This window comes from Paracoccus homiensis (assembly GCF_900111675.1).
Lineage (GTDB): Bacteria > Pseudomonadota > Alphaproteobacteria > Rhodobacterales > Rhodobacteraceae > Paracoccus > Paracoccus homiensis.
This window is the reverse complement of sequence record NZ_FOHO01000004.1, coordinates 56,061-112,279: the sequence shown is the minus strand read 5'-3', so window position 1 is coordinate 112,279 and position 56,219 is coordinate 56,061. Positions and strand designations below refer to the sequence as shown.

The following is a 56,219-nucleotide window of genomic DNA, read 5'->3' as shown; positions in this document are numbered from 1 at the left end:
AGAAATCATGGCCAAGCGGCGCACCGGCCCGTGCCGCCGCCGCAAGCATGGCGGTGATGCCGGGCAGCACCTGAATGTCCAGATCGCGCCATGCCGCAGGGCCGTTCTCGACCGCCTCGAAAACCGCCGCCGCCATGGCGAAGACGCCGGGATCGCCGGATGACACGACCACGACCTGCCGCCCGTCGCTGGCCATCGTCAGGGCGTGTCGTGCCCGGTCGATTTCCACACGATTGTCGCTGGGATGCAGGGTCAGGCCGGGGCGCGGCGCAATCCGGGCGACATAGGGGATATAGCCGACGATATCGCTGGCATCAGCCAGCGCCTGCGTCACCTCGGGGGTGATCAGGGTTTCGGCGCCGGGGCCAAGTCCGGCGATGACCAGTCGTCCGGTCATGGCCGCCTGCCCTGACCATGCACGATCACGATCGAGAAATAGGGGGTGACGCGGCCCTCGGCCTCGGACAGTTTCTGGACGGTCTGGTTCGGCATCGCGGCGTACTCGACCAGCCAGGCGGCATCGAAACGGCCCGCGCGGCGCAGGGCGCGGCGGATCTTGTCGATATTGCGGCCGATCTTCATCACGACCAGCGCATCGGCCCGGCACATGCGATCAACCAGATCATCTTCGGGCAGGGTGCCCATCAGCGTCGCCATCACATCATCGCCCCATGTGATCGGCTGACCCGTCGCGGCCCATGCCGCAGACATGCCGGTGATCGCGGGCACGACCCGAACCGGCACAGCATCGCGCAGCCGGTCGTAAAGATGCATGAACGAGCCGTAGAAGAACGGGTCGCCCTCGGCCAGGACCAGAACCTCTTGTCCGGCCTGCGACAAGGCGCGCAACTGCGCCGCGCAATCGGCGTAGAATGCCGACAGCAGGGCGTTGTAGCGCGGATCGGTCAGCGGGATTTCGGTCGTGACCGGATACTCCATCGCGATTTCCCGCACATCGGGCGGCAGCAGGCCCTCGACGATGCAGCGGGCATGGCCGGGGCGGCCCTTCTTGCGGAAATAGGCCACATGGCGGGCCTGCCCCAACAGGCGGTGGGCGCGCACCGACATCAGGTCCGGATCGCCCGGACCAAGCCCGACACCCCAGATCGTTCCCGGCTTTGTCGCGGTGATGTTCATTCGGCGCGGCTCGCGATGGCGTTGATGGCGGCGACGGTGATGGCGCTGCCACCCAGTCGCCCTGCGACGATGCAGCACGGCACCGGCTGATCGGCCCAAAGCGCGGACTTGCTTTCCATTGCGCCGACAAAGCCCACCGGGCAGCCGATGATCGCGGCGGGGCGCGGGCAGTCGGGGTCCTGCAGCATGTTCAGCAGATGAAACAGCGCCGTCGGCGCATTGCCGATCGCCACCAGCGCACCGGCCAGATGCGGCCGCCACAATTCCAGCGCCGCGGCCGAGCGTGTGTTGCCCAGATCAGCGGCCATCTGCACCACGGCGGGGTTGTGCAGCGTGCAGATCACCGCGTTCTCTGCGGGCAGGCGCGGGCGGGTCACACCTTCCGAAACCATCCGCGCATCGCACAGGATCGGCGCACCGCCCTGCAAGGCCGACCGCGCCGTCTGAACGAAGCCCGGCGAAAAGCGGATATGTTCCTCTAGGCCGACCATCCCGGCGGCATGGATCATGCGGACTGCGACCTGTTCCTCGGCGGGGTCAAAGCGGGCCAGATCGGCCTCGGCGCGGATGGTCGCGAAGCTTTGGCGATAAATCGCGGCCCCGTCCTTTTCGTAATCATATGGCATTCACGGACACTCGTAGATTTCGCATAATTGGGCGGGATCAAGGCCACGCTGGCTGGGCTGATCCCAAGCCCGGCCATTGTCGATCAGGTCAAAGCGCCCGTCGCGACCGGTCAGGGTCAGGCGCGCGGCGCGGGACAGGGCGCAGCCCTTGGCACAGCCCGATACATGCAGCCCGCCACGGATATGCGGGGCCAGTCGCCGCGCCAGATCGCGGGTTGCGACGCTGGCCTGCCTACAATGGGGCGCACCGGGGCAGGCATGGGCGGCCAGCAGGGGCGCGTTGGGCGTCTGGATGAAACCCGGGGCGATGACATCGCGCGCACCGGTCAGCCAGAACAGCCGATCCGGTATCAATCGCATCTGACGCGCGTCACTGTCCCGCATCAGCCGACGCAGCGCATCCGCCGGGATCGCACCGAAGGCGGCGCCCAGGATTGTTCCGGCGCCCCAGGGTCCGGGCTGCGGGGCGGGCGATTGCGGGCGTGGCGCGGTCTGCTGCCACATTGCGGGCATGTCGGCGTGCCGCAGATGACGTGCCATCCGGCCCGACGCGGGGCCGTCGCTGTCCACGAACCAACGGGCCATCTCGGCAAGGGCAGGCACCGCCTGTTCCGGCGTGACCGGGCGGCCCCGTTCGGCCCCGTCGGCCCGCAGGATCAGCTGCCCGTCCCGCGACAATTCAAACCTGAAATCGGCCGATGCCGCGCCCAGCATCGCATATGCCCCGGTATCCAGCGCAAAGCCCATCTTGCCCGGCAGTTCCGGCAGCGACCCCAGCCCCGTGCAAAGCGCCAGGTACAGCCGGTCGGTCAGCTCGCCGGGGCGGTGATCCGGGTGCATCACGATGTTGCGCCGGGCCTCGGTCGCGGGATCGGGGTCCAGAAGCCGCGCGGCCATCAGGCGTTGCAGGGCGCTGTCGTGCCCCGCCTCGGTCAGCCCGCGGATCTGGATATTCGCGCGCGAGGTCAGATCCAGCGTGCCGTGGCCCAGATCCTCGGCCAGATCGCACAGCACGGCGACCTGCGTGGGATCAAGCTGACTGCGAAACGGGCGCACCCGCAGGATCAGCCCGTCACCCGACATCATGGGCCTGTAGGCACCGGGGCACCAGCCTTTGATGACCGGGCCGCTCATGCCGCGCCCTCGGCCACGGTCGCGCGGATCGAGTTGCGCCGCGTCTGCCACAGACCGGCCCGCATCAGGGCCTGAAACTGATCCTGCATCGCCGCGAAGGCACCGGGATTGGCCTCTTGCAGGAACCGATGGGTGCAGGGATCGCCCAATGTGGCGTCGTGATACAGATCGAACAGATGTGGCCCGACAACGCCTGCCAGATGCGCGAAGGCGGCCATGTGATCCAGCGTCGCCGCGATTTCGGCTGCGCCGCGAAACCCATGCGCGCGCATGCCCGCGATCCAGTCCGGGTTGGCCGCACGGGCCTGCACGACGCGGGCAATCTCTTCGCGCAGGTCGCGCGCGCGGGGGCGCGACGGATCGGTGCTGTCCAGATGATACAGCGCGGCCCGGCCACCTTCCACGGCGTTCGCGGCCGCGAACCCGGCCTCGTGCGCGGCATAGTCCGAGGCCAGCAGCAGGTCGGTCTCGGGCAGGTCCTGCAAGTGGACAAAGGCGTCTGCGGCTGCGACGCGCCCGGCGATACCGTCCCGATCCGGCACCGCATGATCGCCATCCAGCGCCCAGCCCGAGGCCGCAAGCCAGGCCTGCCCGGCATCGTGGCGGGCCTGATCGTCATAGCGGTGCAGAAAATCGGCCATCTGCAAGCCGAAACTGCCCGGCGCGGGACCATAGACGCGCGCCAGCCCATCCCGCGCGACAAAGGGGTTCCAGTCCGGGGCCTCGTCACGGGCGGCAAGGGCGCGAACCGCCTTGGCAAACAGCGCCGACAGGGTCGGAAACACGTCGCGGAACAGACCCGATACGCGCAGGGTTACATCCAGCCGGGGGCGGTCCAGTTCGGCGATGGGCAGGATTTCGAAGCCCGACACCCGTTCCGAACCCGGATCCCAGACCGGACGCACACCCAGCAGATGCAGCGCCATGGCAAATTCCTCGCCCGCTGTGCGCATCGTGGCCGAGCCCCACAGATCGACGATCAGGTTGCGCGGCCAGTCGCCGTGGTCCTGCAGATGGCGGCGGATCAGTTCATCCGCCAGCGTCATCCCTTGGGCATGGGCGGCGCGGCTGGGCACGGCACGGGGATCGGTGCAGAACAGGTTGCGCCCCGTCGGCAGCACGTCGCGCCGCCCCCGATAGGGCGAGCCTGCCGGCCCGCCGGGAATGAAACGCCCGTCCAGCGCATGGATCAGCGCATGGCTTTCCTGTGCGACCGCGTGGTGGAAGGCGGGATCGGACTGGTTGCCAGCCTGACGCCCCCAGATATGCAGCCCCTCGCCGAACTGGCTGTCTTTCACATCGCAGACGAACCGGTCGATGCGGGTGATCGCCTCGGCGGTCGAGCTTGCGCGATGCAAGCCAAGATCATCTTCCAGACCAAGGGTTTGCGCCTCGGACCTGATGTCGTCCTGCAACCTGTCGCGGCGGCGCGGATCCAGTCCGTCGGCGTTGGAAAACTCGTCCAGCAGCGCCTCGAGAAAGGCCAGCCGGTCGGGCGTCGCGGCCTGTCGCAGGGGTGGCGGGACATGTCCCAGCGTGACGGCCCCGATGCGGCGCTTGGCCTGTGCGGCTTCGCCCGGATCGTTGACGATGAAGGGATAAAGGATCGGCATGTCGCCGGCCAGGGCCTGTGGCCAGCAGGCATCCGACAGCGCAACCGATTTTCCCGGCAACCATTCCAGCGTGCCATGGGCACCGATGTGAACGATCGCGTCGACCTGCTGCGCAAGCCACAGATAGAAGGCGACATAGGCATGCCGTGGCGTGCGGGCCAGATCGTGATATTCATCGCCGCGAAGGGCAGGGTCGCCGCGTTCAGGCTGCAGGGCGACGATGGCATTGCCGCAGCGGATCGCCGCGAAACGAAACGCGCCATCGCTGATCGCGGGGTCAGATTCCGGCGCGCCCCAGCAGTCATGCAGCGCATCGCGCAGCGCCGCAGGCAGGCTGGTCAGCGCGTGGCGGTAATCGGACAGGGGCCAGTCGATATGCGCGTGTTGCAGACGCTGGTCCAGATCGTCTGCGATGTCCCCGGTGGCATAGCCCGCAGCGCCCAGATCCTGAAGGATCGCGCGGGCCGACGCCGGGGCATCCAGCCCGACCGCGTGGCCCAGGTTCCAGGTCTTGCCCGGGTAGGTGGACAGGATCAGCGCAACGCGACGTTCCTGGCGCGGCAGGGCCGACAGATGCAACCAGCCCATCACCCGCCGCACGGCCTGCGATACCAGCGACGGATCGGGGCGATGGATCACGCGCGAAAATTGCAGGTCGGTATCGCGCTGCCCGGCCTCCTTGAACGAAATTGCCCCGGCAAAGATGCGGCCATCGACCTCGGGCAGGACGACATGCATCGCCAGATCGGCAGGCGACAAGCCCCGGGCCGAACCCTGCCAGGCCGCGTGATCCGATGTGGCCAGCGCGACCTGAAACACCGGCACATCCCCGGCATCAAGGGGCGAGGCCCCGTCCGTGCCCTTGCCGCTGAAAGCGGTCGCATTGACGATCGCATCGGGCGCAAGATCGGCAATCTGCTGACGCAGCCAACCGGCGTGACGGGGTGATTTCAACGAGGGCAGGAAAAGCGCCCGAACCTCGCAGCCATGATCGCCGAAAGCCCGGAACAGGGCGGCGATCGGGGCAAGATCGGCCGAGACGACATAGGATCGGTAAAAGACGATCACGATGCGCGGTTTGCTCTTGGTCGCAGGCATGGGCACAGGATCGCAGACGCCGTCATGCGGGCTCCAGCCCGCGGCATCGGGCAGGGCGGGCGCGGACGGTTCGGCACAGGCCTGCAATCCCGCCGCATGGGCAAGTTCGGCCAATGCGCCATGTGCCGCGTCCGCGCCACCCGCATCGCAAAGCCGCGCAAGACGCCGCAGCACCGGAACCGGCAGCGTCGAGGCACGATCCAGCCGGCCATCCGGCCGCCCGTCCGCCGCCAGCACGGCCAGCGCGATCCCCCGGCGTTTTGCCAGTTCGTGCAATTGCGCCAGACCGTATTCCCAATAGGGCACGCCACCGATCAGGCGCAGCAGCACCGCCCTTGCCCCCGATACCGTACGCTCCAGATAGGTATCGACCGACAGCGGGTGCCGCAGATCCGCAAGATTTGCCAGTCGCAACGAGGGCAGGGCACCCTTTCCGCGATGCCAGGCCGAAGCGAAGGCACTCAGATCACTGTCGGAATAGGACAGCACGATCAGATCCGCCGGATCCTGTTCCAGATCCTTCGGGGTCGCGCTGTCTTCCAGACCGTGACTTTCGCGGAAAACGACATGCATGACGGGTCAGCCGGCAACCTTCGCGCCGATCCGGTTCAGCGCGGCATGGATTTCGACGGGCCGGATATCGTCATGTTCGGCGATCACGACCAACCTGCCCCGACGCCCCTCGGACGGGGTCCACATGCGGTCATATTGATGCCGGACCCGTGCGCCGACCGCCTGCACCAGCAGGCGTGCGGGCTTGCCACGAACGGCGGCATAGCCCTTGATCCGCAGGATGTTGTGCGACATTGCCAGCCCTTCGATGGCGCGCACCAGGTCCTGCGCATCCTCCAGTTCCGGGATATCGACCACGATGGTCTCGAAATCCTCGTGATCGTGGTCATGGGCCGCGTCGTGGTGGCTGGGGCGGGCGTCCAGATCATCCTCGGCCGCGGCACCGAGGCCTAGGATCACGCGCGGATCGACCGCGCCCTCGGCAACCTCGATCACGGGCAGCGCACGCGGCGCATGAGCCGCGATTTCGGCCTTGGCGCGGGCGACGCCTTCCGGACCTGCCAGATCGGGCTTGGTCAGCAGGACGATATCGGCGCAGGCGATCTGATCTTCGAACACCTCGGACAGGGGGGTGTCGTGATCCAGACTGTCATCCGCCAGACGCTGCGCATCCACCGCAGCCACATTCGGCGCGAAACGGCCCGCTGCGACCGCCTCGGCATCGGCCAGCGCGATGACGCCATCGACCGTGATGCGCGACCTGATATCCTGCCAGTCGAACGCCTTCAGTAAAGGCTTGGGCAGGGCAAGGCCACTGGTTTCGATCAGGATGTGGTCGGGACGCGGGTCCAGCGCCATCAGCGCCTGGATGGTCGGAATGAAATCATCGGCGACGGTGCAGCAGATACAGCCATTGGCCAGTTCGACGATATTCTCTGCCGGGCAATCGGGAATCGCACAGCTTTTCAGGATCTCGCCATCGACACCGACATCGCCGAATTCATTGACAATGACGGCAAGCCTGCGCCCACCCGGATTGCGCATCAGATGCGAGATCAGCGTCGTCTTGCCCGACCCCAGAAAGCCTGTGACGATCGTCACCGGAAGTTTCACCAGATTGCTCATGTCAGTCGTTCCTTGGATCGGTATTCGGGGGGATGCGGGCGATGCAGTTGCGCTTGAAATGTTCGGGCCGCTGGCGCCAGGGGATCACGCCGTCCTCTGCCGCATGATATTGGGCGGCGCCGTCCAGGATCATCTGCGGATGGGCCTGATCATCGACATTGGCAAAGACATAGGTCCATTTCGCGTCCCCGCCCCGCAGCGCAACGGTGCAGCCGTGATCGCAATTCTGTAGGCATTCAGTCGGGGTCACACGCAGACCCGGCGGAAGGTCCAGCGCGGTGATCTGATCATAAAGCGCACGACCGGGGCGGCGATCATCGACGGGCACGGCCCCCGCGCGGCGACAGGTCACGCAGACCAGAAGTTCAGTCGATGGCGGCTTGGTCAGATCGTCCATGCAGTCATGCCCATATCGTGGGGCAGGGTGCACAGACGGAATGCAACCCAGAGGCAGGGTTCACCCCGACCCCCGGCACACCCCGTCCGGTTTCAGTCGTCTTGTGCTGGCAGGTCTCCCGGCTGACGAAAATCGGGACGTGATCCCGGCAGGTGCAATGCCTTCCCAGCCATCAGGCCAGTGGCGATCTGCACCCTTTTCCGCTTACGGTCGCGGGGGCGGCTGCGCTTTGCCGACCCTGCTACAGGTGGCCGCGCATTCCCTTTTCACCCGCGTTGACGGGCACCAGCCGCGTCAGATGGAACTTTTTCGCGACCCAAGTCAAGCCAGAGCAAGACGCAGCTGCGGATAAATTCAGACGGCGCTTGATCCGGCAGATAGGCAAGTTTCCGGTTTGCGACCGTCCTGTCGGGTGCATCCCCAAGAAACAATCGCAATGGGTCAAGCCCGCGCCGACAAATCAGCTGTGTCAGTTGACAACAATCCTGTCGGACTGCCTGCGTGAGATTTTATTATAAACATAGTTATGGAACATTAGACTACTGCCTGATGCGCAAATCCCTAGAATTTTGATCAATTACTTGCCTCTTGACGGTCACAATTGGGTACAAAAGGACCGAAGTGCTTGTCTGTCATCCCTGTGTCTATATGAAAACAGCTGCAAAGTTTTTTCATTGAAGCATGGATAAGCTGCGTCCGATGAGTGATCGATCTGACAGAACGACCTTGGCCTTCCAGACCGATCGTGGATCATCGCGGCCGTTCTGGATCGCAGTGCTGCTTGTCATCCTGATTGTCGGCTGGATGGCCAGCGGCATGGTGATGCCCGAAAAATCCGTGTCAAACCAGGCCGCCACGACCGAGGTTGCGCCGACCTCGGTTCTGGTGATGCAATCGACCGCAAGTCCGGTCACGCTGAACTACCGGGCCGAGGGTCAGGCATTGCCTGATCGCGACACCGAGGTGATCGCAGAAACCTCGGGCACGGTCATCGACATGCCGGTCCAGAAAGGTGACCTTGTGCAGGCGGGTCAGATCGTCGCCCGGCTGGATTCGGTGCGGGCCGATGCGGCGCTGACCCAGGCGCAAGAGCAGCGCGCCAATGCGCAGCGCGAAATCGATAATGCGACGCAATTGTTTGACCGGGGTGTCGCAACCCGCGACCGGCTGTCGGACGCGCGTGCCGATCTGGCCGCCGCCGAGGCGGATGTGGCCGCTGCCGAGGAAGCGATCAGGAACCTTGTGATCGAGGCACCGTTTTCGGGCCGGATCGAAAGCCTGCCGGCAAGCGTCGGTGAATATGTCGCGACCGGAACGACATTGGCGCGGGTGGTGGACAATGATCCGCTGACCATCGCGATTCAGGTGCCGCAGCAGGCCCTGAACCGGATCAAGGCAGGACAGGCGGCACAGGTCAACTTCATCACGGGTCAGACACGCGAAGGCACCGTCGCCTTTGTCGGTGCGGCCGCGGCCTCGGAAACGCGGACCTTCCTGACCGAGATCGAGGTCGCGAACGCGGATCGCGCCATCCCGGCGGGGGTTTCCGCGCAGGTGACGATCCCGACCGGGACCGCCACCGCACATCGCATCGCGCCCTCCATCGTATCGCTGGACGCACAGGGCCAACTGGGCGTGAAAACCGTTCAGGATGAACGTGTTGCCTTCTTTCCCATCGAAATCGTGAAGACGGAACTGGACGGGATCTGGGTCACGGGGCTTCCGGCCGAAGTCACGATCATCACCGTCGGGCAGGGCTTTGTTCAGGACGGAGAACAGGTCAGCGCGACACCCGCGACGGACGAAGATGCCCAGTCGGCGCTGGTTCAGGACGCCCGCGAACTGGTCGAGACAGGCCAATGAACACGTTGATCGACGCCGCTTTTTCGCGCGGCCGGGCGGTCATGATCCTGCTGGTCATGGTGCTGACGGTCGGCGCCGTCGCCTATGTCTCGATCCCGAAAGAGGCCAACCCCGAGGTGCCCCTGCCGCTTGTCTATGTCAGCACGACACTGGACGGGATCAGCCCATCGGATGCCGAACGCCTGCTGATCAAGCCGATGGAAGCCGAGTTCGGCGCCATCGAAGGGCTTGAGCAGATGTCCTCGGAGGCGACCGAGGGGTTTGCCAGCGTTCAGCTGGAATTTGCGGCCGGCGGCGATATCGACGAGGCGCTGGACAAGGTCCGCGAGGCCGCCGACACGGTCGAGAACGAGCTGCCCGAAGACGCGACCGATCTGAACGTCACTGAAATCAACACCGCCCTGTTCCCGATCATCACCGCCGTCCTGTCGGGCCCCCTGCCCGAGCGTACGCTGAACGATATCGCCGAAGAGGTGCAGGACCGTCTTGAGGCCCTTCCGGGCATTCTGGAAGTCGATATCGGCGGTGCGCGCGACGAATTTCTGGAAGTGCTGATCGATCCGACGGTATTTCAGACCTACAATCTCAGCTTCGAGGGGCTGGCCAGCCAGTTGCAGCGCAACAATCAGCTGATCGCGGCGGGCGCCATCGAAACCGGCGGCGGGCGCATCGTTCTGAAGGTTCCCGGCCTGATCGAGGATCTGGCCGATGTCATGGCGATGCCGATCAAGGTGGATGGCACGACGGTCGTGACCTTTGCCGATGTCGCCACCGTACGGCGGACCTTCGAGGATCCGACCGGCTATGCAAGGATCGACGGTCAGCCCTCATTGGCGCTGGAGGTCACGAAACGATCGGGCGCGAACATCATCGACACGGTCGAGGCGACGAAAGCCGTCATCGACGAGATGCGCGCCGACTGGCCCGACAATCTGCGCGTGACCTATCTGCAGGATCAGTCTGAACAGGTGAAGACCCTGCTGTCCGATCTGGAGGCGAACGTGATGGCCGCGATCATGCTGGTCATGATCGTCATCGTCTTTGCGCTGGGGCCGCGATCGGCCATTCTGGTCGGGCTGGCGATTCCGGGGGCGTTCCTGGCTGGTGTCGCGGTGATCTGGGCGATGGGATACACCATGAATATCGTGGTGCTGTTCGCTCTGATCCTTGTCGTGGGCATGTTGGTCGACGGGGCCATCGTCACGGTCGAACTTGCCGACCGGCGCCTGCAGGAAGGCGACACCCCGCGTCAGGCCTATGCCCATGCCGCCAAGCGGATGGCCTGGCCGATCATCGCCTCAACCGCGACGACGCTAAGCGTGTTCTTCCCATTGCTGTTCTGGACCGGGCTGATCGGGCAATTCATGAAATACCTGCCGATCACGGTCATCCTGACACTGACCGCGTCGCTGTTCATGGCGCTGATCTTCATCCCTGTGCTGGGCAGCGTCATTGGTCGCAACCAGCCCCAGACGGCAAAGGCCAAGGCCGCGCTGCACGCCGCCGAACATGGCGATCCGCGGCAGATCGGCGGGTTGACCGGCGCCTATATCCGCCTGCTGGAACGGGCGATCCTGCGGCCCTGGACGACCGCGGTTCTGGCTTTGGCGCTGCTGTTGGGGGCCTTTACCCTTTACGGGCAGTTCGGGCGGGGGGTGTCGTTCTTTCCCTCGGTCGAGCCAGAGTTCATGCAGGTGCAGGTTCGCGCGCGCGACAATCTGTCGATCTATGAACGCGACGCGCTGGTGCGCAAGGTCGAGGATCGCATCATCGGGACCGAGGGCGTCGAAAGCGTCTATGCCCGCTCGACCATGAGCGCGAGCGGCGGCGACGAGGATGTGATCGGCACGATTCAGCTGGACCTGATGGATTGGCAGATCCGTCGCAAGGCCGACGAGATCGGGACAGAGATCCGCGATGCCACCGCAGATATTGCCGGGATCGACAGTCAGGTCGAAACCGAAAGCGGCGGCCCGACCAGCGGCAAGCCGGTCAATCTGCGCGTCTCGGCCGCGACACCGCCGGAACAGGCCGCTGCGGTTCAAATGGTGCTGGACAGCATGGATCGGCTGGGCGGTTTTACCGATGTGACCGACACGATGCCCCTGCCCGGCGTCGAGGTTGCGGTGAATGTGAACCGGGCCGAGGCCGCGCGATACGGGGCCGATGTCAGCCTGCTGGGCCAGGCGGTGCAATTGTTGACGCAAGGGATCACCGTTACCGATTACCGCCCCTCTGATGCCGATGACGAACTGGATATCAGGGTTCGATTTCCCAGCGATTCCAGATCCTTGTCCGAGCTTGGAAACCTGCGCGTGCCCACATCGGCAGGGTTGGTGCCGGTTTCGAATTTCGTGACATTCGAACCGGTCGAGCGGGTCGGCGTCATCCGCCGCGTCGATGAACAGCGCGTCACCACGATCGAGGCGAATGTCGCGCCGGGGCTTCTGGTCAATGATCAGGTCCTGGCCCTTCGCGCGGCGCTGGAACAGATCGAACTACCGGCCTCGGCCAGCTATGAATTCGCGGGCGAGGCGGAGGATCAACAGGAATCGATGATCTTCTTGATGTCCGCATTCATCGCCGCCATCACGTTGATGTTCATGATCCTTGTCGTGCAGTTCAACAGCCTCTACCAATCCTTCGTCGTGATGAGCGCGATCGTCTTTTCGGTCGCTGGGGTGCTGTTGGGCCTGATCGTGACCGGGCGGCCCTTCGGCATCGTCATGGGCGGGGTCGGGGTGATCGCGCTGGCCGGGATCGTGGTGAACAACAACATCGTCCTGATCGACACCTATAACGATCTGCGCCGCAACGGACTTTCCCCGCTAGAGGCCGCCCTGCGCACCGGCGCACAGCGTTTCCGGCCCGTTCTGCTGACCTCGATCACGACCGCGCTGGGGCTGATGCCGATGGTTCTGGGGATGAATATCGACTTCATCGGCCGCGATATCGTGTTCGGCGCCCCTTCGACCCAATACTGGACCGAGCTGTCCAGCGCGATCGCGGGCGGCCTTGTGATCGCGACGATCCTGACCCTGATCGTGACCCCGGCCATGCTGATGCTGCGCGAAAAGCCGGACACACGGGCCGTCCCCACAGCCGATCCCGCCATCTGATCAGGCCCGTTTCGCCATTTGGTAGCGTTTTGTTAAGACCATTGCTTCAATAGCTAAGTCCGGGGATCCTGACCACGGATCCGAAGGGCAGAATTGGTGGCATCATGCGACAGGGTCATTCCGCGAGGGTGGTATCAAAGGTGGGCTGGGGCGCGACACGGAAGGTTGGCGCGATTGTCCTGGCTTTTCTGTGGGGGGTGACCCTTGCGGGCGGTTGCGTCGCACAGACCGCCCTGGTGCTGCCCGATCCGGCACCGGCACCACCGATGACCGTGTTCCTGCCCGTGCCGGATCAGCGTGTGGAACAGGCCCTTGCGTCGCTGGATGATCTTGCCGAAGACATAAGGCGCCGCAGCGACATCCCCGGTCTTGCCATTGCCGTCGTTCATCGTGGCCAGACCGTCTATGCCAAGGGCTTTGGCACCCGGCAGGTCGGGGCCGATCAGCCGGTCGATGCCGATACGGTGTTCCTGCTTGCCTCGGTTTCGAAGCCGATCGGCGCATCGGTCGTGGCGCGGCAGGTTGATGCCGGGATGGCAGCCTGGGACATGCCGGTGCACCAATCGCTGCCCTGGTTTGATCTGGGTGATCCCTGGATCAGCCGACATGTCACCATCGGCGATCTTTATGCCCATCGCTCGGGTCTGCCGGATCATGCGGGCGACGATCTTGAGGATATCGGCTATGATCGCCGACAGGTTCTGGAACGGCTGCATCTTTTGCCGCAGCGGGCGTTTCGAAACCATTACGCCTATACCAATTTTGGGCTGACCGCCGCGGCCGAGGCCGTGGCCGCCGCCGCCGACAGCGATTGGGCCAGCCTGTCGCAATCGGTATTGTATGATCCGCTTGGCATGACCCGGACCAGTTCGCGCCATGCCGATTACCTTGCCCGCGACAACCGCGCGCTGCCGCATATGGCGGGTGCACAGGGCTATGTCCCGACCGATCAGCGCCAGCCCGATGCCCAAAGCCCCGCCGGGGGAGTCAGTTCCAGCGCTGCGGACATGGCGCGCTGGATGGCGATGGTGCTGCGGGCCGATGGGGCACTGACCGACGCGATCACGCCCCAGAAGGTGACCGAAAAACCGATGGCGGTTGCCGCCCGGCCCGGCATCTATGGTTACGGCTTCAATGTCGCCACGCGGGCAACGGGGCGCGTCGCGATCAGTCATTCCGGGGGTTTTGCTCTGGGGGCCTCGACGAATGTTTCGCTGATCCCGGATCTTGATCTGGGCATTGTCGTCCTGACCAACGCGCCGCCGGTCGGCGCCGCCGAGGCTATTGCGGCAAGCTTTCTGGACAGGGTCGAGATCGGGACCGACAGCCGTGACTGGCTGGCGGCCTATCAGCCTTTCATGGCCCCGCTATCGGCGCCGTTCCTGCATCTGGCGGCAGAAGGGCCGGCTAAAGACCCCACCCCCGCAGGCCCGGCAACGCGGTATCTCGGCCACTATGAGAATGCATATTTCGGGGCAGCGACCGTCGCACAGACCGATGACGGGCTGATCCTGAGGCTTGGACCTGCGGGGCTGGAATGGCCCATGCAGCATTGGGACGGCGACAGCTTTGCCGTGCGCCCCCTGTCGGAAAACGAACCGCCGGGGTCGGTCTCGTTGGTCAGGTTCCGCGATGACGGCGCCACGCTTTGGATCGAACATCTGGACCATTACGGATGGGGCAGCTTTGGGGCGACCGACTAGGCTACAACGCCAGGGGCGGTGTCCTGCCGCTGTCTTCCAGTTCCCATTCGGCGCTCCATCTGCCGTCGCGACGATCCAGCGTCAGGTAGTTGCGCTCGGCGGTATAGCGATGGGCCTGACCGGGCAACGCCCTGATCCGGATCGGGTTTTCGGGCAACGGATCTTCGCCCAGAAAGGACAATGCCCCCAGAAACCGGGCCCAGCCCCTTGGCGGGGCGCGATGCGCAATCCCCGACGCGACCAACTGATGCAGCTGTCCGTCCGGCCCCAGATCCATCACCGCGCGGGTGGCAAGGTGGATCTCGCCCGACAGGGCGGTCACCGATTGCCCCTTTTTGCGGATCATGTCGCGAACCAACCGCAGCATCCGCCGCCATTCGCGGCGATGGGCGCGGCTTTGCCATTGGTCGCGCAGATCGTCTTCGTATTTCTGCATCCGCGGGATCGCGACCATCACCGCCTCCAACAGCGACATGCGCGGCCCCAACAAGGGCACGCTGGACATCAGCATCCTGTGTCCGGGGGCATCGCGGTCCGCCTCGGCCTGCATCATGTCCCAGCCGCCCTGCCCCATGATGTTGCGGCGGCTGCGCTCACTGCGCAGATCGGGCGCGATGATCGACAGATCGGGCAGGTGCAGACGCCATCCCAGATGCGATCCCTGCGGATCGGCAAAGCGCCGTGGCAGATCGTTATCGGTGCAGCCATGTTGAAACAGCAGAAACGCCTGACGTGCGGCCGCGAACACCGCCTGTCCGACCTGCGAATGCGTCCGCGACGCCCGCAGCGATCCCCAGCCGTCGCAGATGTCATGATCGTCCCATTGCATCAACGAGGGCACCCGCGCCATCACCCAGGCCGGTTCGGGGGCGGCATACAGCGCGGCATAGCGTTCCAGAAAACGGTCCCGCAGATGTGCACGCAGATCGGCCAGCGCCTCGGGTGCGGGGTCGTCGGGAACCTCGTCGGGCCAGTCCCGGCTCAGGGTGTGGCCATGCGTCACCTCATCGGCATAGACCTGATCGCCACCATGCAACAGCAACGCAAAGGGCCGGTCGCGATGTTCGGTCCGCAAGCGTGCCCACATCGCGTTTCGTTCAGACCCTTCGCGGTCCATGTCCCCGATCTCTTCGCCGTTGCAGGACACATAGGCCAGCCGCAGGTCGCCAGCCATGTCCCCCGCGACGGGATAGTCGGTTCCGTTCCAATGATAAGAGGCGCCCGCATGGGCAGGCAGGTCGAACCGGGCCCGCCAGACCGTCGCCGTCCCGTATTCGGCAATCGCCTGCGGCGCGACCTGACCGCCAGGCAGATGTATCGCGGGCGGGGTGATACCCTTTGGCACAATGAACAGCGCGGCCAGATGCAGCATCCCGTCAGAGACATCATCAAGCAGCAGGACAGGACCGATGGGGCGAAGGATCTGGAAAGCCATCTTCATCAGTTATGTCGCGCCCGCGCCTTGCGCAATCGCTGCCCGGCAGGCGCGTGGTCACGGTTGCGTTGAGCGTCGCGCGGCGGTCCCGCCGGGTGCAGGATCTGCACGGTCGATGTGCAGCAAGACCTTGTTTTGGAAAGACGGTGACCGCCAAAAGTCATAGATGTGAAACTTGTTCTTGCCACAAACCCGCTTTGGCGGGCAGTCTTTCCCGGTGATGAGCCAAAGGGTCAGGAGGAGGCCCCGGTCATTCAGGGAGGAAGAAATGTCCAACAAGCACGAGAAATCGGGCCCGGTTTCGCGCCGGTCGTTCCTGCGCCGTGGCGGCGCCATCGCGGGGGGCGCAGCGGCAAGCTCGCTTCTGGCGGCGCCTGCGGTCATGGGGCAGTCGCCCATGGTCCTGAAGATGCAGACCAGCTGGCCCGCATCCGACATCTGGCAGACCATGGCCCAGCAATATGTCGACCGCGTCGAAGCCATGTCCGGCGGTCGCATCAAGATCGACCTTCTGCCCGCGGGCGCGGTGGTCGGCGCGTTCCAGGTGATGGATGGGGTCAGCGACGGCGTGATCGACATCGCCCATTCGGTGTCGGCCTATTGGTATGGTAAGAACAAGGCGGCGTCGCTGTTCGGGACCGGCCCGGTTTTCGGCGGCGATCCGACCAATATGCTGGCATGGTTCTATCAGGGCGGCGGACGCGAGCTTTATCGCGAATTGACGCAGGACCAGATGGGGCTGAACGTCGTGGGGCTGATGGCATTTCCGATGCCCGCCCAGCCTTTCGGGTGGTTCAAGGACCCGATCGGCGGCGTCGACGACATCAAGGGCATGAAATATCGCACCGTCGGCCTTGCGGCGGACCTGTTGCAGTCGATGGGCATGTCCGTCGCCCAGTTGCCCGGCGGCGAGATCGTGCCCGCGATGGAGCGGGGCGTGATCGACGCGTTCGAATTCAACAACCCGTCGTCCGACATGCGTTTCGGGGCGCAGGATGTCGCCAAGAACTATTACCTCGGCAGCTATCATCAGGCGTCCGAGGCGTTCGAGTTCCTGTTCAACCGCGACATGATCGAAACGCTGGACGAAGACCTGCGTGCAATTCTGGAACACGGGGTCGAGGCGGTCTCGACCTATAACACCGCCTATGCGCTGGATAACTATTCGGCCGATCTTCAGAAGCTGCGCGAAGCAGGGGTGACGGTGCACAAGACGCCCGACGACATCCTGTCGGCGCAGCTGACGGCATGGTCGGACATGATCGCCACGCTGGAAGAGGATCCCTTCATCAAGAAGGTGATGGACAGCCAGCGCGACTGGGTCAAGCGGACCGTCTATTACGAATTGATGGATAAGCCCGATTACGCCCTGGCCTACGAGCATTTCTTTCCCGGCGAATTGAAGCTGTAAGCAGGTCACCCCCCGCCCGGTCCGGTATCGGGCGGGGTCGACCGAAAGGAATTCCATGCTGGCATTCATTCGTTTCGCCGACCGTCTGTCGGCGTGGTTCGGCAAGACATTTGCCTGGCTGATCATGCTGATGACCTTCGGTGTCAGCTATGAGGTCTTTGTCCGCTATGTGCTGAACAGCCCGACAAGCTGGTCGCTGGATGTATCCTTCATCATGTATGGCACGCTGTTCATGATGGGGGGCGCCTATACGCTGTCGCGCGGCGGCCATGTGCGCGGCGACTTCCTGTATCGCCTGTGGCCCGTTCGGGTGCAGGGGGCGGTCGATTTCGTCCTTTACCTGCTGTTCTTCTTTCCCGGCGTCACCGCGCTGATCCTGTCGGGCTGGAAATATGCCAGCCGGTCCTGGCGCTATGGCGAGGTCAGCGTGAACAGCCCCGCGGGCATCCCCATCTATCAGTTCAAGACCGTGATCGTGGCGGCGGGCATCCTGTTGTTCATTCAGGGCATCGCGCAGTTGCTGCGCAGCGTGATCGCGATGCGCGACGGCGTCTGGATCGCCGCCGAAGAGGATGTCGAGGAAACCGAACAGTTGCTGCTGCGCGAACAGGCGCCGCGGGCCGGCATCCATGTCGAGTGACATGGGCCATTCCACCACGGAGAGACGCGCGTGACCGACCCCCAAATCGCCCTGTTCATGCTGGGCATTTTCATCTTTCTGGTGTTTCTGGGCTTTCCCATCGCCTTTACCCTGATGGCCCTTGGCATCGGCTTTGGCTATTACGCCTATTTCGACGCCGCGCGGATGTGGCGCGGTATGGACCGCCTGCCCGAGGATGCCAGTTGGCTGACCCACAACTGGGCCTGGCTGGAGGGGTTTTACAACAACCGCATCTTCGACCTGTTCATCAACCAGACCTATACCGTGATGTCGAACGAGGTGCTGACCGCCGTGCCGCTGTTCCTGTTCATGGGCTATATCGTCGAACGCGCGAATATCGTGGATCGGCTGTTCTCGACACTGGCCGTAGCCTCGCGGCGGATGCCGGGGTCGATGGGCGTGGCGGCGCTGATCACATGTGCGCTGTTTGCGACGGCCACCGGCATCGTCGGGGCGGTGGTCACGCTGATGGGCCTGCTGGCGCTGCCGGCCATGCTGAAGGCGCGCTATGACCCGCGCTTTGCCAGCGGCATCATCTGCGCGGGTGGCACGCTTGGGATTCTGATCCCGCCGTCGATCATGCTGATCGTCTATGCGGCGGCGTCGGGTGTGTCGATCGTGCGGCTTTACGCGGGCGCGATGCTGCCCGGACTGGTGCTGGTCGGGCTGTATCTGGTCTATGTGATCGGGCGTTCGATCCTGCAACCGTCTGTCGCGCCGCGCCCGTCCGAGGATGAGGTGCCTGCGGTCTCGACCGGCAAGCTGTTGTTGATGCTGGCGACCTCGTTCTTTCCGCTGGCCTTCCTGATCCTTGCGGTGCTGGGCTCGATCCTGTTCGGCCTGGCAACACCGACCGAGGCCGCGGCCATCGGCGCGCTTGGCGGGATGGTTCTGGCCATCGTCTATCGCGCGATGACTTTTCAGCGGCTGCGCGAATCCGTCTATCTGACCGTGCGCACGACGGCGATGGTCTGCTGGCTGTTTGTCGGCTCGTACACCTTCTCGTCGGTATTTTCCTATCTGGGGGGCGAGCATGTGATCTCGGAATTCGTCAGCGGCCTGGACCTGACCCCGCTGCAATTCCTGCTTCTGGCGCAGCTGATCATCTTTCTGCTTGGCTGGCCGCTGGAATGGTCCGAAATCATCATCATCTTCGTACCGATCTTCCTGCCATTGCTGCCGATGTTCGATATCGACCCGCTGTTCTTCGGCATTCTCGTCGCGCTGAACCTGCAGACCTCGTTCCTGACACCGCCGATGGCCATGTCGGCCTATTATCTGAAAGGCATCGCCCCACCCGAGGTCAAGCTGACCCAGATCTTCGCGGGCGTCATGCCCTTCCTGTTCATGGTCTTCATCGCCATGGCGATCATGTATATCTATCCGGATATCGTCTATGTCCTTCCGAACCTCATCTATGGCTCCTGATCCCGCAAGTCTGGGGGCGGTGGCGCTGCGCGATCTGATCGCATCGGGCGCGATCACCGCCGAGGCCGCGACCGCCGCCTGCCTGAACCGCATTGCCCAGACCGAACCCCAGTTGCGGGCATGGGCCTATGTCGATGGTCAGAACGCCATGGCGCAGGCCCGTGCGTTGGATCAGCGTCGAAAATCCGGCGCGGCGATCGGGGTGCTGCATGGCGTGCCGGTGGGCATCAAGGATGTGATCGACACGGCGGGTATGCCCACGGAATACGGCAGCCCCATCGCCAAGGGGCGCGTGCCGCCGCAGGACGCGCTGGTCGTGGCACGATTGCGCACGGCGGGGGCGGTCATTCTGGGCAAGACCGTGACGACGGAATGCGCCTTCATGCACCCCTCGGACAGTCGCAACCCGCATGACCCGGCCCGCAGCCCGGGCGGGTCGTCCGCAGGGTCGGCCGTGGCGGTGGCCTCTGGTCAGGTGCCCTTGGCGGTCGGCACCCAGACCGGCGGGTCGGTCATACGGCCCGCATCCTATTGCGGGATCGTCGGGTTCAAGCCTAGCTATGGCCTGATCGGACGCACCGGTATTCTGCCGCAATCGCCGTTTCTGGATACCGTCGGTGCCTTTGGCCGCGACCTGCAAGACGCCGCGCTTCTGGCCGAGGTCATGGCGGGGCACGATCCGCAGGACAGCGCCACCGCGATGCAGCCCGTGCCCCGTCTGGCGCAGGCCGCGTCCGAGGCCCCGCCCCTGCCGCCACTTTTGTCCGTGGTGGCGCTGCCCGGTGCGCAGCAGGTGATGCTGGACGCGTTGGGGGAACTGACCGACGCGCTTGGGGGGCGCGCGCATCGGGTCGATCTGCCCGCGGTCTTTGCCGAGGCCGACCAGATCCGCCGCCGCATCAATCTGGCCGAACTGGCGAAATGCTATTACGCGCTGGAACATCAGGGGCGGGATCAGATGTCTGACACGCTGCGCGACGGCTTGGACGAAGGCAAACAGGTCCTTGCACGCGACTATCTTGCGGCACTGGACTGGCGTCAGGTGCTGAATGCCGGGTTGGATGAGTTGCTGACCCGCTGCGACGCGATCCTGTGTCCGGCCTCGCCCGGCCCGGCGCCGGAGCTTTCGGAAAACAGCACAGGATCGCCCGCGATGAACGGTCCCTGGACGCTGTGCGGCGTGCCCGCGATCACCCTTCCGCTGCTGACGGATGCAAACGGGTTGCCGATGGGTGTGCAACTGATTGGCCGCCGGGGCGAGGATGCACGGCTGCTGCGCGTCGCGCATTGGCTGATGGAACAGTTTCACGACAGCACCGCAGAGGTAACGACATGATCGACCGTATCCTGGCCCTGCTGGCCTTTATCGTCCTATGCGCGTTTCTGGTGATCCTGTTGTGGCATGTGCCCCGTCTGGATCTGGGCGCGGTGGTGCTGTTGACGCTGGGGCTGGCGGGCTATGATACGGCCCAGGTCATGCGTCGCCATGCCATTGACGATCGGCAAAAGTGACCTGGGTCTTGGATTGCCGCCCTGCTGGTCGTACAGCTTTGACCAGCAGGATCTTACAGGACGCAAGGCATGGCCGATTATGTGATCACACCGCCCCGAACCGTCGCGATCCCGGTCGCGGGACAGGACGGGTTGTTTCCGGTGCGGCGGGTTTATTGCATCGGGCGCAACTATGCTGCCCATGCCGTCGAAATGGGGCATGACCCGAACCGCGAGCCGCCCTTCTTCTTTCAGAAGAACCCCGACAACCTGACCGCGTCTGATCGGTTCGTCTATCCGCCCAACAGCGGCGATGTTCACTACGAGGCGGAAATGGCCGTCGCGCTGAAATCCGGCGGGCGCGACATTGCCGTCGCCGACGCGCTTGATCACGTGTTTGGCTATGGTCTGGCGCTGGACATGACGCGGCGCGACCTGCAGGCGCAGGCAAAGAAGATGGGCCGTCCTTGGGAAATCGCAAAGGCCTTCGAAGGCTCGGCCCCGGTTGGCCTGATCCATCCCGCCGACCGCATAGGTCATCCCGATCGCGGCGCGTTGCGCCTGTGGATCAATGATGAGCTGCGGCAGGATGGCGATCTGGACCAGATGATCTGGAAGGTTCCCGAAATGATCGCCTATCTGTCGCGGTATTTCGAACTGGCGGCGGGCGACGTGATCCTGTCCGGCACCCCGGCAGGCGTCGGCGCGGTCGATCGCGGGGATCGGATCAGGATTGCCATCGACGGGTTGGGTGACATGGACGTGACTGTGATCTGACGGCGGTAATCCGCGCCCGATCACGTCCATGTTGGTTTGCCGGAACCGCGAAATGTGCTGCATTGTTGTGGACTTGCCCGAAACAAGGAGAGTTCGATGCGCAGACTGATCTGTACCGCCGCCATTGCACTGGGTCTGGCGACCCCTGCCCTGGCAGATATTGAAACCGTTGCTGCCGAAGGTTCGGTTCCCGAAGTGATGGACCGGCTGGAAAGCGCGGTCGAGGGTGCGGGCGCGACAGTCTTTGCGCGCGTCGATCACGCCAAGGGCGCGGCCTCGGTCGATTTGCCGCTGGAGGATTCGCAGCTTCTGATTTTTGGCAACCCCAAGCTGGGCACCCTGCCGCAGCAACAGGACGCCCGCGCCGGACTGTTTCTGCCACTACGCGTTCTTGTCTACAGCCAGGACGGGGAAACCAAGATCGCCTGGCAGGAACCGGCTGAGATGTTTGACGATCTCGACATCGACGATGATGCCGAATTCATGGCCAAGATGACGCAGGCCCTGCAAAAATTCGTCGATACGGCCAAGGCCCCCTAAGTTAGGGCCATATGAAGCGGACGGCCGGGGCGCTTCGTCGCGCGCCCCGACCGTTTTTTTGTGCCAGCGTCTTGGTCAAAGCCGGGATCAGGCGACCTGCGCCTCGGGATCGACATCTTCGCTGTCGTCGGGCGCGATCATCTCGGCCACGCATTTCGACAGCGTCACCATGCCCAGATGCTGTCCGTCCAAGCCCTGGATATTGGCGCGCAGCACCTCGGCATTGGTCATCGCGCGCGCCGCTTCTTCCAGCAGGGTTGTGGCCGGCAGCGTCACCGGGGTTTCGGCCCGTGCGCCTTTGCGCATGATGGTCCGGACCGAGATGACGTGACCGCGGCGCACATCGCGCACGAAACTGGCGATGTAATCGTCCTTCGGGCGCAGGACGATCTGTTCGCCCGTGCCCTGCTGGATGATCTTGCCATCGCGCAGGATGGCGATGCGTTCGCCAAGGCGCAGCGCCTCGTCCAAGTCGTGGGTGATGAAGACGATGGTCTTTTTCAGCTCGGATTGCAGGTCCAGAAGCACCGACTGCATGTCGGTCCGGATCAGCGGGTCCAGCGCCGAGAATGCCTCATCCATCAGCAGGATCTCGGCGTCGTTGGTCAGGGCGCGGGCCAGGCCCACGCGCTGCTGCATCCCGCCCGACAGCTGATTGGGATAGCTTTCCTCGAACCCGTCCAGACCGACGCGGCTGATCCAGCGGCGCGCGCGTTCCTCGGCTTCGCGGCGGGATACCCCGCGCACGTTCAGACCATAGGTGGTGTTTTCCAGCACCGTCCAATGCGGGAACAGCGCAAATTTCTGAAACACCATGCCGGTGCGCTGGCGACGAAACTCGCGCAGCTCGGTCTCGGACATCTTTGCGATGTCCTGACCGTCGAACAGCAATTCGCCCGCGGTCGGGTCGATCAGGCGGTTGATATGCCGGATCAGGGTCGATTTGCCCGACCCCGACAGCCCCATCACGACCTGGATCTTGCCCGCGGGGATGGTCAGGTTGATGTCGTCCAGCCCCAGCACGTGATTGTGCTGGGCCTTCAGTTCTTCCTTGGTCATCCCGTTGCGAACGCTTTCCACGTGCTTGGCGGCGTTCGGACCGAAGATCTTGTAAAGGTTGCGGATCTCGATGTCGTGGGTTGCCTCAGCCATGCACAGCCTCCAGGTGCTTCTGCAGGCGCTTGCCATAGGCCTGCGTCGCGCGGTCGAAGATGATGGCGATGGCGACGATGGCCAGACCGTTCATCACGCCCAGGGTGAAGTATTGGTTGTTGATCGCCTGAAGGACGGGCTGGCCCAGGCCGCGCACGCCGATCATGGATGCGACCACGACCATGGCCAGACTCATCATGATGGTCTGGTTGACGCCCGCCATGATAGTCGGCAACGCCAGCGGCAATTGCACATCCATCAGCTTTTGCCGACCGCTGGACCCGAATGCCTCGGCGGCCTCCAGCACGTCGGCGGGGACCTGGCGGATCCCCAGATTGGTCAGGCGGATGATCGGCGGGACGGCATAGATCACGACGGCGATCACGCCGGGCACCTTGCCAAGGCCGAAGATCATCACGACCGGGATCAGGTAGACGAAGCTGGGCATCGTCTGCATCATGTCCAGCAGCGGGGTGATCGTGGCATTCGCCCGGTCCGAGCGGGCCATCAGAATCCCCACCGGAATGCCGATGACGACCGCGATCAGCGTACAGACCGACACCATCGCGATGGTCCGCATCGTGTCTTCCCACATGCCGAAATAGCCGATCAGCAACAGCGCGACGATCGTGCCTGCGACGATCTTCAGGTTGCGGCTTAGCAGCCAGACCAGTCCGGCCAGCGCGACAAGGACGATCACCCAGGAACTGTCGATCAGCATTCCCTCGATGAAGTTCAGCAGCAGCTGGATCGGGTGGAACAGCTGTTCCAGGGTTTCGCCATAAGCCCGTGTAAAGTTGCGAAACGCCTCATCGATACCGATGCGAAGGTCTCGCATGTCGCCCCTGCTCATGGCTGGAAAATCTATCAGATCCATCTCTTTTCTTCTTGTTCCGTTTCGGGATGTCGACAGAAAAAAGGGGCGCCCGACAGGCGCCCCTCAGATCTTACAGCGCGTCTTCGACCTTGGTTGCCACATCTTCGGGCAGCCAAGCCTTCCACACCTCGGGATAGTTTTCGAGGAAGTAATAGGCGCCATCCTCGTTGGTGGCCTGATTGTCACCCATCCAGGCCAGAAGCGTGTTGACCGTGTCATTCGACCAGGCGCGCTTGCCCAGATAGTCCATGGTCACGGCGTTCTTTTCGGCGAATTCGGCGGTCACGGCGGTGAACACGTCCGAACGCGGCCATTCGTTCAGCGCGGGATCGGGGCAGTCGTTCACGACCGTGCAGTTGTCCCAGGCTTCGCGTTCATGTTCCACGCCCAGGTCCAGGCGGGTCATCTCGTATTTGCCCAGAATTGCGGTCGGGGCCCAGTAATAGCCCAGCCAGCCTTCCTCGCGGTTGAACGCCCGCGCGATGGATCCGTCCAGGCCCGCGGCCGAGCCGCTGTCGACCAGCTCGAACCCTTTTTCCTCGGCGCCAAGCGCCGCGAACTGGTTGGCGGTGATGATCTGGCAGGCCCAGCCCGAGGGGCAGTTGAAGAAGGCGCCCTTGCTGCTGTCCTCGGCGCCCGGGAACAGTTCGGGATGAGCCAGCGCATCCTCGATCGTCTTGATGCCGTTTTCCTCGGCAAGGCTGGTCGGGATCCAGAAGCCTTCGACACCGCCATCGGTCAGAATTTCCGAGGCGACCTTGATGCGGCCTTCCTCGACCGCGGCGTCCAGCGGCACCTTGACCGCGTTCACCCACAGTTCGGGGGCGATATCGGGTTCGCCCTTTTCATTCATCGAGGTAAAGGTCGGCACGGTGTCACCCGTGACCAGCGCAACGTCGCAGTCATAGCCTTCTTCCAGGATGATCTTGTCCACCCAGGCTGCCAGACCGGCCGATGCCCAGTTCATCTCGGCGATGGTCAGGCTGCCGCAATCTTCGGCGGCAAACGCGGCCGGTGCCGCAACCATCAAGCCAAGAATCGCCGTTGCCGGTTTAAGATATCGCATGAAATTACCTTTCGTTTCCCTGTCAGATCCCAAAAGCCGGGGCCATGGGATGAGGGGCGCGTCACCCCTCCCAAGCATGTTAGCTTAGACAAACCATAGACAACGTGAAGGGGATTGTCACATTTTCGAATATTACGTCCGGTTCTGCGTGCATTTTTCGATGGATTTCCACCTGTGGAAGCGCCGTGCTTCACACTCTGCAAATTTGCAGCACCGGGGACGGGTGCGACCGCTATGGTGCGTAGAATCACAGACGCGCCGAGGCGCGACGCGTCAGAACGGTCTTGCGGATGAAGGCGCCGATGAAGATCGCCGTCAGGATCAGGACGATTGTCGGCGCGGGTGCGCTGTCCAGATAAAAGCTGGCATAGACGCCGCCCAGCATCGACGCCATGCAGACGATCACCGCGACACGCAGCATGTTGCGCAGGCTGCGCGACAGCAGAAACGCAATCGCACCCGGCGCGATCAGCAAGCCGACGGCAAGGATCAGACCCGTCGCAGACAGTGTCGCCACGATGGTAAGGGACAGAATCGCCAGCAGCCCGTAATGCAGCACGCCGACCGGCAGCCCCGACACCCGTGCCTGCGCCGGGTCAAAGGCGTGCAGCATGAAATCCTTCCATTTCAGGATCAGAACCGCCGCCACCCCGGCGGAAATTATGCCCGCCGTCCACAGGTCATCCGGTCCCACGCCCAGCATGTTGCCGAACAGGATGTGGTCCAGATGCACATTGGTCTTCAGCCCGACATACATCACGATCCCCAGACCGAACATGCCCGAGAACACGACCCCCATGATCGTGTCCTGCTTGATGCGGCTGTTTTCCGACAGATATCCGGTCGCGACCGCCGTCAGCATGCCCGCCCCGAAAGCCCCAAGGATCAGGGGCAAGCCCAGAATATAGGCCAGAACGATGCCCGGCAGTACGGCGTGGCTGACCGCGTCGCCCATCAGCGCCCAGCCCTTCAGAACCAGAAAGCAGGACAGCAAAGCCGTGGGCACCGACACGATCGCGGCGATCCAGAAGGCATTCTGCATGAAGCCGAACTGGAAGGGCATCAAGATCGTCTCCGACATCAGGCGGCCCCATCCCTTAACGCGGCAGCCGCCTTGCGGCGTGCCGCAAGCAGCCCATGTTTCGGCGCAAACAGGAAGGTGGTCAGAAAGATCACCGTTTGCAGCACGACGATTACGCCTCCGGTCGCGCCATCAAGGAAATAGCTGAGATAGGCACCGACGAAGCTGGTGATCGACCCGATCGCGACCGAGGTCATGATCAGCCGCGGGAACCGGTCGCATAGCAGATAGGCCGTCGCCCCCGGCGTCACCACCATCGCGATGACCAGAAACGCGCCGACCGTCTGCATGGCGGCGACCACGCTGGCCGACAACAGCATGAAAAACACCACCTTCAGCAGCCCCGGCCGCAGCCCGATAGACCTTGCGTGGCTTTCGTCGAAGAATGTCACCATCAGATCCTTCCATTTCAGCAGAAGAACCGCCAGCGACACCACGCCGATGATCGCCAGTTGCAGCGTATCCTGCGGCGTGATCGCCAGGATGTTGCCCATCGTGATCGTCTGGATCGAGACCGCCATGGGATTGACCGACACCATGAACAGGCCCAGTCCGAAGAACGAAGTGAAGATGATGCCGATGATCACATCGACCTTCAGCCCCGACCTGTCCGACAGAAACAGCATCGCGCCCGCGGCAAGACCGCCTGAAATGAACGCCCCCAACGCGAAGGGCAGACCAAGGATATAGGCCCCCGCGACGCCCGGCACGACCGAATGTGACAGCGCGTCGCCGATCAGCGACCAGCCTTTCAGCATCAGGTAAGAGGACAGGAAGGCGCAGACCCCGCCTACCAGCGCCGAAACCCACATCGCATTGGTCATGTATCCGTAGGAAAAGGGTTCCAGCAGCAGGGTCATGCGTCGCGTTCCACCTTATGTGTCCGGTCGCCATATTGAACCAGCGGGCGTTCATCGTCGGTAAATATCGACAGATGCCGTTCATCGTCGTCATCATGCAGATCGGCCCCGCCAAGCGTGAAATGGCGCAGGACACCACCGAACGCGGCTTCAAGATTGGCGCGGGTGAAGGTCGTCTCGGTCGGGCCATGGGCCAGAACCGTTCCCTTGACCAGAACCGTCCGGTCGCAGAATTCGGGCACCGATCCCAGGTTGTGGGTCGACACCAGCATCACCCGCCCCTCGTCCCGCAGGGCGCGCAGAAGGGCGATGATCTGTTCCTCGGTCTTGACATCGACGCCGGTGAAAGGCTCGTCCAGCAGGATGACCTGCCCGTCCTGTGCAAGGGCACGTGCCAGAAAGACGCGCTTTTTCTGGCCGCCGGACAGCTCGCCGATCTGGCGGTGGCGATAATCCAGCATGTTCACGCGGGCCAGCGCATCCCGGACGGCCTGATGATCCGCCTTCGAGGGGCGCCGCAAAAAGCCCATATGACCATAGCGGCCCATCATCACCACATCTTCGACCAGCACGGGAAAGGACCAGTCGACCTCTTCGGATTGCGGAACATAGGACACAAGATTGCGGCGCAGCGCCTCTTTGACGCCAAGGCCAAGCAGACGGATTTCGCCCCTGGCCACCGGGACGAAGCCCATGATCGCCTTGAACAGCGTCGATTTCCCGGCGCCGTTTACGCCGACCAATGCCGTCACCGTCCCGCGCGGGATTTCGAAACTGGCGTCGCGCAGCGCGGTGTGACCGTTGCGATAGGTGACGGTCAGCTGACTTGCGGCGATGCCCGCGCCCGCCTGTTGCGTCTGTGCCATGCGACTGCTGTCTTTCATTGCGTGCTTTCTGCCCGAAGGGCCGCGCCGGTGTGGGTCGGCGCTACAGATAGAAAGGTCAGTTCGCGCCGGTTACAAGCCCCTCGGCCACGGTTTGCGCGGTGACTTTCAGCAGGTCCAGATAGCTGGGCACGGGGCCGCCCGGTTCGGACAGGCTGTCGACATACAGGACCCCGCCATACAGCGCCCCGGTTTCGCGCGCGACCTGTTCGGCCGGGGCAGTGTTGACGGTGCTTTCGCAGAAAACGGCCGGGATGTCATTGTCGCGAACGCCGTCGATGACGCTGCGGACCTGCTGCGGCGTGCCCATCTGATCGGCATTCATGGGCCACAGATACAGCTCCTTCATCCCGAAATCGCGGGCCAGATAGCTGAACGCCCCCTCGCAGGTCACAAGCCAGCGACTGGCCTCGGGCAATGCCGCGATTTCCTGGCGCAGGGGTTCGATCGTGGCGCGCAGTTCTTCCTTGTAGGCCTCGGCATTTGCGGCATAGGTCTGCGCGTTGTCGGGGTCATGCTCAGCCAAAGCCGCCTGGATATTGTCTATGTAGATCAGTGCGTTGTCCAATCCCATCCAGGCATGCGGGTTCGGTTTCCCCTGATACGCTCCCGCCGCGATCGGGATCGGATCTATCCCCTCGCTCAGCGTGACCGAAGGAATCTCGCCCAGATTGGTCAGAAACTGTTCGAACCACAGTTCAAGATTCATTCCGTTCCACAGGATCAGGTCGGCGTCATGGGCGCGAACGATGTCCTGCGGCGTGGGTTCATAGCCATGAATCTCGGCGCCCGGCTTGGTGATCGACACGACATCGGCCGCGTCACCTGCGACATGGGCCGCCATATCCGCCAGAACCGTGAATGTCGTCACGACTTTCATCCGATCCTCGGCCAAGGCCGCAGGTGCCGTAATTGCCGTCAGGGCCACCGCCCCCATCAGCCGTCCCAAAGTCATCGTCATAGGCATCCCCCAATCAAGACGCGGTGTTTCGATCTGCGAACAAGTCGCAACAAGCCTACAGCGCCCAAGATTATTTGCAACTGCAAATCAGTCGCAAGTAAAGGCGGTAACGCGGTTTGTCAGGCCTCGGAACGCTTACGTTCAAGGGTGAGCCGCTGAAGACGAGGGCATTCATCAATGAATGCAAACTGCTGGAAGATAATCGCAGCCCTGGGATCGCAGCCGGAAAACCGCAACAGACCCGCAAGATCCGCAAAATTGCGATGACAAACATAAGGGGTTTGATGGCGCACCCATCAGGATTCGAACCTGAGGCCTTCGCCTTCGGAGGGCGACGCTCTATCCAGCTGAGCTATGGGTGCGCAACGGGATTCGGAAATCCACTGCGCCTTGGCGACTTCTGATGCTCTTAAATCGAAAAACGATCCGCTCGGCAAGGGCTTCGTTGCCGTTGATCGCCAGCGGCGGCCATGCGCGTGATGGCGCAGATCAAAATGGAGAGGTAACAAACCTAATTTAAAGCATGAATTCTGCGCCGCAAGTTGCTGTTATAATTCATATCCTAGACTTCAATGCGCTTCACGTCCGAGAACCCGGCCATCTGGGCATAGCCCTTGACCAGCGCCTCGCGGTCGGCATGCGGCAAAACCTGATCAATGTCATCGAAGCCAGCCGGAGCCAGCTTTTCCACGGCGTCAATGACAGCTTCGGGGCCGCCCTTGCGATTCTGTGCCACGACCTGTGCGGTTGCCGGCCGGCGTTGCGCCTCATAAGCCCACAGCCCGGCGCGGGGATGAGGCTGCGTTTTCAGGGCGTCGGCCAAGCAGCGCGCATCCAGCACGGCCTGGCTGGCACCATTTGAACCGACCGGATACATCGGGTGCGCGGCATCGCCCAGCAGCGTCACCCGCCCAAAGGTCCAGCGCGGCAGCGGGTCGCGATCGGCCATGGGGTATTCGAAAATTTCTGGCGTGGCGCGGATCAATGCCTCGATGTCGTAGCCCGGCACGCGAAATCGCCGCGCATGGGGCAGCACCGTCGCCAGTGCGACCTTGCGCGACCAGTTATCGGGTGGCGGGGGACTTACCGCCGGATCCTTGGTGCGGACATTGACGACCCAGTTCATCAATTGCTGCCCGTCGGATTGCCGAGGGGCGATGGGATACAGAACCAGCTTGGCCCCGAACCCGCCGCCGATGGCCATGACCGTGCCGTTCTGCCACGCGGGCGCCATGGTCGCGCCACGCCACATCGAAACACCATTCCAGGACGGCGCACCCTCGTCGGGATAGAAATGCCGCCGCCCGGTCGAGTGGATCCCGTCGGCGCAGATCAGCACATCGCCCCGCGCGATTTCCGAGGGCCCGCCCTCGGTTGCGTCGGTAAACTGCGCGGTCACGCCGCCTTCGTCCTGCACGAAACCGGCCAACCTGCGGCCGCATCGCACGGCATCCGGTCCCAACCGCGCGATCACCGCGTCATGCAGCGTTTTTTGCAGCCGCCCGCGATGGCTGGAAAATTGCGGCACCTCGTGACCGGCCAGCATGCCGCGCGGCTCGTCCCAGACAAGCTGGCCGTTGCGGGTGTAGTAATACAGATGCGAGGTACGCACCGCGATACGGTCCAACGCGTCCAGAAGGCCAAGCGCGTCGAATTCGCGGATGGCGTGGGGCAGGATGTTGATGCCGACGCCGACCTCGCGGACCTCGCGCGCGGCTTCCCAGATCTGGCAGGGGATGCCGCGTTCATGCAGCATCAGCGCGGTCGTCAGCCCGCCGATCCCGGCTCCGGCGATCAGGACCCGCATCAGTCCTGATCCTCGGGCGGCAGAAAATCGACCTCATGTGCCGCCGATACCGCGACCACCTCGGCGGGGTTGGGGTTCGGGCCCAGATTGTGCAGCGCCCAGAACAGGTCGAACAGACGCCGCGTGGGCGATACCCAGAACAGGCATTTGATATCGGTGTCGGTCTTGTTGAAGATGCCATGCGGCACACCCATCGGCAGCCGGACAAGATCGCCGGGCATCGCGCGATGTTCGGCACCGTCCAGCAGCAGATCGAAACAGCCGTCGAGGATATACAGGAATTCGTCCTGCGTGGGATGTATATGGGGTGGCACGAACGTGCCCTTGGGCAGGGTCGCATGCCATGACATCGAGGACGGAGATACCTGTTTCGGGACATAGATCTGACCCAGAATGTTCCAGCTGATCGCGTCCAGCCCTTCGGTCGCGCGGGTGATACCGGCACTCATGGTCATGGCGTGGTCCCTTCACACATGCAAAAAGCGTTCCTTGATGTCGGGCGTGCTGCGCAGCGCGGCGTTATCGCCGCTCCAGACGACCTGCCCCTTTTCGATCACCACATGCCGGTCGGCAAAGCGGGTCAGCGCGTCGACATTCTTGTCGATGATCAGGATCGATTCACCCGCCTCCTTCAATTGCGACAGACAGGCCCAGATTTCGTCACGGATCAGCGGGGCCAGCCCCTCGGTCGCTTCGTCCAGAACCATCAGGCGCGGGTTGGTCATCAGCGCCCGCCCGATGGCCAGCATCTGCTGTTCGCCGCCCGACAGTTGGTTGCCCTTGTTGCCCAGACGTTCGCCCAGACGGGGAAACAGCGCCAGAACCTTGGCAAAGTCCCAGTTGCCGGGGCGGGCCATGGCGATCAGGTTTTCGCGCACATCCAGCGTGGGAAAGACCTGCCGCCCCTCGGGGACCAGCCCCATTCCGGCGCGTGCGATGCGGTGGGGGGCGGCATTGGTCATGTCGGCATCCCCGATCCAGACCTTGCCTGCGCGGGCGGGCAGCAGGCCGAAGATCGTGTTGATCGTGGTGGTCTTGCCCATGCCGTTGCGGCCCAGAAGGGTGACGACCTCACCCTCGGCCACCTCGAATGCGATGTCGTGCAGAACCTGGCTTTCGCCATAGGCGGCCTGCAATCCTTCGACGCGCAGCATCACGCATCCTCCGTTTCTTCGCCCAGATAGGCGGCACGCACCTTGGGGTCGCTGCGGATCTGGTCGGGGCTGCCCGTCGCGATGATGCGGCCATAGACCAGCACGCTGATCCGGTCGGCCAGCGAGAAGACCGCGTCCATGTCATGTTCGATCAGCACAAGGGTCAGTTCGGATTTCAGGCTGCGCATGACCTCGACCAGACGGTCGGCCTCGGCCCCCGAAGTGCCGGCCAAGGGCTCATCCAGCAGCAACAGCCGCGGGCGGGTGGCCAGCGCGATCGCCAGTTCCAGCTGCCGCTTTTCGCCATGACTCAGGCTGCCTGCCTTGACGAAGGCGCGGTCGTCGATGCCGACCCGTGCCAGCGCCGCCAGCGCCGCATCGTTCAGGGCGGCCTCATCTGCGACGGGGGCAAGGAAACGAAAGCTGCTGCCCTGCCCGGCCTGCGCCGCCACGGCGACATTTTCCAGCGCGGTGAAGCCCGGCAGGATCGAGGTGATCTGAAAGCTGCGCGACATGCCCGCACGCACGCGTTTGTGCATGGGCATCCCCATCATATCGGTCCCGTCGAAGCGGACCGATCCGCCATCCGATCCCGCCTGCCCCGACAATTGCGCGATCAGGGTCGATTTTCCCGCGCCGTTCGGCCCAATGATGGCGTGCAGCTCGCCCTCATCGACCGAAAGGTTCAGATCGTCGGTCACCTTCAAGGCGCCATAGGATTTGCGCAGATTGCGAACGTCCAGCAAGCTCATAGCCGCCTCCGGAAAAAGCCGGTCAGGCCGTCGCGCGAGTACAGCACGACCAGCACAAGGATCAGGCCGAACAGCAGCGGCCAGTGTTCGGTCAGAACGGCCAGCCATTCCTCCAACAGCAGGGCGATGGTCGCGCCGGCTACCGCGCCCAGCAGGTTGCCGATGCCACCAAAGACCACCATCACCACCAGTTCGCCCGAGCGGTGCCAGTCCATATAGGCGGGCGAGACGAAGCTGGCCTGATTGGCCAGCATCACACCGGCAATCGACGTCATGCAGCCCGAGATCACAAAGGCCGTCAGCTGATAGCGGAAGGGCGAAAACCCGATGGCCTGCATGCGAACAGGGTTTTCCCGCGCCCCCGTCAGAACCCGGCCAAAGCGCGACCGGGTAACCGCGACCGCCGTCAGATACAGTCCCAGCAGGATCGCGAAGGCCGTGTAGTAAAGCGCGGTGTCATCTTCCAGCACAGGCTGTCCGAACAGGGTTGATCGCGTGGACAGCGTCACCCCGTCATCGCCGCCATAGGCCGAGAGCGAAACGAAAAAGAAATAGGCCATTTGCGCAAAGGCCAGCGTGATCATGATGAAATAGATGCCCTTGGTGCGCAGTGAAATCGCGCCGGTGATCACGGCAAAGATCGCGGCACCGGCAATCGCGCCCAGAATATGCAGCGACAGATCGGTGATGCCCGCGCGGCTGAGGATCGCGACCGAATAGGCCCCGATTCCCAGATAGGCGGCATGGCCAAAGCTGACCATGCCGCCATAGCCAAGGATCAGGTCCAGCGCGAGGGCCGCGATCGCATAGGCCAAGATGCGCGTGGCGATCACGACCAGATAGGCATCGTCCAGCGCCGCGGCGATCAGCGGCAAGGCCGCGAAGGCGGCGAACAGCAGGGTCGCGGCCCAGGCACGGGTCGGGATCAGCCTCATGTCCGCGCTCCGAACAGGCCCGCGGGCCGTGCCGCCAGAATGACCGCCATCAGGATATAGACCAGCATCGGGGCCAGCACCCGCCCCGCCTGTCCCGCCGCCGAGGGGTCCAGAAAGCTGCGCAGGATGATCGGGCCGAAACTGCGCCCCAGCGTATCGACCAACCCGACCAGCAGCGCACCCGCGAAGGCACCTTTGACCGAGCCGATGCCGCCAATGACGATCACCACGAAGGCCAGGATCAGAACGCTTTCCCCCATGCCGGGATCGACGGTCAGGATCGGCGCGACCATCGCCCCGGCAAAGCCCGCAAGCATCGCGCCAAAGGCAAAGATGATGGTGAACAATTTCTTGATGTCGACGCCAAGCGCGGACACCATCGCCCGGTTGGTGGCCCCCGCCCGCAGGCGCATGCCGATCCGCGTGCGGGTAATGATCAACCACAGCGCAACCGCCGTCGCCAGACCCGCCGCGATGACGACCAGCCGGAACACCGGATAACGCAGTGGCCCGATCAGCGGCACCGAACCCGACAACAGATCAGGCATCTGCACCGACAGCGGGGCCGCGCCCCAGATGATCTCGACCCCTTCGGTGATGATCATCACCAGACCGAATGTCGCCAGGACCTGATCCAGATGCGGCCGGTCATACAGCTTGCGAAAGACCAGCAGTTCCAGCACCAGCCCGATCACCAATGTCGCCGGCAGGGTCAGCAGCAGGCCCAGCCCATAGCTGCCGGTCATCTGGCTGAACGTCACCGCAAGATAGGCGCCGACCATGTAGATCACACCATGGGCGAGATTGACGAAATCCATGATCCCGAACACCAGCGTCAGGCCGGCGGCGATCAGGAACAACAGGATGCCGAATTGCATCCCGTTCAGAAGCTGAAGCAGAAACAGGTTGGTCATGATGTGTCCTGACGGAAACGGGGCGCGCCCTGGCGCACCCCGCTTTCGTTTCAGTTCATTTCGCACGCGCCGACATAGTTGTCGGCATAATCATCGAAGATCTTCTTGACGATCGAGGTGGCGAATTTGCCATCCTCGCGCTGGACGACCTCGGTAAGGTAGAAATCCTGCACCGGATAGTGGTTGGGGCCAAAGCTGAAATCGCCCCGGACCGAGGTGAAGGGCGCGCCCTCCATCGCCGCGATCAGCGCGTCCTTGTCGCCGGTCCCGCCCGCCTCGCGGATGGCCGCGTCGATCAGATGCGCCGCGTCGTAGGCCTGCATCGCATAGGTTGCGGGCACCTTGCCGTATTTCGCCTCGTATGCGTCGACGAAAGCCTTGTTTTCTGGCGTGTCCAGATCCGGGGCCCAGTTCGACCCGGCAAAGAATCCGACCGCGGCGTCCTGTTGCGCGGGCAGCGTCGATTCATCGACGGTGAAGGCTGACAGGAACGGGATGGTTTCAAGCCCGGCCTGCCGATACTGTTTGACCAGGTTCACGCCCATGCCGCCCGGCATGAAGGCAAAGACCGCGTCAGGCTGCATCGCGGCGATCTGCGCCAGTTCGGCCGAATAGTCCAACTGCCCCAACTGGGTGAAGATCTCGCCCGCGACGCCACCCTTGTAGCTGTTCTTGAAGCCCGCAAGGCTGTCCTTGCCCGCCTGATAATTCGGGGCCAGCAGGAAAACGTTGGAATAGCCCTGTTCCTGCGCATAGGCGCCCATCACCTCGTGCATCTGGTCGTTCTGATACGAGGTGACAAAGAAGTTGCGGTTGCATTCAGCCCCCGCAAAATTCGAGGTCCCGGCATTGGGGCTGATCAGGATTGCGCCGCTGTCGGTCACCGGCTTCATGATCGCGCCCAGAATGTTGGAAAAGATCGGCCCGACGACGATATCGACCTGATCGCGTTCCACCAGTTCGCGGGCCTTGTTGGCGGCGATATCGGGCTTTTGTTCGTCATCGACGACGATGATTTCGGTCGGCATGCCGCCGATCTCGCCGATCTGTTCGGCAGCAAGCTGAAATCCGTCGCGGCCCATCTCGCCCAGAACGGCGGCCGGCCCGGACAGCGTGAAGATCAGGCCGATCTTCAGCGTTTCGTCATCCTGTGCGATGGCCGGACCCGCAAGGCAGGTCGTCGCGGCCAGCACGGCAAGCATCTTTCCCGAATACGTCATGGCGTGTTTCCCTGTTGAGTGCGCCGCGATGACCGCAGCTTGGCGTTCTTTTCCTTAGAACGCACCAACAAGGGGCAAGCTGTCAAGAAATTATTTCAGGCTTAAAATAATCCGACGGCATGCAGCCCGGATCGGGTCCGGGCTGTCAGCAATCTGCCAATGTTCGAAGCTATCAGAAGCCAAAGCTGAAGCGGCGCACGATGCCAAGGCGCAGCGCGGGCTGATATTCATCCTGCACGATGGGCGAATCCGCCGCGTCGCCGATCAGCTTGCCGTATTCCACCTCGCCCAGCACGGCCAGGTTCTCGGTCAGGTCATAGCGGGCTTCGAAGGTGATGGCGGCCTTGTTGAACCCGCCGCCTGCCGAATAGGCCGCGCGACCGGCGGTCGCCTCGTCGGACGAGACGCCGAAATAGGTGTCGTTATACTCGTCGTCACCATAGCCCAGTTCCAGCCCCGACCACAGCGTCACGCGATCCGACAATTCGGTGCGGTACTTGGCGCCGACCTCGCCGGTCAGCCCCTCATGCCCGCCAAAACCGCGACGCAGGGTGACATAGCTGTTCACCGGGCCACGCCGATAGCTGACCTTGCCGCCGATTTCATAGGCGCGGTCGATCTCTTCCAAGCCGATCAGCGCGTCGTCGTCATCCTCGTCGCGCGACCCGACCATGCCGAACGAGCCGCCGAAGGACAGGCCTTCCTTGGCGGTGCCCCCGAAAGACGCGTTCTTCCAGATGATCCAGGGCTGCGCTTCGGCATCGTCGGCGCCCGGATAGGTCGATTTGCCAACCACGCCCAGACCCAGATCGACCGAGAACTGGCGATCGCCCGACAGGCCGAAATCCTGTGCCGCAGCCGCACCGGCAAGGGCCGAAAGTCCAAGGGTCAGGCAAAGCGCAAGTTTCATGTCAGGCATCCCGGTAGAAGAAATTTCAGCCTCTCTAGGGGCGAATCGACCCGTGTGACAAGGCGGCGGCGCGGCGATCTGCAACAGCGTATCCGAACGCCGCAATCTTGCAACAATCTAGCTGCCACCGGCGGTTTCAAGGTTTTCAAGCGCGGTCATCCACAGCTCTTCGGCGCGGGTCATCGCCTCGACCGCCTCGGAATGCTTGCGACCCCATTTCTCGGCCTCGGCGGGGTTTTCGTAAACGGCCGGATCGGCCAGCTTGACGTTCAGCTTGTCGATCATGTCGGTCAGCTTCTGAACCCGGTCCTCGGCCTTGCGGACCTCGGATCGCAGCGTCTGCAATTCATCGCGCGGCGCGCGCCTTGGCGCGGGTTTCGGCGCTTCGGCGGCTGGCCTGGATTTGGCCGTGTCATCGCCCTGCAACAGAAAGCGGCGGTAATCGTCCAGATCCCCCTCATAGGCGGTGACGGCCCCGTCATTGACCAGCCACAGCCGTTCGGCGACCAGCCCCAGCAGATGCATGTCGTGGCTGACCAGAACCACCGCACCGGTGTAATCGTTCAGCGCCTGCGACAGCGCCTCGCGGCTTTCGATGTCAAGGTGGTTGGTCGGCTCGTCCAGAACCAGAAGATGCGGCGCGTCGATCGTGGCGATCAACAGCGACAGACGCGCCTTCTGGCCGCCTGACAACTGCCCGACCGGCGTTTCGGCTTGCGCCTCCATCAGGCCAAAGCCCGCCAGCCTTGCGCGCAGTTTTGCCGGCGCTTCGTCGGGGCGCAGCCTGCGCACATGGTCCAGCGGCGTTTCCTTCAGCGACAGTTCATCAACCTGATGCTGGGCGAAATAGCCGATGCGCAGCTTGTTCGAGCGGACCAGCCGCCCCTCCATCACCTGCAAACGGTCGGCCAGCAGTTTCGACAGCGTCGATTTGCCCTGCCCGTTGCGCCCCAGCAACGCGATCCGGTCGTCCTGATCTATCCGCAGGTTCAACCGCCGCAACACGGCGCGGTCGCCATAGCCGACGCTGACCCCTTCCATCGCGATGATCGGGGGCGACAGCTCTTCAGGCTGGGGAAAGCCGAAGCGGTGAAACTTCTCTTCCTCGGGCGCGGTGATCGGCGTCATCTTTTCCAGCATCTTCACCCGCGCCTGCGCCTGACGCGCCTTGCTGGCCTTGGCGCGGAACCGATCGACAAAGCTTTGCAGATGATCGCGACGCGCCTGCTGTTTCTTGGCTTCGGCGGCCTGCAAGGCGCGCTTTTCGGCCCGCAGACGCGCGAAATCGTCATAGCCGCCGGTATACAGCGTCAGTTTGCGATGTTCCAAATGCAGGATATGTCCCACGGCGCGGTTCAGCAGCCCGCGATCGTGGCTGATGATGATGACCGTGTGCGGATAGCGCGCCAGATAGCTTTCCAGCCACAGCGCACCTTCCAGATCCAGATAGTTGGTCGGTTCGTCCAGCAGCAGCAGATCGGGGCGCGAGAACAGCACCCCCGCCAGCGCGACCCGCATCCGCCAGCCGCCGGAAAAATCGCTGGTCGGACGGGCCTGATCGGCGGGCGAAAAGCCCAGTCCGACAAGGATCGAGGCCGCGCGCGCCTCGGCCGACCATGCGTCGATATCGGCCAGCCGGGTCTGGATCTCGGCGATGCGCTGCGGATCGGTGGCGGTTTCGGATTCGGCCATCAGCGCGGCGCGTTCGCGGTCCTCGGCCAGAACCGTCTGCAGGACCGACATCCCGGTGCCCGGCGCTTCTTGCGCGACGCCGCCAATACGGGCGCGGTTGGGCAGGCTGATCTGGCCGTCATCAAGCCCGATGTCACCCCGGATCAGCCTGAACAGGGTCGTCTTGCCCGCACCATTGGGACCGACAAGGCCGATCTTGTGGCCCTCGGGGATGGTTGCCGAAGCATGTTCCAGAAGCGGACGGCCCTGGATCGAATATGAGATGTCATCGATACGCAGCATGGATGGGGCATGGCCCAAGGCGGCCCGCCCGTCAATGCCCGACAGCGGCACGAAGCAAGGCGTCGTTGGGGGCGATAACGCTGCGGCGCGGCAAAGTTAAACATCGTCCTATTATCAAAAGATAATAATTGCCCGAATTCAGAAGCTGCAGCAGGCTGTGCAGATAGGGTGGAGGTTTGTGATGCGGTTTATTTCCTGGTTCACTCGGAAAATCGAACAATTCATTGCTGATAGCTATGATCCTGCGGCCGAGGAATTGATGATGCAGGACGCCGAACGGCAAGTGATCCCGCAATCGGCAGATGCCGCGCCGGTCGAAGCGGACGCGGATACTTCAACCGAAGATAATCACACCAGCTCGAACACCGCCGATCCTGTCCAGCCGATGTGAACAGGTTTTGCCGCCACGGGGTCGTGACGATGCTGCCCTTGCAGCATCGGTTGCGACCAACCACCTGTGCCACATCGATATTTAAGGAGAGACGCATGAAAACCGTCCGCCACAGCGAATTCGGTGATCCGGCACAGGTACTGCACATGGAACAGGTTGCGGATCTGCAGCCCGGCCCGGGGCAGGTCCGGCTTGGGATGATCATGGCCCCCATCCACAATCACGATCTGTGGACGATCCACGGCAGCTATGGCGTCAAGCCCACGCTGCCCGCAACCGCCGGAAGCGAGCTGGTCGGCAAGGTCGAGGCTGTTGGTGAAGGTGTCGATGCCGGTTTGATCGGGCGTCGCGTTGCCGCCGCCGGGGTGCAGGGCGCATGGGCCGAACAGGTTCTGGCACCGGCAAATGCCCTGATCCCCGTGCCCGAACAGATGTCGGACGAAGCCGCGGCGCAGTTGATCGCCATGCCCTTCAGCGCGATCACGCTGGTCGAGTTTCTGGGCGTCGCTTCGGGCGACTGGGTCGTGCAGACGGCCGCCAATGGCGCGGTCGGCAAGATCGTGGCGGTTCTGGCGAAATCGCGTGGCATCAAGCTGTTGAACCTGGTCCGACGGGCCGAAGCCCGGGACGAGTTGATGCAGATGGGGATCGAGAATGTCGTCGCAACCGATCAGGACGGTTGGATCGATCAGGCCAAGGCGATCATCGGCAAGGATGGCGCGCGGGCAGCCGTGGATTCCGTCGGGGGCGAGGTTGCGGGCGCATTGACCCAGTTGCTGGGCGAAAACGGGCTGCTGGTCACCTTTGGCTCGGCCACTGGTGGCGACCTGTCGCTGGGAACCGGGGACATCATCTTCAAGCACCTGACCGTCAAGGGGTTCTGGGGCGCAAAGGTGGCGCAGGCAACCTCGGATGCGGATCGTCAGCGGATGTTTCAGGAACTGATCGGGCTGGTGCTGGACGGTTCGCTGCGGTTGACGGCGGATGCGGTGCTGCCATTGGATGAACCTGCCGCCGCGATCAAGGCCGCGACGACGCCCGGCCGTCAGGGCAAGGTGATGTTCAAGGCCTGATGACCGCGGAACATATGAAAAGGCCCCGGCAGATGCCGGGGCCCGATCTTACAGATCCTCGCGCCCCTGCAGATGTTCGGCATCGGGGGCAAGCCGGGCAAAGCGCCCGTCTTCATAGGCCCAGCTGACCCCGACCGACGTCGCCAGATACTGATCCGCGAAACCGCTGTCGATTTCAGCCTGCGGGTGGCGTGGCAGCACAAGGGCCTTCATCAGCGCCAGATACAGGATCAGACCCAGCGGAAATCCGATCAGGATCGCATATTGCGACCACCATGCCGCCAGACCGCCCGCGATCAGCCACGCAATCAGCCCGGCCGGATTGAATCCGCCCGCATAGCGGAACTGGCCCGACATGCGGAACAGGTCCGGCACGTTCAGGCGACGGCGGCGCAGCAGGTAATAGTCGGCCACCATGATCCCGCCGATCGCGGACAGGAACGCGCCGCAATAGCCCAGAAACACGAACAGGTTGTTCAGGATCAGCCAGGGCATCGACAGGGTGCCGACGATCCCGGCGATGACCACGGCCATCCGATAGGTGATCCGGCGCGGCGCAAGGTTCACGAATGTCAGCGCCGAAGGGATCAGGTTGGCCGAGTTGTTGGTGGACCATTGCGCAAGAACGACCAGTGCCAGCAGCAGGACCAGCGACAGCCCCTGCCCCTGCGCCTGAATGACCTCGACCGGATTCCAGTTGCCGGTCGCGATGAAGCTGACCGCGCCGAGCCCCGCGATCAGCGCCTGCGTGATCGGCAGGGCGACGATCTGTCCCAGAAAGATGTTGCGGTTGCGGCGCACATAGCCGCGCGCCCCCGGCTGGGTCCCGATAAAGCGGGTCAGGTTCGGAATGTCGATGGCCAGGGTCGACCAGAACGCCATGTTCGAAATGAACAGCACGACGACGCTCATCTGTCCGCTGCCTTGCCAGTTCCAGATGTTCAGCCCCTTGGTCTGGGCCACGCCTTCCAGCGTGAAATACATCCAGACGGAAATTGCGATGATCGCGGGCGCGGCCAGCGCGGCCAGACGCTCGACCGATTTGATGCCCATGGCGGTATTCGCCATTTGCAGGATGGCAAAGACCGCGTACCACAGCGGCCAGCTTGCAAAGCCCAGGAAATACTCGCCGATCCCGTTCAGCGCCAATGCGCCCAGATAGGTCTGGATCCCGAACCACATACCGGCCACGATCCCGCGGAAGACGGCGGGCAGATGCGTTCCGTGGATGCCGAAAGGCGCGCGCAGATAGACGGCGAAGGACAGGCCGTGTTCGGTCCCGATATCGGCGGTCAGCAGCATGAACAGACCGATGGTCAGGTTCGCAAGTCCGATCACCGCGATCACCTGGATCAGGCCAAGGCCGCCCTCGACCCCACCGGCCCCCAGCGAATAGGTCGCGATGATGACGGCGATCCCGACCCACATCCATGCATAGCCCAGCATCCCGATGGGACGCTGGCGCAGGGTCGTGGGCAGGATCGATTCCTCGATCAGCGCAGAATCGTCATGCGTCATTGGCATCTTTCTCCCTGTTCTGTCCGACCCTTGTTGCGCCATCGCGCATCAAAGGCCAGACCCCGGGATCAGATGCGCCTAGCTGGCGTCAGGCGTTTGCAACAGGTCCGTGATCCGCCGAACCGAACTGCGGCGGTTGTCGCGGATGTCACCTTCGGCCTCGACCTTCAGGAAATCCTCGCCATAGCCCTGCACCACAAGGTTTTCGGGCGGCACGTCGAAATATTCGGTCAGGGCCAGCGCGACGGATTCGGCACGGCGATCCGACAGGGCAAGGTTCGCGGCCGAGCTGCCGACCGTGTCGGTATAGCCCTCGATCAGGAACATTTCCTGCGGATCCTTGGCGATGGCATCACGGATCACACCGCCCAGTTCCGACAATTGACTGGCCTGATCGGGCCGGATCGCGGCCGAGCCGGTATCGAAGGTGATTGAGTCGATGCCAACCGGCTGTACCAGTGACCGCACCTCGTGGATGTTGCGGATCTGGCCAAGGGTAAAGCGCCTATCGGCGCCCGCCTCGCGATACAGGGCCTCGCGCAGCGCGGCCTGATCCATGTCGCTGTTGGCACCGGTCTGGGTCACGGGCTGCGGCAGTTGCGCGACATCGACGGGGGGTACGCCGCTGGTGTCGTCTATCAGCTGGCTGGTGCGCCCGTCGGGTGAAATCAGTGTCCGGCGCAGGATGTTCATGTCGCGGTCGCGGATGGTGACCACCTTGCTGCCATCGGAACGGGTCACGATGCTGCGCGAAGAGCCGTCGTCGAATTGTTCGGTCTGAACCTCGCTGCCGGGCTGGCGCAACAGCGCCTCGTCATCGCGATAGACCTGCTGGCTGCCATCGGGGCGGTCCAGCACCACCCTGTCGGACGAACTGAGCGCAACCTGCGAATTGTTGTTCAGAACCGAGCCAACGGCCAGCGCACCAAGGCCCAGCAACAACGCCTTGGTCAGGTCGTTGTCATCATCGTCGTCGCGGTCGACCCGCTGGTCATTGCGGCGCAGCGCGTCATGAAGGCTGGTGCCGAAATCCTCGTCCGAGGACCGATAATCGCGGTCGGTCACTCGGCGATTCTGCCGCTGATCCAGTTCCGACAGCGAGGCCGCAAGCGCCTGAAGATCGCCCCCATCGCTGCCCCGTGCGGCCTCGCGGGCAGCATAGGTACGATAATTGGCCGAATTGCCGGAATTGCGCACACGCAGGTCGCCGTCATCATCGACGAAATAGATCTGCCTTTCCGCCGGCGCCAGTGCATAGCGGCCATTCGACCCCTGTTCGACCACTACCCCGTTCGGCGTGATCAACGAGCCGTTGCCACAGGGCGGCATGGTGCCGTTCAGGCAGCGCAGGTCATCGGCATCCAGCCCGCTGCCAACCTCGTCCTGCAGGCGGCGGTCAAGGCGCGACATGCGGGCGCTGCGATCCTCGGTGCGCTGCAATTGCAGACGATCCGCGCGTTGTTCCTGACGACGCTGTTCCAGCATCCGTTCACGCAGGCGGTCTTCCAGATCCTTGTCACGTTCGGCTTCGCGCAGTCGGCGTTCCTCACGTTCCTTCCGCTCGGCTTCGCGGCGTTGCTCGGCTGCCCGCTCGCGCTGCTTCTGCGCCTGTTCCTGCTGTTTCTCGCGCGCCTCTTCGCGGCGTTCGGCCTGTTGCTCGCGACGCTCGGCTTGTTCCTCGCGCTTCTGGGCCTGTTCTTTCTGCTGCTGCGCCTGTTTTTTACGCTCTTGATCGGGACGCTGTTTCTGGTCCTGATCCTGTTTCTGGCCCTTGGGCTTCTGCTGGGCGTCGCGCTGCTTCTGGTTTTCCTGCTGACGCTTGGCCCGCTGTTCCTGCCGTTCCTTGCGCTGTTCGGCCTCCATGCGTTTTTTCAGGCGCTGTTCCAGCGTGTCTTCCTGCTGATCCTGGGCCAGGCGCAGGCCGTCAGCGGGAAAATCCGTCTGGGCCATCGCCAGATGCGGCAGGATCAGCGACAGGCAGGTCGCAAGGGCGGTCGTGTTGCGGACAAAGATTTTCATCGGGCTTCCGGCATGTCGTTACTTCGGTTGCCGGTAGAACACGCGCTGAACCCTGTGGTTCCAAACCACGCCAAAGACACAGCGCGGACTCGGCGTTGTCCAAACTATCGCAAGTTGCGATCAACCGCGCATAAATTGGCGGTGATCGGCTGTGGGCAAAGGCGCCTGCGGCGAATTTCCGCCGCAGGCAGGGCGATCTTACCAGCTGGTCAGAACCGCGCTTTGATACTTATCCTCGATATAGGCCTTCACTTCCGGGCTGTGATAGGCCTCGATCAGCGGCTTGACCCACGGCTCATCCTGATCACCCTCGCGGACGACGATGATGTTCACATAGGGGCTATCGGCCTTTTCCATCGCGATCGCATCGTCTTCGGGGTTCAGACCCGAAGCCAAGGCGTAGTTGGTGTTGATGATCGCGATATCGGCATCGGCCAGGGCGCGGGGCAGCTGCGCGGCGTCCAGTTCAAGGAAGGACAGGTCCTTGGAGTTTTCAGTCACGTCAAGCGGGCTGGGCACAAGGCCGGAGCCATCGGCCAGCGTGATCAGGTCCAGTTCCTGCAACAGCAGCAGCGCGCGGCCGCCATTGGTCGGATCGTTCGGGATCGCGACCTTGGCGCCTTCGGGCAGGTCGGCCAGATCCTCGATCTTGTCGGAATAGATGCCCATCGGCGTCGTGATGGTGGTTGCGATCTCGGCCAGGTCAAAGCCGCGATCCTTCATCTGGTTTTCCAGATAGGGACGGTGCTGAAAGCTGTTGGCCTGCAGATCGCCATCGGCCAGTGCCTGATTGGGCACGACATAGTCCGAAAATTCGACCACATCGATATTCAGGCCCTTGGTTTCGGCCACTTTCGCGACCTCTTCCATGATCTCGGCATGTTCGCCGGGCGACACGCCGACCTTGATGTCTTCGGCCATGGCGGCGGTTGCCGACAGTGCCAGTACGGAAACGAGGGTAGTCAAACGCAGCATGGGATGGCTCCTTTCTTGTCTGCGAAAATCAGTGCCCGCGATTGCGGGCGGCACGCTTGTCGACCCGTGCGGCGATCCATTCGCCAACGGACTGCACAAGCTGGACCATGACGATCAAGATCACCACCACGGTCAGCATCACATCGGGCATGAACCGCTGATAGCCATAGCGGATGCCCAGGTCGCCCAGCCCTTCGCCGCCGACCGCGCCGACCATCGCCGAATAGCCGATCAGGCTCACCACCGCCAAAGTCAGACCCAGCGTGATCCCCGGCAGCGCCTCGCGCAGCAGGACCTTGCGAATGATCTGCATGGGCGTCGCGCCCATCGCGCGGGCAGCCTCGATCAGACCGGCATCGACCTCGCGGATCGAGTTTTCGACAAGCCGGGCGATGAAGGGCGTCGCCGCGATGGTCAGCGGCACGATCGCCGCATCGGTTCCGATCGAGGTGCCGACCAGCGCGCGAGTGAAAGGAATGATCGCCACCACAAGAATGATGAACGGCACCGAACGCGCGGCATTCACGATCAGGCCCAGAACGCGGTTGACCATCGGCGCCGACAGCAACTCGCCGCGCTGCGAGGTGGCCAGAAACACCCCAAGCGGCAGGCCCAGAATGGTGCCAAGCACGGTCGAGGCCGCGACCATGTAGATGGTCTGCCAGGTCGCCTCGATCAGAAGGGAAATTAGGTTAGCGGACATAGCCCAGCACCTCCGTCAGCAGACCGTGGCGTTCAAGATAGGCGCGGGCATCGTCACCGCGCATGGCATCGACCGAGATCAGCAGATTGCCGAAGGGACGCGGCCCGATTTCCTCGATGGCGCCCGCAAGGATGTTCACGTCGATGCCCATCTGCCCGGTCAGACGCGCCAGCATCGGGTCGGTGGCGTGATCGCCCGCGAAGGTGACGCGGATCACCTCTTGCGACGCGGCATCGGGGCGGGTCTGTTCCAGCCGGCCGGCGATGAACTGCGGCAGGGTGACGCCGGTCACGCCCGACAGGAAGGACCGCGTTGTCGGGTGCTGCGGACGCACGAAGACATCATAGGTCGCGCCCGCCTCGACGATGCGGCCCTGATCGATCACCGCCATATGGCTGGCAATATCGCGGACGACCGCCATCTCATGGGTGATCAGCAGGATGGTCAGCCCCAGATCACGGTTGATATCGCCCAGCAGCCGCAACACGGTCTGCGTCGTTTCGGGATCAAGGGCCGAGGTCGCCTCGTCCGACAGCAGGACCTTGGGCCTGGTCGCCAGCGCGCGGGCAATGCCGACGCGTTGTTTCTGGCCGCCTGACAGTTCCGCGGGATAGCGGTCGCGCTGCGCCTCCAGCCCGACACGGGCGATCAGGTCGTTCACCGTCACGCGGATCCGATCCGACGGCGTGCCCGCAATTTCCAGCGGCAGGGCGATATTGCCGAACACCGTGCGCGAGGCCAGCAGGTTGAAATGCTGAAAGATCATGCCGACGTCGCGACGGATCCCGCGCAGGGCGGAACCGCTGGCGCGCCCCACGTCATGGCCTGCCACGGTGACGGTGCCGCTGGTCGGACGTTCCAGCCCGTTCACCATGCGCAGCAATGTCGATTTGCCCGCGCCGGAACGACCGATGATGCCGCAGACCGCGCCCGGCTGGACCGTCAGCGAGACGTCTTCCAACGCTGTGACCTGACCTTTCGGTCCGGCAAATGCCTTGCCGACGCCATCAAAGCGGATGGCCGCGCCTGTTGTCGGTTCTGGGGTCATGTCGTTGCGCCCGTATTGTGCTGATCGGCGCGCGGGTTGCCCCAGTTACCCCCCGGATGCAAGGGCACCAACACAGCCGTGACCCCGCTTTCGCCCCGAAAAGGAAGAAGTTCCGCGCTTTGCCGCGCCACGCCCATGACATTCGTGCCGCGCGGCTTAGTCACGACCACCTTTCCGACCCCAACGCCACGCCAGCGCCCCCGCCCCCAGCAGCGCCGCACCGATCATGATGTGGCGCGAGGTGATTCCCAGACGTGCCTGCGCGCTGCGCCGGTATCTTGGGTCAAAGACGCGGCTTTCGGCCAGCGCTTCGCCGAACCAGGGGTGGTGTCTGCGCGGATGCAGCGGATGCAGCGTCTTGCCCGTACCGCCCATCAGGCTTTCAATGGCCGGAATGATCCCGCCCAGATCGTCGATCCGGTCCTGAACCGTCTTCAGATCGGCGCCCAGATGTTCCGCGATCAACCCGTCGCGAAAGTCGCGGACGCGCGCCTGATTGTCCGGCCCGTCAGCCTGCATGGCGATGTCACATTCGGTGTCGAACCCCATCGAGCGGCGGTCGATATTGCTGGACCCGACACGCAGGACCCTCCCATCGACCACCATCACCTTGGCATGGACATAGATCGGCTGCCCAGCTTCGGTGACGGGATACAGGATGCGGAACCGACCATTCCTGTCGGCCCGTTGCAGACGGCGGATCGCGCTGCTGCGCGGAATGTGCATCGCGTGATCCTCGACCGCTTTCTGCGCGGCATGGGGGTTGATGACGACGATTTCGGGGCAATCCGGCTGACTGATGCGCCGTTCCAACGCACGGGTGACGGTATCGGCGCAGAAATACTGCGATTCCAGGTAGATGGAGTCCTGCGCTTCAGCGATGGCATCCAGATACATCTGTTCGATCTCATCGACCATCGGATCGTTTTCATCAGGCGGTTCGGTCCGGGCGATGGCAACCTGCTGATCGCGGAACATCGGGTCGATGCTGTCGGGCCAGATATCGCCGCCGGGACGATAGGTGTCATCCAGCTCCTCATCATTGGCCCGCAGCCAGCGCCGCCGCGCCAGAACCGCGATCGCCTCGGCCGCCTTGCCGGAAAACACGGCCGAGGCATCATGCCAAGGCTGCATGATCCGCCCATCCTCGATCGAGCGCAGGGGATTGTCGTCCAGATGCCGCCGATCGTCCCAACGTCCCGCCGTCAGGTCGATCCCGCCGCAGAAGGCAAGGCAATCGTCGATCGCCACCAGTTTCTGATGATGGCAGGCCCCGATCGGGTGCCGACCGTCAAAGGCCAGATGGATCTGATCGGGGGACATGAACTTGACCTGCAACGACGGAAGGACCCGTCCGGGCGCGATCAGGGCACCGCCGCTCCATTTCAGAAGATAGATGTCCAGATCGGGGCGGCGCGCGGCAATGGCATCCAGAAACGGCCCGACCGCATTCGGCAGGCCGTCGGGTGCATTGCCGTCCTTGTCGCTTTCGCCCGGCAGCATGTCGATGGCAAAGTCGAAATCCCAGCCGATCAGCATGACCAGTCGTTCGGCCTGGATCAAAGCTTCGCGCAGCGCGCGAAAATAGTCCTTGCCGTCAACGATGAAGGACAGCCGGTCCGCGGGCTCGACCCGCCAGCAATTCCGTCCGGGGCGAAACTGGGTCATTGCATCTCCTTCATGACGGCGCGCTGGATCAGATGCGGGGGCAACTCTTTTCCGCCGCGCCTGGATCCATCATTCATGCGGACATGCGCATCCCCTCTGGTTCAAGGATCGTCGCGGGCGTATGAAACAGGCATCGTTTCGCCGCAGGACCCGATGCCTGACAGCCAGTTTTCCATCCGACACCGCATCCCCGCCCTGAGGGCGGTCAGCATGCTGTTGGCGGTGCTGGCCTTGGCGGTGATGTCGCTGGCGGGGCCCGCGCATCGGGGCGATGCTTCCGACGGTCTGTGGCAGCCTCTGCGCCATATGCTGTCAGATAATCTGTCGCGGCAGGTCCATGCGACGGTTGATCGGCAAGGCACGCCCGATGCATTGCCGCCACAGACGCGGATCAACGCGCCGCGCCCGTCATGGGCCCGCGGCGCGTGGCCAGTGCCCGATCAGCCCGTCGCACATGCAACGACGCCGATCAAAGGCAAGCCCCGCGCGCCGCCTGTGATGTGATGCCGCCCGCGCCCATGGTGCGGATCACCTTACAGTTATTCAGGATCTCCAAAAATGGACGACACCCCCGACACGCGGGGTCAGAAACCTGCGGCGAAATCCGCCGTGCGCCAGACCCTGCTGCACTGGGCGATCTTTCTGATCGTCATGACCGCCCTGATCGGCGGCGCTGCCGCGTTTCAGTGACGCAGCCGACCCTGCCGGATCGACGGCAGGGTCACTTGAGGCCCTGGCGGCGCCCCCAGGCGATCCGCGACCAGATCATTTCATGCCCGAAATAGCACAGATAACCGGTCACGGCGCTGACGATCGCGATGCCGCCCCCCGCCCGGACCGAGCCGGTAAAGATGAAGCCGATCACGATCATCACCGCCAATCCCAGCAATTGCCAGGTCAAAGCCTTGATTGCGATGCGCGCCTTGCTTTCCATCTTTCCCCCGATCGTTAAGACGGATCAGCCATAGCCTGATCTCGTCGCAGCGAAAATTCGGGGAATTTGCAGCAATTTATTTGCGTTGTTGTGAATAATCTGCACTGTTGCGTTATGGCTAGCCGTGATCGACATCAGACCTTTCGCCTGCGCCTGCATCAGGCCATGACCGACCACGGCGTCACCAAAAGCGGGCTTGCGCGGGCCACGGGGGTCGACCGCTCGACCATCGGGCAGCTTCTGAAGGGCGATGCCCCGCGACTGCCCAATGCCCAGCTGGCAGCGGATATGGCCGAAACGCTGGGGGTCAGCCTGGACTGGTTGCTGGGACTGACGAACCGGCCCGAGCCTGCGGGCGACATCCTGGCCTCGGCACTGGGGCTTAGCCCTGCGGAACGCGACGCGGCGGATGCCCAGATCATCGAATGGCATCAGGAGGCCGTCGGCAGCAAGATCCGCCATGTGCCCGCCACCCTGCCCGAGATGTTGAAGATCCCCGCCCTTCTGGAATGGGAATATGCGGCCAGCACGCCCGACACGATCCGTCAGATCATCGGCACGGCGCACAGCTATTTCGACTGGGTCCGCCGGGGCGAGGCCGATTACGAGATCGCGATGCCGGTGCAGGAATTGACCGCCTGTGCCGAAGGCAGCGGCTATTACGCCAATCTGCATCCCGACCACCGCCGCCAGCAATTGCAGTTCTTTGCCGACCAATGTGAGGCGCTGTTTCCGCGCCTGCGCATCTTTCTGTTCGACAAGCGGCAGGCCTTCAGCGCCCCGGTCACGGTCTTTGGCAACGCGCTGGGGATCATCTATGTCGGCAAGTTCTACCTGTCATTGCGCGAACGGGCGCGTGTGGCCTCGCTGATCGAACATTTCGACTGGCTGGTGCGCGAATGTCAGATCGACGCCCGTCAAACGGCTGATTTCGCACGCGGCCTGATCCCGCCCGGTCGGGCCTTATAACCCCAAGGCCGTGACCGCCCGATCCACCGCCGTCAGGAAAAGCTGACAGGCGGGGCCGGGGCTGGTCACGCCGGCGCGGGTCATCAGGCCGACCGGGCCTTCGGTCAGGTCGGTGGCGACAGGCAGCCGCGCAAGCCGCCCCTCGGCGATTTCACGGGCGACCACCCCGGCCGAGATCAGCCAGATCGCATCGCTTTTCGCCAGCAAGGCCCGTCCGAACGCCCCCGAGACCGTCTCGATCCGGCGCGGTGGCGGGCCGACGCCCTCGGCGATCAGCAGCCGTTCGACAATCGGGCGGATCGCGGCCCAGGGGGCGGGATACAGGACCAGCCAGTCCCCGATGCGGCGCAGGTCGGGATCGTTCAGGATCGGATGACCGGGCCGGGTCACGACCGCGACCTCTTCCAGATATAGCTGGGTAAAGGACAGACCGCGCATCGTTTCGGGCTCGCCCAGCCGGCCGATCACCAGATCCAGTTGCCCTGCCTGCAACTGCCCGGTCAGATGTCCGTGCGATCCATCGGCAACCGTCAACCGCAGATCCGGGGCAAGGGCGGCAAGCTGCATCACGACCTCGGGCATCAACCGCGCGGCGACCGATGGCAGTGCGCCGACCCGCAGGTGCATCGCCCCTTCGCACCCGGCCTCTTCGATGCCCGCAAGCCCTTGTTGCAGGGCCGACAGGCTGGTCTGGGCATAACCGTGAAAGAACTCGCCCTGCGGGGTCAGCGCGACACCGCCCCGCCCCCGCGTCAGCAAGGCCGCCCCCAGAATATCCTCAAGCTCGGCCAGCGTGCGGGAAATCGCAGGCTGGGTCAGCGACAGGTGTTCCGAAGCCCGCTTCAGGCTGCGCTGACGCACGATTTCGGTAAAGGCCTGCAAATGGCGGATCTTGATGCGACGGTCCATGATTATCAATTCCGGTAATTTAGAAAGACATTATCTCATTTTACTTGGCGTTTTCTACATGCAATCTTTCCAGCACGGGGAGAGGAGCACCCGGCAGGAGGAAGTCATGCGGACGCAGGTCGCCATCATCGGCGGCGGCCCTTCGGGGTTGCTGCTGGCACAGCTTTTGCATCGTCGCGGCATCGACGCGGTGGTGCTGGAACGCAAGACCCGCGACTATGTGCTGGGCCGCATCCGGGCCGGTGTGCTGGAAACCGGGCTTGTCAGCCTGATGGAAGAGGCCGGCGTCGCCCAACGCCTTCATGCCGAAGGGCATGTCCATCACGGAACCCGGATCGCCGCCGATGGCGAGATGTTCCAGATCGACATTCACGCCCTGACCGGAAAGCCCGTCATCGTCTATGGCCAGACCGAGGTGACGCGCGATCTGTATGACGCAAGGCAGGCGGCCGGACTGCGCACCGAATTTCACGTCGATGCCGTCCAGATCCACGCGGCCGACAGCGATGCGCCCCATGTCACCTATCGGCAGGATGGCGTCGAACACCGTCTGGATTGCGATTTCATCGCCGGCTGCGACGGGTTTCACGGGATCAGCCGCCAGACCATTCCGCTAAGCACCCGGCGCGAATATGAAAAGACCTATCCCTTCGGCTGGCTGGGCGTCCTGTCGCGGACGCCTCCGGTTCATGACGAACTGATCTATGCCAATTCCGACCGGGGTTTCGCGCTGTGTTCGATGCGCAACGACAATCTGTCGCGCTATTACATCCAATGCGCGCTGTCCGATCACCCCGAGGACTGGACCGATGCCGCCTTCTGGGCCGAGCTTCGCCGCCGCCTTCCCGCCGATGTCGCCGCCAATCTGGTGACCGGCGACAGCATCGAAAAATCCATCGCGCCCCTGCGGTCCTTCGTGACCGAGCCGATGCGTTGGGGCCGGTTGTTTCTGTGCGGCGACGCGGCCCATATCGTGCCGCCCACAGGGGCCAAGGGGCTGAACCTGGCCGCCAGCGATGTGCACTACCTTTATAACGCGCTGCGGCAGTTCTACGAGGAAAACGACCCCGAAGGCATCGACCGCTATTCCGAACGCGCCCTGCTGCGCGTCTGGAAGGCGGAACGTTTCAGCTGGTGGTTCAGCGGTCTTTTGCACCGCTATCCCGACCAGTCGCCTTTCGATCTGAAAATGCAGCGTGCCGATCTGGCGTTTTTGCGCGACAATCAGGCGCAGCAACAGGCCTTTGCCGAAAACTATGTGGGGCTGCCCTACTGATGCTGACCGCCCATGTGAACAATGTCGACCTGCATTACGCCGATCAGGGGCCGCCGAACGGCCCTGCGGTGATGTTCTCGAATTCGCTGGGAACGGATCTGCGGGTTTGGGACGCGCTGATCCCGCATCTGCCCGCCGGGCTGCGGATCATCCGCTATGACAAGCGCGGGCATGGCCTGTCCGAACACTGCCCCGGCCCCTGCAGCATCGATCAACTGGCCGATGACGCGGCGGGGCTTCTTCGGCATCTGAACCTGTCGCGGGTGGCCTTCGTCGGCTTGTCGATCGGCGGGCTGATCGGGCAATCCCTAGCGGCGCGGCATGGCGATCTGGTGGCCGGGCTGGTGATTTCGAACAGCGCAGCGCAAATCGGCGAGGCGCAGATGTGGCAAGACCGCATCGCGCAGATCCGCGCGGCCGGACTGACCAGCATCGCGGGCCCGACGATGCAGCGCTGGTTTTCGCCCGCGTTTCGGGCCAACGGTCGCGACGGCCCGTGGCGGCGGATGTTGGAACGTCAACCGCAGGATGGTTACATCGCCTGCTGTCAGGCCATCGCCGATGCCGATCTGCGCGACGCCGTCGCCCGCCTGCGCCTGCCGGTGCAGGTGATCGCGGGCGCACTGGACGGGGCGACGCCGCCCGTTCTGGTGCAGGGCACCGCCGACCTGATCCCCGATGCCGAATATGCGGTTATTCCGGGCGCGGGTCACATCCCTTGCGTCGAATGCCCCGCCGAACATGCCGCCATCATCACCCGTTTTCTGGAAAGGATCGGTCATGTCTGATCGCTATGACCGCGGCCTTCAGGTGCGGCGACAGGTTCTGGGGGACGCCCATGTGGACCGGGCCGAGGCCGAGATGTCCGATTTCGACCAACCCTTTCAGGACCTGATCACGCAGGCCGCCTGGGGCACCGTCTGGGCCAGCGACGGGATCAGCCTGCGCGAACGGTCCATGCTGACGCTGGCGCTGCTGGCCGCCACCGGAAATTTCGATGAGATCCCCATGCATATCCGCGCCACCGCCCGCACCGGGGCCAGCCGCCGCGACGTGCTGGAGGCGTTTCAGCATGTCGCGATCTATGCCGGGGTGCCCCGCGCCAATCACGCCCTGAAGCTGGCAAAGCAGACCTTCGCCCAGATGGACGCCAAGGAAGACAAGGCATGACCCCCGCCGATTTCTATCAGCGCGACCGCCGCCTGCATCCGCCCGCGCTGACCCCTGACTACAAGACCTCGGTCGCACGCAGCCCGCGCTATTCGATGATTTCGCTGGAAAACACTGTCAGCGAGGTGACCGGGCCGACATTCGGACATGGCGATATCGACCCCATCGACAACGATCTGATCAGTAACTACGCCCACACGGGCGACCCGGTCGGGGAACGGATCATCGTTCACGGTCGCGTGCTGGATGAAAATGCACGCCCCGTGCCCGGCACGCTGGTCGAGATCTGGCAAGCCAATGCCGGCGGGCGCTATCGCCACAAGAAGGACAGCTATCTTGCGCCGATCGACCCGAATTTCGGTGGTTGCGGTCGCACCCTGACCGACCAGAACGGCCAGTACGCCTTTCGCACCGTGAAACCCGGCGCCTATCCGTGGCGCAACTGGGTCAATAACTGGCGGCCCGCACATATTCATGTCTCGGTCTTCGGCACCGCCTTCGCGCAACGGCTGATCACACAACTGTATTTCGAAGGAGATCCCCTGATCCCGAAATGCCCGATCGTGCAGACCATCCCTGACCCCGAGGCCATCGAACAGCTGATCGCCAAGCTGGACCTGAACGCCACGATCCCGCTGGATTCCATCGCCTACAAATTCGACATCGTGCTGCGCGGCCGGCGCTCGACATGGTTCGAAAACCGGCCAGAGGGGAACTGAGATGCCACAAACCCTGTCCTATCTGCGCGAAAGCGCATCGCAGACCGCGGGCCCCTTTGTTCATATCGGCCTTGCGCCGGGGGCTGCGGGCTTTGACATCTATCGGCAGGAACTGGGCCATGACATCGCCGGACCCAACGCAAAGGGCACCCGCATCCGGGTCGAAGGGGTGGTCATCGACGGCATGGGCAGCCCGGTCAAGGACGTCCTGCTGGAGGTCTGGCAGGCCAACGCCGACGGCCATTACGCGCATCCCGAAAGCGGCACGGTCGAAGACGGCTTTCGTGGCTGGGGCCGCGTCATCACCGATTTCGACAGCGGCGAATGGTCGTTCGACACCGTGAAACCCGGCCCGGTTGCGGGGCGGAACGGAACCGTTCAGGCACCTCATCTGAACCTGTGGATCGTGGCGCGGGGCATCAATATCGGACTGAACACACGGATGTATTTTCCCGACGAGGCCAAGGCGAATGGCCGCGACCCGGTCCTGAACCTGATCGAGTGGGACAATCGCCGCGCCACCCTGATCGCCGCTTTGCACCAGGACGGCGACATTCCCGTCTATCGGTTCGAGATCCGCCTTCAGGGCGAGGGCGAAACCGTGTTCTTCGATATCTGACGGTTCTCCATGTCAAACCCCTGCATCATCTGCGTCGCCATCACCGGCAGCCTGCCCAGCAAGGCTGACAACCCGGCCGTGCCGATCACCGTCACCGAACAGATCGAATCCACCCACGCGGCGTTCGAGGCCGGGGCGACCATCGCCCATTGTCATGTCCGCGACGATCAGGGAAAGCCCAGCAGCGATCCCGACCGGTTCGCCGCGCTGAAACAGGGGATCGAACGGCATTGTCCCGGCATGATCGTGCAGCTTTCAACCGGCGGCAGGTCCGGGGCGGGCAAAACGCGCGGCGGCATGCTGTCCCTTTCGCCCGACATGGCCAGCTTGTCGGTCGGGTCGAACAACTTCCCAAGCCGCGTCTATGAAAATCCGCCAGATCTGGTCGATTGGCTGGCGGGTCAAATGCTGACATACAAGATCAAACCTGAGATAGAAGCATTTGATCTAAGTCATATTTTTCAGGCCGCCAGAATGCACGATGAAGGTCGCATCAAGGATCGCCCCTATGTGCAATTCGTGATGGGCGTCAAGAACGCGACGCCAGTCGATCGCGAGGTATTCAATTTCTATGTTCATACGGTCAAAAGATTGTTTGGGAATGATATTCCTTGGTGCGCAGCGGGGATCGGTCCGAACCAGATCATCTTGAACGACTGGGCGATTTCCTCGGGCGGACATGTTCGTACCGGGCTGGAAGATAACGTGCGGTTGGATCGCGACCGGCTGGCCCCGTCGAACGCTGCGCTGGTCGCCCGTGCGGCGACGCTGTGCCAGAAATACGATCGCCCCGTCGCCACCCCGGCGCAGGCGCGACAGATATTGGGATTGCGGGCGGCATGATTCTGATGGACCGGCTTTTCGACGATGACGAGGTTGCGCGGCGGCTGGACGCCCCGGCGCAACTGTCCGCGATGCTGCAGGTCGAGGCCGCGCTGGCCCGTGCGCAGGGTGTGTTGGGCATCATCCCCACCGACGCCGCGACACGGATCGCGGCGGTCGCCGCAACGCTGAACCCCGACCCCGCCGCGCTGATCGCGGGGGCGGCCAGGGCCGGCATCGCAGCGCAGCCCTTGATCGCGACGCTGAAAAAGGCCTGCGGCATGGATGCCGACTGGGTGCATTTCGGCGCGACATCGCAGGATATACAAGACAGCGCGTCGATCCTGCAGACGCGCGATGTGCTGTCGATCCTGCAAGACCGTCTGACCGCGCTGCACGACATTCTGACCCGGAAGGCGCAGGCGCATGCCGATCTGGCCATGCCCGCGCGGACCCGTTTCCAGATCGCCGCCCCGACGACACTGGGTGCCAAGATCGCGGTCTGGCGCGCGCCCTTGCCGCGCCATCTGGACCGATTGGCGGAATTGCGGCCACGGCTGCTGAACATCTCGCTTTACGGCGCGGCGGGAACCGGGGCCGCATTGGCGCCGCAGATGCCTGCGCTGCGCCGCGCGGTGGCCGCTGATCTGGGGCTGAACGCGCCCGACATCCCGTGGCACGCGACCCGCGATGCGATTGCGGAACTGGCCGGCTGGCTGTCGATGGTGACGGGCACGCTTGGCAAGATGGGGGCCGATCTGATCCTTCTGGGCCAGTCCGAGGTCGGG

At 63.5% G+C, this 56,219-nt stretch carries 54 protein-coding genes, 1 tRNA gene and 1 riboswitch (2 of these 56 cut by a window edge); of the genes, 22 read left to right on the top strand and 33 right to left on the bottom strand.

From position 1 onward, the window contains the following. The 7 genes in view from cobJ to BMX67_RS07275 are tightly spaced (at most 6 nt apart) and all read right to left on the bottom strand, a layout consistent with a single transcriptional unit that may run on beyond the window. Positions 1-397, bottom strand: the 5' portion of a protein-coding gene (gene cobJ, locus BMX67_RS07305) for a precorrin-3B C(17)-methyltransferase (protein ID WP_090733723.1). 356 nt of this gene lie to the left of the window's left edge; only the first 397 of its 753 coding nucleotides appear in the window; its start codon is at positions 395-397; its stop codon lies beyond the left edge, outside the window. Beyond that, positions 394-1,137, bottom strand: a complete 744-nt coding sequence (locus tag BMX67_RS07300; protein WP_090733722.1) for a precorrin-2 C(20)-methyltransferase — start codon at positions 1,135-1,137, stop codon at positions 394-396. The genes cobJ and BMX67_RS07300 overlap by 4 nt, the downstream gene beginning before the upstream one ends. Further along, positions 1,134-1,763, bottom strand: coding sequence for a precorrin-8X methylmutase (locus BMX67_RS07295; RefSeq protein WP_090733720.1), 630 nt, complete (start codon positions 1,761-1,763; stop codon positions 1,134-1,136). The genes BMX67_RS07300 and BMX67_RS07295 overlap by 4 nt, the downstream gene beginning before the upstream one ends. Further along, entirely contained in the window at positions 1,764-2,897 is a 1,134-nt protein-coding gene (locus BMX67_RS07290; RefSeq protein WP_090733719.1) for a hypothetical protein, read from the bottom strand. Further along, positions 2,894-6,181: a cobaltochelatase subunit CobN gene (gene cobN / locus BMX67_RS07285; protein ID WP_090733717.1), complete on the bottom strand. Its 3,288-nt coding sequence runs from the start codon at positions 6,179-6,181 to the stop codon at positions 2,894-2,896. Before cobN ends, BMX67_RS07290 begins: the two co-directional genes overlap by 4 nt. A 6-nt stretch (positions 6,182-6,187) precedes the next feature. Then, complete coding sequence (cobW, locus tag BMX67_RS07280; protein ID WP_090733716.1) at positions 6,188-7,246, bottom strand: cobalamin biosynthesis protein CobW; 1,059 nt, start codon at positions 7,244-7,246, stop codon at positions 6,188-6,190. A 1-nt stretch (position 7,247) separates the two neighbouring features. Continuing rightward, positions 7,248-7,643 (bottom strand): DUF1636 family protein, encoded by a 396-nt coding sequence (locus tag BMX67_RS07275; RefSeq protein WP_090733714.1) that lies wholly within the window; start codon positions 7,641-7,643, stop codon positions 7,248-7,250. 91 nt (positions 7,644-7,734) lie between these two features. Continuing rightward, positions 7,735-7,947, bottom strand: a riboswitch (cobalamin riboswitch). A 395-nt stretch (positions 7,948-8,342) separates the two neighbouring features. Here BMX67_RS07275 and BMX67_RS07270 point away from each other — a divergent pair. The 3 genes from BMX67_RS07270 to BMX67_RS07260 all read left to right on the top strand — a co-directional run bounded on the left by BMX67_RS07270 (position 8,343) and on the right by BMX67_RS07260 (position 14,328). Then, a complete protein-coding gene (locus BMX67_RS07270) occupies positions 8,343-9,506 on the top strand; it encodes an efflux RND transporter periplasmic adaptor subunit (RefSeq protein ID WP_090734029.1) in 1,164 nt (387 codons plus the stop codon). Beyond that, positions 9,503-12,625: an efflux RND transporter permease subunit gene (locus BMX67_RS07265; protein WP_090733712.1), complete on the top strand. Its 3,123-nt coding sequence runs from the start codon at positions 9,503-9,505 to the stop codon at positions 12,623-12,625. The genes BMX67_RS07270 and BMX67_RS07265 overlap by 4 nt, the downstream gene beginning before the upstream one ends. A gap of 197 nt (positions 12,626-12,822) precedes the next feature. Further along, the gene (locus BMX67_RS07260) at positions 12,823-14,328 is read left to right on the top strand and encodes a serine hydrolase (protein WP_217645805.1); all 1,506 of its coding nucleotides are present in this window, start codon (positions 12,823-12,825) and stop codon (positions 14,326-14,328) included. Between the two features lies 1 nt (position 14,329). Here BMX67_RS07260 and BMX67_RS07255 read toward each other — a convergent pair whose 3' ends face one another. Beyond that, the gene (locus BMX67_RS07255) at positions 14,330-15,769 is read right to left on the bottom strand and encodes an alkaline phosphatase D family protein (protein ID WP_217645803.1); all 1,440 of its coding nucleotides are present in this window, start codon (positions 15,767-15,769) and stop codon (positions 14,330-14,332) included. A 262-nt stretch (positions 15,770-16,031) separates the two neighbouring features. Between BMX67_RS07255 and BMX67_RS07250 the strand changes: the two genes are divergently transcribed. From BMX67_RS07250 to BMX67_RS07220, 7 genes are all read left to right on the top strand, one after another. After that, entirely contained in the window at positions 16,032-17,174 is a 1,143-nt protein-coding gene (locus tag BMX67_RS07250; RefSeq protein WP_090733709.1) for a TRAP transporter substrate-binding protein, read from the top strand. A gap of 55 nt (positions 17,175-17,229) precedes the next feature. Beyond that, complete coding sequence (locus tag BMX67_RS07245) at positions 17,230-17,814, top strand: TRAP transporter small permease subunit (RefSeq protein ID WP_090733708.1); 585 nt, start codon at positions 17,230-17,232, stop codon at positions 17,812-17,814. A gap of 30 nt (positions 17,815-17,844) precedes the next feature. Further along, positions 17,845-19,263, top strand: a complete 1,419-nt coding sequence (locus BMX67_RS07240) for a TRAP transporter large permease (protein ID WP_090733706.1) — start codon at positions 17,845-17,847, stop codon at positions 19,261-19,263. Then, positions 19,253-20,599 (top strand): amidase, encoded by a 1,347-nt coding sequence (locus BMX67_RS07235; RefSeq protein WP_090733704.1) that lies wholly within the window; start codon positions 19,253-19,255, stop codon positions 20,597-20,599. Before BMX67_RS07240 ends, BMX67_RS07235 begins: the two co-directional genes overlap by 11 nt. Then, complete coding sequence (locus BMX67_RS07230; protein ID WP_090733702.1) at positions 20,596-20,775, top strand: hypothetical protein; 180 nt, start codon at positions 20,596-20,598, stop codon at positions 20,773-20,775. The genes BMX67_RS07235 and BMX67_RS07230 overlap by 4 nt, the downstream gene beginning before the upstream one ends. A gap of 69 nt (positions 20,776-20,844) precedes the next feature. After that, on the top strand, positions 20,845-21,531 hold the full coding sequence (locus BMX67_RS07225) for a fumarylacetoacetate hydrolase family protein (protein ID WP_090733700.1): 687 nt from the start codon (positions 20,845-20,847) through the stop codon (positions 21,529-21,531). Between the two features lie 96 nt (positions 21,532-21,627). Then, positions 21,628-22,071 (top strand): DUF302 domain-containing protein, encoded by a 444-nt coding sequence (locus BMX67_RS07220; protein ID WP_090733699.1) that lies wholly within the window; start codon positions 21,628-21,630, stop codon positions 22,069-22,071. Positions 22,072-22,158: 87 nt separating this feature from the next. Here the strand turns inward: BMX67_RS07220 and BMX67_RS07215 are convergent, their stop codons facing one another. The 17 genes from BMX67_RS07215 to BMX67_RS07135 form a co-directional block, all read right to left on the bottom strand. Beyond that, positions 22,159-23,223: a quaternary amine ABC transporter ATP-binding protein gene (locus BMX67_RS07215; RefSeq protein WP_090733697.1), complete on the bottom strand. Its 1,065-nt coding sequence runs from the start codon at positions 23,221-23,223 to the stop codon at positions 22,159-22,161. Further along, on the bottom strand, positions 23,216-24,100 hold the full coding sequence (locus BMX67_RS07210; protein WP_090733696.1) for an ABC transporter permease: 885 nt from the start codon (positions 24,098-24,100) through the stop codon (positions 23,216-23,218). The genes BMX67_RS07215 and BMX67_RS07210 overlap by 8 nt, the downstream gene beginning before the upstream one ends. A gap of 70 nt (positions 24,101-24,170) precedes the next feature. Then, a complete protein-coding gene (locus tag BMX67_RS07205; protein ID WP_090733694.1) occupies positions 24,171-25,166 on the bottom strand; it encodes an ABC transporter substrate-binding protein in 996 nt (331 codons plus the stop codon). A 247-nt stretch (positions 25,167-25,413) separates the two neighbouring features. Beyond that, on the bottom strand, positions 25,414-26,247 hold the full coding sequence (locus tag BMX67_RS07200; protein ID WP_281249163.1) for a metal ABC transporter permease: 834 nt from the start codon (positions 26,245-26,247) through the stop codon (positions 25,414-25,416). Beyond that, positions 26,247-27,107, bottom strand: a complete 861-nt coding sequence (locus tag BMX67_RS07195) for a metal ABC transporter permease (protein WP_090733690.1) — start codon at positions 27,105-27,107, stop codon at positions 26,247-26,249. Before BMX67_RS07195 ends, BMX67_RS07200 begins: the two co-directional genes overlap by 1 nt. Then, entirely contained in the window at positions 27,104-27,973 is an 870-nt protein-coding gene (locus BMX67_RS07190) for a manganese/iron ABC transporter ATP-binding protein (protein ID WP_175479839.1), read from the bottom strand. Before BMX67_RS07190 ends, BMX67_RS07195 begins: the two co-directional genes overlap by 4 nt. 76 nt (positions 27,974-28,049) lie before the next feature. Next, positions 28,050-28,952, bottom strand: coding sequence for a metal ABC transporter substrate-binding protein (locus BMX67_RS07185; protein ID WP_090733687.1), 903 nt, complete (start codon positions 28,950-28,952; stop codon positions 28,050-28,052). Positions 28,953-29,237: 285 nt separating this feature from the next. Continuing rightward, positions 29,238-29,314, bottom strand: a tRNA-Arg gene (locus tag BMX67_RS07180). Positions 29,315-29,514: 200 nt separating this feature from the next. Further along, positions 29,515-30,759, bottom strand: coding sequence for a flavin-dependent oxidoreductase (locus BMX67_RS07175; RefSeq protein WP_090733685.1), 1,245 nt, complete (start codon positions 30,757-30,759; stop codon positions 29,515-29,517). After that, positions 30,759-31,214 (bottom strand): cupin domain-containing protein, encoded by a 456-nt coding sequence (locus BMX67_RS07170; protein ID WP_090733683.1) that lies wholly within the window; start codon positions 31,212-31,214, stop codon positions 30,759-30,761. Before BMX67_RS07170 ends, BMX67_RS07175 begins: the two co-directional genes overlap by 1 nt. Positions 31,215-31,226: 12 nt before the next feature. Then, positions 31,227-31,913 (bottom strand): ABC transporter ATP-binding protein, encoded by a 687-nt coding sequence (locus BMX67_RS07165; protein WP_090733682.1) that lies wholly within the window; start codon positions 31,911-31,913, stop codon positions 31,227-31,229. Beyond that, positions 31,913-32,665 (bottom strand): ABC transporter ATP-binding protein, encoded by a 753-nt coding sequence (locus tag BMX67_RS07160; RefSeq protein WP_090733680.1) that lies wholly within the window; start codon positions 32,663-32,665, stop codon positions 31,913-31,915. The genes BMX67_RS07165 and BMX67_RS07160 overlap by 1 nt, the downstream gene beginning before the upstream one ends. Beyond that, entirely contained in the window at positions 32,662-33,600 is a 939-nt protein-coding gene (locus BMX67_RS07155) for a branched-chain amino acid ABC transporter permease (RefSeq protein WP_090733678.1), read from the bottom strand. The genes BMX67_RS07160 and BMX67_RS07155 overlap by 4 nt, the downstream gene beginning before the upstream one ends. Beyond that, positions 33,597-34,514: a branched-chain amino acid ABC transporter permease gene (locus BMX67_RS07150; protein ID WP_090733677.1), complete on the bottom strand. Its 918-nt coding sequence runs from the start codon at positions 34,512-34,514 to the stop codon at positions 33,597-33,599. The genes BMX67_RS07155 and BMX67_RS07150 overlap by 4 nt, the downstream gene beginning before the upstream one ends. Positions 34,515-34,564: 50 nt before the next feature. After that, positions 34,565-35,734: an ABC transporter substrate-binding protein gene (locus BMX67_RS07145; protein ID WP_245739284.1), complete on the bottom strand. Its 1,170-nt coding sequence runs from the start codon at positions 35,732-35,734 to the stop codon at positions 34,565-34,567. A 172-nt stretch (positions 35,735-35,906) separates the two neighbouring features. Further along, the gene (locus BMX67_RS07140) at positions 35,907-36,644 is read right to left on the bottom strand and encodes a MipA/OmpV family protein (protein ID WP_175479838.1); all 738 of its coding nucleotides are present in this window, start codon (positions 36,642-36,644) and stop codon (positions 35,907-35,909) included. 117 nt (positions 36,645-36,761) lie between these two features. Then, entirely contained in the window at positions 36,762-38,618 is a 1,857-nt protein-coding gene (locus tag BMX67_RS07135) for an ABC-F family ATP-binding cassette domain-containing protein (RefSeq protein WP_090733673.1), read from the bottom strand. A 181-nt stretch (positions 38,619-38,799) separates the two neighbouring features. Here BMX67_RS07135 and BMX67_RS07130 point away from each other — a divergent pair, with 181 nt between their 5' ends. Together BMX67_RS07130 and BMX67_RS07125 are read left to right on the top strand one after the other, a co-directional pair. Beyond that, positions 38,800-39,009: a hypothetical protein gene (locus BMX67_RS07130; protein WP_090733672.1), complete on the top strand. Its 210-nt coding sequence runs from the start codon at positions 38,800-38,802 to the stop codon at positions 39,007-39,009. A 95-nt stretch (positions 39,010-39,104) separates the two neighbouring features. Beyond that, a complete protein-coding gene (locus tag BMX67_RS07125; RefSeq protein WP_090733670.1) occupies positions 39,105-40,082 on the top strand; it encodes a zinc-binding dehydrogenase in 978 nt (325 codons plus the stop codon). Between the two features lie 48 nt (positions 40,083-40,130). Here the strand turns inward: BMX67_RS07125 and BMX67_RS07120 are convergent, their stop codons facing one another. From BMX67_RS07120 to BMX67_RS07095, 6 genes are all read right to left on the bottom strand, one after another. Continuing rightward, on the bottom strand, positions 40,131-41,600 hold the full coding sequence (locus BMX67_RS07120; protein ID WP_245739282.1) for an NCS1 family transporter: 1,470 nt from the start codon (positions 41,598-41,600) through the stop codon (positions 40,131-40,133). Between the two features lie 78 nt (positions 41,601-41,678). After that, positions 41,679-43,619 (bottom strand): OmpA family protein, encoded by a 1,941-nt coding sequence (locus BMX67_RS07115; RefSeq protein ID WP_090733666.1) that lies wholly within the window; start codon positions 43,617-43,619, stop codon positions 41,679-41,681. A 198-nt stretch (positions 43,620-43,817) separates the two neighbouring features. Further along, positions 43,818-44,594: a MetQ/NlpA family ABC transporter substrate-binding protein gene (locus tag BMX67_RS07110; protein WP_090733664.1), complete on the bottom strand. Its 777-nt coding sequence runs from the start codon at positions 44,592-44,594 to the stop codon at positions 43,818-43,820. Between the two features lie 28 nt (positions 44,595-44,622). Beyond that, positions 44,623-45,297, bottom strand: a complete 675-nt coding sequence (locus tag BMX67_RS07105; RefSeq protein ID WP_090733663.1) for a methionine ABC transporter permease — start codon at positions 45,295-45,297, stop codon at positions 44,623-44,625. Then, positions 45,287-46,345, bottom strand: a complete 1,059-nt coding sequence (locus tag BMX67_RS07100) for a methionine ABC transporter ATP-binding protein (RefSeq protein ID WP_090733661.1) — start codon at positions 46,343-46,345, stop codon at positions 45,287-45,289. Before BMX67_RS07100 ends, BMX67_RS07105 begins: the two co-directional genes overlap by 11 nt. Positions 46,346-46,501: 156 nt before the next feature. Next, positions 46,502-48,013, bottom strand: coding sequence for a phospholipase D-like domain-containing protein (locus BMX67_RS07095; protein ID WP_090733660.1), 1,512 nt, complete (start codon positions 48,011-48,013; stop codon positions 46,502-46,504). Positions 48,014-48,166: 153 nt separating this feature from the next. Between BMX67_RS07095 and BMX67_RS07090 the strand changes: the two genes are divergently transcribed. Further along, positions 48,167-48,517, top strand: a complete 351-nt coding sequence (locus BMX67_RS07090) for a hypothetical protein (RefSeq protein ID WP_090733658.1) — start codon at positions 48,167-48,169, stop codon at positions 48,515-48,517. Positions 48,518-48,571: 54 nt separating this feature from the next. Beyond that, on the top strand, positions 48,572-48,703 hold the full coding sequence (locus BMX67_RS19980) for a hypothetical protein (RefSeq protein WP_281249162.1): 132 nt from the start codon (positions 48,572-48,574) through the stop codon (positions 48,701-48,703). A gap of 31 nt (positions 48,704-48,734) precedes the next feature. Here BMX67_RS19980 and BMX67_RS07085 read toward each other — a convergent pair whose 3' ends face one another. Beyond that, complete coding sequence (locus BMX67_RS07085) at positions 48,735-48,947, bottom strand: DUF2061 domain-containing protein (RefSeq protein WP_090733656.1); 213 nt, start codon at positions 48,945-48,947, stop codon at positions 48,735-48,737. 114 nt (positions 48,948-49,061) lie between these two features. Between BMX67_RS07085 and BMX67_RS07080 the strand changes: the two genes are divergently transcribed. Further along, on the top strand, positions 49,062-49,916 hold the full coding sequence (locus BMX67_RS07080) for a helix-turn-helix domain-containing protein (RefSeq protein ID WP_090733655.1): 855 nt from the start codon (positions 49,062-49,064) through the stop codon (positions 49,914-49,916). On the opposite strand, the gene pcaQ is transcribed toward BMX67_RS07080, so the two are convergent. Beyond that, on the bottom strand, positions 49,911-50,825 hold the full coding sequence (gene pcaQ, locus BMX67_RS07075; protein WP_090733653.1) for a pca operon transcription factor PcaQ: 915 nt from the start codon (positions 50,823-50,825) through the stop codon (positions 49,911-49,913). The two genes, BMX67_RS07080 and pcaQ, sit on opposite strands and share 6 nt — an antisense overlap. Positions 50,826-50,931: 106 nt before the next feature. Here pcaQ and pobA point away from each other — a divergent pair, with 106 nt between their 5' ends. The 7 genes in view from pobA to BMX67_RS07040 are tightly spaced (at most 9 nt apart) and all read left to right on the top strand, a layout consistent with a single transcriptional unit that may run on beyond the window. Next, positions 50,932-52,101, top strand: coding sequence for a 4-hydroxybenzoate 3-monooxygenase (gene pobA, locus BMX67_RS07070; RefSeq protein ID WP_090733652.1), 1,170 nt, complete (start codon positions 50,932-50,934; stop codon positions 52,099-52,101). Beyond that, on the top strand, positions 52,101-52,889 hold the full coding sequence (gene pcaD / locus BMX67_RS07065) for a 3-oxoadipate enol-lactonase (protein WP_090733650.1): 789 nt from the start codon (positions 52,101-52,103) through the stop codon (positions 52,887-52,889). The genes pobA and pcaD overlap by 1 nt, the downstream gene beginning before the upstream one ends. Beyond that, positions 52,882-53,271 (top strand): 4-carboxymuconolactone decarboxylase, encoded by a 390-nt coding sequence (pcaC, locus tag BMX67_RS07060; protein WP_090733649.1) that lies wholly within the window; start codon positions 52,882-52,884, stop codon positions 53,269-53,271. The genes pcaD and pcaC overlap by 8 nt, the downstream gene beginning before the upstream one ends. Continuing rightward, positions 53,268-53,990, top strand: a complete 723-nt coding sequence (pcaH, locus tag BMX67_RS07055; RefSeq protein WP_090733647.1) for a protocatechuate 3,4-dioxygenase subunit beta — start codon at positions 53,268-53,270, stop codon at positions 53,988-53,990. Before pcaC ends, pcaH begins: the two co-directional genes overlap by 4 nt. A 1-nt stretch (position 53,991) precedes the next feature. Further along, positions 53,992-54,609, top strand: a complete 618-nt coding sequence (pcaG, locus tag BMX67_RS07050; protein ID WP_090733646.1) for a protocatechuate 3,4-dioxygenase subunit alpha — start codon at positions 53,992-53,994, stop codon at positions 54,607-54,609. Between the two features lie 9 nt (positions 54,610-54,618). Continuing rightward, the gene (locus BMX67_RS07045) at positions 54,619-55,452 is read left to right on the top strand and encodes a 3-oxoadipate:acetyl-CoA acetyltransferase (protein WP_090733645.1); all 834 of its coding nucleotides are present in this window, start codon (positions 54,619-54,621) and stop codon (positions 55,450-55,452) included. Between the two features lie 5 nt (positions 55,453-55,457). After that, on the top strand, positions 55,458-56,219 hold the 5' portion of the coding sequence (locus BMX67_RS07040; protein WP_217645801.1) for a lyase family protein. The gene runs 534 nt beyond the window's last position; only the first 762 of its 1,296 coding nucleotides appear in the window; it begins with the start codon at positions 55,458-55,460; its stop codon lies off the right edge, out of view.

Excerpts from the sequence above, each read along its gene's own strand:
- BMX67_RS07155 (WP_090733678.1), bottom strand. The coding sequence starts at position 33,600 with ATGAGGCTGATCCCGACCCGTGCCTGGGCCGCGACCCTGCTGTTCGCC.
- BMX67_RS07225 (WP_090733700.1), top strand. The coding sequence starts at position 20,845 with ATGGCCGATTATGTGATCACACCGCCCCGAACCGTCGCGATCCCGGTC.
- BMX67_RS07160 (WP_090733680.1), bottom strand. The coding sequence starts at position 32,665 with ATGAGCTTGCTGGACGTTCGCAATCTGCGCAAATCCTATGGCGCCTTG.
- BMX67_RS07165 (WP_090733682.1), bottom strand. The coding sequence starts at position 31,913 with ATGCTGCGCGTCGAAGGATTGCAGGCCGCCTATGGCGAAAGCCAGGTT.
- BMX67_RS07090 (WP_090733658.1), top strand. The coding sequence starts at position 48,167 with ATGCCTGACAGCCAGTTTTCCATCCGACACCGCATCCCCGCCCTGAGG.
- BMX67_RS07215 (WP_090733697.1), bottom strand. The coding sequence starts at position 23,223 with ATGGCTGAGGCAACCCACGACATCGAGATCCGCAACCTTTACAAGATC.
- pcaH (WP_090733647.1), top strand. The coding sequence starts at position 53,268 with ATGACCCCCGCCGATTTCTATCAGCGCGACCGCCGCCTGCATCCGCCC.
- BMX67_RS07200 (WP_281249163.1), bottom strand. The coding sequence starts at position 26,247 with ATGTCGGAGACGATCTTGATGCCCTTCCAGTTCGGCTTCATGCAGAAT.
- BMX67_RS07270 (WP_090734029.1), top strand. The coding sequence starts at position 8,343 with ATGAGTGATCGATCTGACAGAACGACCTTGGCCTTCCAGACCGATCGT.
- BMX67_RS07100 (WP_090733661.1), bottom strand. The coding sequence starts at position 46,345 with ATGACCCCAGAACCGACAACAGGCGCGGCCATCCGCTTTGATGGCGTC.
- BMX67_RS07230 (WP_090733702.1), top strand. The coding sequence starts at position 20,596 with ATGATCGACCGTATCCTGGCCCTGCTGGCCTTTATCGTCCTATGCGCG.
- BMX67_RS19980 (WP_281249162.1), top strand. The coding sequence starts at position 48,572 with ATGGACGACACCCCCGACACGCGGGGTCAGAAACCTGCGGCGAAATCC.
- BMX67_RS07185 (WP_090733687.1), bottom strand. The coding sequence starts at position 28,952 with ATGACGATGACTTTGGGACGGCTGATGGGGGCGGTGGCCCTGACGGCA.
- BMX67_RS07255 (WP_217645803.1), bottom strand. The coding sequence starts at position 15,769 with ATGAAGATGGCTTTCCAGATCCTTCGCCCCATCGGTCCTGTCCTGCTG.
- pcaQ (WP_090733653.1), bottom strand. The coding sequence starts at position 50,825 with ATGGACCGTCGCATCAAGATCCGCCATTTGCAGGCCTTTACCGAAATC.
- BMX67_RS07145 (WP_245739284.1), bottom strand. The coding sequence starts at position 35,734 with ATGACGTATTCGGGAAAGATGCTTGCCGTGCTGGCCGCGACGACCTGC.
- BMX67_RS07110 (WP_090733664.1), bottom strand. The coding sequence starts at position 44,594 with ATGCTGCGTTTGACTACCCTCGTTTCCGTACTGGCACTGTCGGCAACC.
- BMX67_RS07045 (WP_090733645.1), top strand. The coding sequence starts at position 54,619 with ATGTCAAACCCCTGCATCATCTGCGTCGCCATCACCGGCAGCCTGCCC.
- cobN (WP_090733717.1), bottom strand. The coding sequence starts at position 6,181 with ATGCATGTCGTTTTCCGCGAAAGTCACGGTCTGGAAGACAGCGCGACC.
- BMX67_RS07205 (WP_090733694.1), bottom strand. The coding sequence starts at position 25,166 with ATGCGATATCTTAAACCGGCAACGGCGATTCTTGGCTTGATGGTTGCG.
- BMX67_RS07105 (WP_090733663.1), bottom strand. The coding sequence starts at position 45,297 with ATGTCCGCTAACCTAATTTCCCTTCTGATCGAGGCGACCTGGCAGACC.
- BMX67_RS07120 (WP_245739282.1), bottom strand. The coding sequence starts at position 41,600 with ATGACGCATGACGATTCTGCGCTGATCGAGGAATCGATCCTGCCCACG.
- BMX67_RS07275 (WP_090733714.1), bottom strand. The coding sequence starts at position 7,643 with ATGGACGATCTGACCAAGCCGCCATCGACTGAACTTCTGGTCTGCGTG.
- BMX67_RS07195 (WP_090733690.1), bottom strand. The coding sequence starts at position 27,107 with ATGACCCTGCTGCTGGAACCCTTTTCCTACGGATACATGACCAATGCG.
- BMX67_RS07095 (WP_090733660.1), bottom strand. The coding sequence starts at position 48,013 with ATGACCCAGTTTCGCCCCGGACGGAATTGCTGGCGGGTCGAGCCCGCG.
- BMX67_RS07130 (WP_090733672.1), top strand. The coding sequence starts at position 38,800 with ATGCGGTTTATTTCCTGGTTCACTCGGAAAATCGAACAATTCATTGCT.
- BMX67_RS07125 (WP_090733670.1), top strand. The coding sequence starts at position 39,105 with ATGAAAACCGTCCGCCACAGCGAATTCGGTGATCCGGCACAGGTACTG.
- BMX67_RS07150 (WP_090733677.1), bottom strand. The coding sequence starts at position 34,514 with ATGACCAACCTGTTTCTGCTTCAGCTTCTGAACGGGATGCAATTCGGC.
- BMX67_RS07295 (WP_090733720.1), bottom strand. The coding sequence starts at position 1,763 with ATGCCATATGATTACGAAAAGGACGGGGCCGCGATTTATCGCCAAAGC.
- pcaD (WP_090733650.1), top strand. The coding sequence starts at position 52,101 with ATGCTGACCGCCCATGTGAACAATGTCGACCTGCATTACGCCGATCAG.
- BMX67_RS07265 (WP_090733712.1), top strand. The coding sequence starts at position 9,503 with ATGAACACGTTGATCGACGCCGCTTTTTCGCGCGGCCGGGCGGTCATG.
- BMX67_RS07210 (WP_090733696.1), bottom strand. The coding sequence starts at position 24,100 with ATGGATCTGATAGATTTTCCAGCCATGAGCAGGGGCGACATGCGAGAC.
- cobW (WP_090733716.1), bottom strand. The coding sequence starts at position 7,246 with ATGAGCAATCTGGTGAAACTTCCGGTGACGATCGTCACAGGCTTTCTG.
- BMX67_RS07170 (WP_090733683.1), bottom strand. The coding sequence starts at position 31,214 with ATGACCATGAGTGCCGGTATCACCCGCGCGACCGAAGGGCTGGACGCG.
- BMX67_RS07290 (WP_090733719.1), bottom strand. The coding sequence starts at position 2,897 with ATGAGCGGCCCGGTCATCAAAGGCTGGTGCCCCGGTGCCTACAGGCCC.
- BMX67_RS07140 (WP_175479838.1), bottom strand. The coding sequence starts at position 36,644 with ATGAAACTTGCGCTTTGCCTGACCCTTGGACTTTCGGCCCTTGCCGGT.
- BMX67_RS07175 (WP_090733685.1), bottom strand. The coding sequence starts at position 30,759 with ATGCGGGTCCTGATCGCCGGAGCCGGGATCGGCGGGCTGACGACCGCG.
- pcaC (WP_090733649.1), top strand. The coding sequence starts at position 52,882 with ATGTCTGATCGCTATGACCGCGGCCTTCAGGTGCGGCGACAGGTTCTG.
- BMX67_RS07245 (WP_090733708.1), top strand. The coding sequence starts at position 17,230 with ATGCTGGCATTCATTCGTTTCGCCGACCGTCTGTCGGCGTGGTTCGGC.
- BMX67_RS07300 (WP_090733722.1), bottom strand. The coding sequence starts at position 1,137 with ATGAACATCACCGCGACAAAGCCGGGAACGATCTGGGGTGTCGGGCTT.
- BMX67_RS07135 (WP_090733673.1), bottom strand. The coding sequence starts at position 38,618 with ATGCTGCGTATCGATGACATCTCATATTCGATCCAGGGCCGTCCGCTT.
- BMX67_RS07235 (WP_090733704.1), top strand. The coding sequence starts at position 19,253 with ATGGCTCCTGATCCCGCAAGTCTGGGGGCGGTGGCGCTGCGCGATCTG.
- pobA (WP_090733652.1), top strand. The coding sequence starts at position 50,932 with ATGCGGACGCAGGTCGCCATCATCGGCGGCGGCCCTTCGGGGTTGCTG.
- BMX67_RS07080 (WP_090733655.1), top strand. The coding sequence starts at position 49,062 with ATGGCTAGCCGTGATCGACATCAGACCTTTCGCCTGCGCCTGCATCAG.
- BMX67_RS07220 (WP_090733699.1), top strand. The coding sequence starts at position 21,628 with ATGCGCAGACTGATCTGTACCGCCGCCATTGCACTGGGTCTGGCGACC.
- pcaG (WP_090733646.1), top strand. The coding sequence starts at position 53,992 with ATGCCACAAACCCTGTCCTATCTGCGCGAAAGCGCATCGCAGACCGCG.
- BMX67_RS07115 (WP_090733666.1), bottom strand. The coding sequence starts at position 43,619 with ATGAAAATCTTTGTCCGCAACACGACCGCCCTTGCGACCTGCCTGTCG.
- BMX67_RS07190 (WP_175479839.1), bottom strand. The coding sequence starts at position 27,973 with ATGGCACAGACGCAACAGGCGGGCGCGGGCATCGCCGCAAGTCAGCTG.
- BMX67_RS07085 (WP_090733656.1), bottom strand. The coding sequence starts at position 48,947 with ATGGAAAGCAAGGCGCGCATCGCAATCAAGGCTTTGACCTGGCAATTG.
- BMX67_RS07250 (WP_090733709.1), top strand. The coding sequence starts at position 16,032 with ATGTCCAACAAGCACGAGAAATCGGGCCCGGTTTCGCGCCGGTCGTTC.